Annotated in this window: 35 protein-coding genes and 1 pseudogene; 23 read left to right on the top strand and 13 right to left on the bottom strand. The window is 44.9% G+C overall.

Features of this window, described 5'->3' with window-relative positions; genetic code table 11:
- On the top strand, nt 1-1,973 hold a 1,973-nt coding region (locus RIG66_RS32595; RefSeq protein WP_446384074.1), incomplete at its 5' end, for a beta strand repeat-containing protein.
- A gap of 207 nt (nt 1,974-2,180) precedes the next feature.
- Here RIG66_RS32595 and larA read toward each other — a convergent pair.
- The 4 genes from larA to RIG66_RS32615 form a co-directional block, all read right to left on the bottom strand.
- Nucleotides 2,181-3,467 (bottom strand): nickel-dependent lactate racemase, encoded by a 1,287-nt coding sequence (gene larA / locus RIG66_RS32600; RefSeq protein WP_446384076.1) that lies wholly within the window; start codon nt 3,465-3,467, stop codon nt 2,181-2,183.
- Between the two features lie 43 nt (nt 3,468-3,510).
- Nucleotides 3,511-4,110, bottom strand: coding sequence for a Uma2 family endonuclease (locus RIG66_RS32605; RefSeq protein ID WP_446384078.1), 600 nt, complete (start codon nt 4,108-4,110; stop codon nt 3,511-3,513).
- A gap of 358 nt (nt 4,111-4,468) precedes the next feature.
- On the bottom strand, nt 4,469-5,176 hold the full coding sequence (gene rpe / locus RIG66_RS32610; RefSeq protein WP_446384080.1) for a ribulose-phosphate 3-epimerase: 708 nt from the start codon (nt 5,174-5,176) through the stop codon (nt 4,469-4,471).
- A 58-nt stretch (nt 5,177-5,234) separates the two neighbouring features.
- Nucleotides 5,235-5,417: a hypothetical protein gene (locus RIG66_RS32615; protein WP_446384082.1), complete on the bottom strand. Its 183-nt coding sequence runs from the start codon at nt 5,415-5,417 to the stop codon at nt 5,235-5,237.
- A 65-nt stretch (nt 5,418-5,482) separates the two neighbouring features.
- Between RIG66_RS32615 and RIG66_RS32620 the strand changes: the two genes are divergently transcribed.
- The 9 genes from RIG66_RS32620 to queF all read left to right on the top strand — a co-directional run bounded on the left by RIG66_RS32620 (nt 5,483) and on the right by queF (nt 14,692).
- A complete protein-coding gene (locus tag RIG66_RS32620; protein WP_446384129.1) occupies nt 5,483-7,051 on the top strand; it encodes a S8 family serine peptidase in 1,569 nt (522 codons plus the stop codon).
- 165 nt (nt 7,052-7,216) lie between these two features.
- On the top strand, nt 7,217-7,552 hold the full coding sequence (locus tag RIG66_RS32625) for a DUF433 domain-containing protein (protein ID WP_446384084.1): 336 nt from the start codon (nt 7,217-7,219) through the stop codon (nt 7,550-7,552).
- Nucleotides 7,553-8,016: 464 nt separating this feature from the next.
- Nucleotides 8,017-9,234, top strand: coding sequence for an RNA-guided endonuclease InsQ/TnpB family protein (locus tag RIG66_RS32630; RefSeq protein WP_446384086.1), 1,218 nt, complete (start codon nt 8,017-8,019; stop codon nt 9,232-9,234).
- A 116-nt stretch (nt 9,235-9,350) separates the two neighbouring features.
- The gene (locus tag RIG66_RS32635; protein ID WP_446384088.1) at nt 9,351-10,622 is read left to right on the top strand and encodes a serpin family protein; all 1,272 of its coding nucleotides are present in this window, start codon (nt 9,351-9,353) and stop codon (nt 10,620-10,622) included.
- Nucleotides 10,623-10,804: 182 nt separating this feature from the next.
- Nucleotides 10,805-11,344, top strand: a complete 540-nt coding sequence (locus RIG66_RS32640) for a Uma2 family endonuclease (RefSeq protein WP_446384090.1) — start codon at nt 10,805-10,807, stop codon at nt 11,342-11,344.
- A gap of 117 nt (nt 11,345-11,461) precedes the next feature.
- Entirely contained in the window at nt 11,462-11,839 is a 378-nt protein-coding gene (locus tag RIG66_RS32645; RefSeq protein ID WP_446384092.1) for a hypothetical protein, read from the top strand.
- A gap of 355 nt (nt 11,840-12,194) precedes the next feature.
- Nucleotides 12,195-13,658, top strand: coding sequence for an RNA-guided endonuclease InsQ/TnpB family protein (locus RIG66_RS32650; protein ID WP_446384131.1), 1,464 nt, complete (start codon nt 12,195-12,197; stop codon nt 13,656-13,658).
- 47 nt (nt 13,659-13,705) lie between these two features.
- Complete coding sequence (locus RIG66_RS32655) at nt 13,706-14,122, top strand: hypothetical protein (protein WP_446384094.1); 417 nt, start codon at nt 13,706-13,708, stop codon at nt 14,120-14,122.
- Nucleotides 14,123-14,227: 105 nt separating this feature from the next.
- Entirely contained in the window at nt 14,228-14,692 is a 465-nt protein-coding gene (queF, locus tag RIG66_RS32660; protein ID WP_446384096.1) for a preQ(1) synthase, read from the top strand.
- Nucleotides 14,693-14,722: 30 nt separating this feature from the next.
- Here queF and RIG66_RS32665 read toward each other — a convergent pair whose 3' ends face one another.
- Together RIG66_RS32665 and RIG66_RS32670 are read right to left on the bottom strand one after the other, a co-directional pair.
- Nucleotides 14,723-14,956: a hypothetical protein gene (locus RIG66_RS32665; protein ID WP_446384098.1), complete on the bottom strand. Its 234-nt coding sequence runs from the start codon at nt 14,954-14,956 to the stop codon at nt 14,723-14,725.
- Nucleotides 14,957-15,032: 76 nt separating this feature from the next.
- Entirely contained in the window at nt 15,033-16,361 is a 1,329-nt protein-coding gene (locus tag RIG66_RS32670; protein WP_446384100.1) for a glucosyl-3-phosphoglycerate synthase, read from the bottom strand.
- Nucleotides 16,362-16,640: 279 nt separating this feature from the next.
- Here RIG66_RS32670 and RIG66_RS32675 point away from each other — a divergent pair, with 279 nt between their 5' ends.
- The 4 genes from RIG66_RS32675 (at nt 16,641) to RIG66_RS32690 (ending at nt 21,783) form a co-directional block, all read left to right on the top strand.
- Nucleotides 16,641-18,404, top strand: coding sequence for an alpha-amylase family glycosyl hydrolase (locus tag RIG66_RS32675; RefSeq protein WP_446384102.1), 1,764 nt, complete (start codon nt 16,641-16,643; stop codon nt 18,402-18,404).
- A gap of 236 nt (nt 18,405-18,640) precedes the next feature.
- Complete coding sequence (locus RIG66_RS32680) at nt 18,641-19,417, top strand: DUF1206 domain-containing protein (RefSeq protein ID WP_446384103.1); 777 nt, start codon at nt 18,641-18,643, stop codon at nt 19,415-19,417.
- A gap of 227 nt (nt 19,418-19,644) precedes the next feature.
- Entirely contained in the window at nt 19,645-20,055 is a 411-nt protein-coding gene (locus tag RIG66_RS32685; RefSeq protein WP_446384105.1) for a potassium channel family protein, read from the top strand.
- A gap of 276 nt (nt 20,056-20,331) precedes the next feature.
- Nucleotides 20,332-21,783 (top strand): TrkH family potassium uptake protein, encoded by a 1,452-nt coding sequence (locus tag RIG66_RS32690; RefSeq protein WP_446343142.1) that lies wholly within the window; start codon nt 20,332-20,334, stop codon nt 21,781-21,783.
- 95 nt (nt 21,784-21,878) lie between these two features.
- Here the strand turns inward: RIG66_RS32690 and RIG66_RS32695 are convergent, their stop codons facing one another.
- The gene (locus RIG66_RS32695; RefSeq protein WP_446343140.1) at nt 21,879-22,061 is read right to left on the bottom strand and encodes a CsbD family protein; all 183 of its coding nucleotides are present in this window, start codon (nt 22,059-22,061) and stop codon (nt 21,879-21,881) included.
- Between the two features lie 225 nt (nt 22,062-22,286).
- On the opposite strand from RIG66_RS32695, the gene RIG66_RS32700 reads away from it, so the two are divergent.
- Nucleotides 22,287-23,189 (top strand): YegS/Rv2252/BmrU family lipid kinase, encoded by a 903-nt coding sequence (locus tag RIG66_RS32700; RefSeq protein ID WP_446384108.1) that lies wholly within the window; start codon nt 22,287-22,289, stop codon nt 23,187-23,189.
- A gap of 41 nt (nt 23,190-23,230) precedes the next feature.
- Here RIG66_RS32700 and RIG66_RS32705 read toward each other — a convergent pair whose 3' ends face one another.
- Nucleotides 23,231-23,404, bottom strand: coding sequence for a YqaE/Pmp3 family membrane protein (locus RIG66_RS32705; RefSeq protein ID WP_446343136.1), 174 nt, complete (start codon nt 23,402-23,404; stop codon nt 23,231-23,233).
- 347 nt (nt 23,405-23,751) lie between these two features.
- On the opposite strand from RIG66_RS32705, the gene RIG66_RS32710 reads away from it, so the two are divergent.
- Both RIG66_RS32710 and RIG66_RS32715 read left to right on the top strand, forming a co-directional pair.
- Nucleotides 23,752-24,117, top strand: a complete 366-nt coding sequence (locus RIG66_RS32710; protein ID WP_446384110.1) for a phage holin family protein — start codon at nt 23,752-23,754, stop codon at nt 24,115-24,117.
- A gap of 302 nt (nt 24,118-24,419) precedes the next feature.
- Complete coding sequence (locus tag RIG66_RS32715) at nt 24,420-24,560, top strand: hypothetical protein (RefSeq protein ID WP_446384112.1); 141 nt, start codon at nt 24,420-24,422, stop codon at nt 24,558-24,560.
- Nucleotides 24,561-24,880: 320 nt separating this feature from the next.
- Here RIG66_RS32715 and RIG66_RS32720 read toward each other — a convergent pair whose 3' ends face one another.
- Together RIG66_RS32720 and RIG66_RS32725 are read right to left on the bottom strand one after the other, a co-directional pair.
- A complete protein-coding gene (locus RIG66_RS32720; protein ID WP_446384114.1) occupies nt 24,881-28,426 on the bottom strand; it encodes a GAF domain-containing protein in 3,546 nt (1,181 codons plus the stop codon).
- A gap of 214 nt (nt 28,427-28,640) precedes the next feature.
- Entirely contained in the window at nt 28,641-30,266 is a 1,626-nt protein-coding gene (locus tag RIG66_RS32725; RefSeq protein WP_446384133.1) for a WD40 domain-containing protein, read from the bottom strand.
- Nucleotides 30,267-30,309: 43 nt separating this feature from the next.
- Here RIG66_RS32725 and RIG66_RS32730 point away from each other — a divergent pair, with 43 nt between their 5' ends.
- Nucleotides 30,310-30,435, top strand: a complete 126-nt coding sequence (locus tag RIG66_RS32730) for a hypothetical protein (RefSeq protein WP_446366061.1) — start codon at nt 30,310-30,312, stop codon at nt 30,433-30,435.
- Between the two features lie 91 nt (nt 30,436-30,526).
- On the opposite strand, the gene RIG66_RS32735 is transcribed toward RIG66_RS32730, so the two are convergent.
- Nucleotides 30,527-34,360, bottom strand: a complete 3,834-nt coding sequence (locus tag RIG66_RS32735) for an AAA-like domain-containing protein (RefSeq protein ID WP_446384116.1) — start codon at nt 34,358-34,360, stop codon at nt 30,527-30,529.
- A 49-nt stretch (nt 34,361-34,409) separates the two neighbouring features.
- The gene (locus tag RIG66_RS32740) at nt 34,410-37,787 is read right to left on the bottom strand and encodes a WD40 domain-containing protein (protein ID WP_446384118.1); all 3,378 of its coding nucleotides are present in this window, start codon (nt 37,785-37,787) and stop codon (nt 34,410-34,412) included.
- 983 nt (nt 37,788-38,770) lie between these two features.
- On the opposite strand from RIG66_RS32740, the gene RIG66_RS32745 reads away from it, so the two are divergent.
- The 3 genes from RIG66_RS32745 to RIG66_RS32755 all read left to right on the top strand — a co-directional run bounded on the left by RIG66_RS32745 (nt 38,771) and on the right by RIG66_RS32755 (nt 43,029).
- Nucleotides 38,771-40,921, top strand: a complete 2,151-nt coding sequence (locus RIG66_RS32745) for a DUF6851 domain-containing protein (protein WP_446384120.1) — start codon at nt 38,771-38,773, stop codon at nt 40,919-40,921.
- 159 nt (nt 40,922-41,080) lie between these two features.
- The gene (locus RIG66_RS32750) at nt 41,081-41,380 is read left to right on the top strand and encodes a Mo-dependent nitrogenase C-terminal domain-containing protein (RefSeq protein WP_446384122.1); all 300 of its coding nucleotides are present in this window, start codon (nt 41,081-41,083) and stop codon (nt 41,378-41,380) included.
- 71 nt (nt 41,381-41,451) lie between these two features.
- Nucleotides 41,452-43,029: a 4Fe-4S binding protein gene (locus tag RIG66_RS32755; RefSeq protein ID WP_446384123.1), complete on the top strand. Its 1,578-nt coding sequence runs from the start codon at nt 41,452-41,454 to the stop codon at nt 43,027-43,029.
- A 54-nt stretch (nt 43,030-43,083) separates the two neighbouring features.
- On the opposite strand, the gene RIG66_RS32760 is transcribed toward RIG66_RS32755, so the two are convergent.
- Nucleotides 43,084-44,670, bottom strand: a complete 1,587-nt coding sequence (locus RIG66_RS32760; protein WP_446384125.1) for an AAA-like domain-containing protein — start codon at nt 44,668-44,670, stop codon at nt 43,084-43,086.
- A gap of 780 nt (nt 44,671-45,450) precedes the next feature.
- On the opposite strand from RIG66_RS32760, the gene RIG66_RS32765 reads away from it, so the two are divergent.
- Together RIG66_RS32765 and RIG66_RS32770 are read left to right on the top strand one after the other, a co-directional pair.
- The gene (locus RIG66_RS32765; RefSeq protein WP_446384127.1) at nt 45,451-45,654 is read left to right on the top strand and encodes a hypothetical protein; all 204 of its coding nucleotides are present in this window, start codon (nt 45,451-45,453) and stop codon (nt 45,652-45,654) included.
- A gap of 42 nt (nt 45,655-45,696) precedes the next feature.
- Nucleotides 45,697-46,833, top strand: a pseudogene (locus RIG66_RS32770) (phosphotransferase family protein); the annotation flags it as partial.
- Between the last annotated feature and the right edge of the window lie 158 nt (nt 46,834-46,991).

Below are 46,991 nucleotides of genomic sequence, written 5' to 3' on the forward strand. Positions count from 1 at the left end.
TAACCGTGGAGAGTACAGGCGGTAGGGTTGTGGAAGTGAGTAATATTAATAATGGCGCGATCGCGACTAGCACTCTCACCAGCAGCGATTCGGCTACAGAAGGGATTTCTCTAGATACCGTTAGCGGGAATTTCGACATCAGCGACAGTACAATCACGATTGAAAATCCAGCCAGTAATGGTATCTTCGCCACGAATATCCAAGGAACAGCGACAATTTCAGCCAATCAAGGAAGTCAAATTACAAGTCAAGGAAATCAAGCCGGAATTCTCCTAACTGAAAGTACAGGTACGATTAATTTATCCGGTGTAACCGTGGAGAGTACAGAGGGTGCAGTTGTGGAAGTGAGTAATATTAGGAATGGCGCGATCGCGAACAGCACTCTCACCAGTACCAATTCCGCAACCGAAGGGATTTCTCTGGACACAGTTAGTGGAATTTTCGACATCAGCGACAGCACAATCACGATTGAAAATCCCACGAGTAACGGTATCCTCGCCACGAATATCCAGGGAACCGCTACAATTGAAGCCAATCAAGAAAGTCAAATTACAACAACAACGGCTAAGGCGGGAATCTTACTCGCTGAAAGTCCCGGATCAATCAATTTATCGGGATTGGAGGTAAACAGTAATACTGGTGCCGCATTAGTCGGGACTACTATTAATAATGCCACAATTTCAGATAGCACTTTTACCAGTATCAATTCATCAACAGAAGGAATATCACTTAACGGGATTAGCGGTACAGTTGATATTGGCAATAGTACGATCACGATTACTGATCCAGTTGATGGCATTAACGGCATATCCATTGGCAATGTCACGGGAACAGTGAATATAGCCGCCAATGAGGGAAGCCAGATCACTCAGGCAAATAAAGGAATTGAACTCACTGATTCTATGGGTGCGATCGCTATTTCTGGATTTGAGATTCGGAATACTGAGGATAGTGGCATTTCCGGAACCGATCTCAGTAATGTTACCCTTGCAAATAACCGCATTGAAGGGGCAACTAATGAAGGAATTTATCTAGCAGATACCGATGGACAAGTAACTATAGAGGAGAACACAATTCTTGATACCATTCCTGTTCCAAACCCTGACGCGAGCATTAATTTTGATTTTCCGACAGGTCGGGGAATTATGATTGAAAATGTTATGGGAACCGTTGAGATCATAGCGAACAACATTACTGGAACAGATGGTTTGGCTGCTGATACAGAAGAAGTATTACCTGGAGTAATTATTGAGACATTGCCAAGCGGACAAGGTATTCTGATAAATAATAGTACGGCTTCTGCGGATATAACCCTTTCAGATAATGTAGTTTCTGGCAACTTTGAAGATGCAATTCTGATAGGTTTAGGTATTTCTATAGACAATCCCCCAATTACTGGAAATCCCACAGTTAATTTGACAATTGAGGGGAATACAATAGAAAATAATGGCAGCAGCAATCCAACTCGCGGTGACGGCATTGGCATTGGTATTGAAGGTAATACCATCTTAGAAAATATTACAATTTCGGGAAATACAATTAGAAATAATGGTGATGAAGGAATCGACATTCGCCTTGGCTCATTGAATCTTCCATTATTTGCCAATTCCACGGCAGAAATCCAGGAAGCAATCATTCAAAATAATACCATTGAAAATAATGCTCAACAAGGTATTGAGTTTCAGCTATTTGATGAAACAAAAGTTTTCGCCAATATTTTAGAGAACACATTAACTACTCCTAACGACTCTATTGGCGTCAAAGTGACAACTGATAATAAGTCTGCATTTTGTTTAAACTTAAGTGATAATACTAGCAATACTGGTTTCACTTTAATTCAAGACCCACAAAATTCACAAAATCCACAACCATTAAGTATATTTGAAATTTTGAGTGAAACCCAAAATATCCTTGATGCGAACCAATCCGGGACGATTACCCTAGACACGCCCAATGGATTACCTTGTCCTTGAGTTTGTAGTCAGGGAACCTTAGCCCTAGATTTGTTTGGTTGAGCGAAATCGAAACCAAACCTACTGGACTGACACACCTTAATTGGTGGATTAGAATTGTAGGGGCGCAAGGCTTGCGCCCGGTTTAAACGTCAAAATTATCCCACTATCCCACAATTTTAGTTGTGTCAGTCCACTACAATTTATTTAATAGTCTATTGAGATAAATCACTGATGATTGATTACAGGTAACGTCAGCAACGCATGAGGAACAACTAACACATCCAACTCCTTTCCCAAATCAGCAGCCACCCTCGCTAACGCCTCATCCATTGTCGCGGCTGGAATCATTTTACAGGCTTCCACAACTTCTGGATAATCACTTCCAACAATAATCACCGAATTTTGTTCTAAAACCTTTGCCATAACAAACGCACGTTGTTGACCTGGTGGATACCCATGTTTACGCCCTTCCTGTAAAATCTGTTGTACAGAAGGAATATCTCGCATCGCTGCTAGAAAACGCTGTTCTCCTACTCCTTCACCTACGCCTTCTGGACATTGGGCGGGGATAATCAAATAACCGCCTGGACGCACAACCGGAGTCGGGGCAAAAAACAGATAACTCGCCGCACGACTGGCTTGATAAAGATTAGCATCTTTGGGAAATCCCACCCCGCCAATTACCACATCGTATTGCTGAGAAATCAAGACTTGATTAAAGGTTTTCGCTTGTTCGACCAGTCGCTTATGGGTTTCTATCGGTTCCCCCGCTAATACTGAAACAATCTGTTTTTGATCATCAAGAACCACATTAATAATAAATCCCAATCCCGCCCGCATCGCCGCCTCTGTCACCGCCTGCTGAAACGGATTTCCCTCCAGTTTACCCAGGCGACAGTTGGGATGATCGATAAACTTCGGACCATGACTATAGGCAATTAAGGGTTCTCCAGCCGCACCCACAGCAACGGTTTTACACCCACCCGAATAGCCAGCATATTGATGAGGTTCGACAATGCCAGTCGCGATGAGGATATCGGCATGATAAGCTACTTTATTAACCGATAAAGGGATACCGTTAATTACGCCTAAGTCTACTAACTGATCCGGGTTTTGCGGTTCATGGTCAATCACCCGATACCGATCAACCACCGCTTGTCCTAACTTCGTCACCTTTTCTGCCATGGTGCTAGGGCGATGCATACCAATCCCGCACAATAGGGTAATATCTTGGTCACGTACCCCTGCTTTTTCCAACTGCTGTAATATCGGTGGAATCAATACCTGGTCTGGACTATCGCGAGTAATATCCGTAAACACAATACAAACGCGATCGCCTGGATGTGCTAATTTCTCTAGAGGTGGGGAATTAATCGGGGTTGAGAGAGTTTGCGCGATCGCACCCTCAATATCCCTCAGGGGTTGGACGGCTTCAGACTTCACTAATGTCCCCCGCATCCCTGGCGGTAACTCAAAGTCTAGAACGGTTTTTCCGTAAGGAACTTGGTACATTTGTCATTTGTCATTTGGATTTGGTACAATTACTCAAATCGGTTCACTCAAAATTAAAAATAGAAGTCAAATCAAGAATAAATTCGGGAAGTACCGATTCTCCGGATAAACAGGGAGAAATTTGTTGAGTGGAGAAATTCAACGTTTTCACCTCTCGATCAGGACGATAAATTTCTGCTAAAGGGGTTTGGGGATCAAGTAACCAACCTAACCGTAAACCATTAGCAAGATACTCCTCCATTTTGCGTTGCAGGGGGGGTAGGCTATCGGTTTCAGAACGCAACTCAATCACAAAGTCTGGACACAGGGGTGGAAATCGGCGTCTATCGTCCGGAGATAACGCTTCCCATCGTTCTCGAATCACCCAAGAAACATCAGGCGATCTTTTAGCACCATTGGGTAATTTAAAAATAGTCGAGGAATCAAAGACATAACCGAGTCGAGTCTGACGGTTCCAGATTACCAAATCAGCATTTAAATCCGAATTTCTAATCCCACTTTCTCCACCCGTTGGCGGCATAATAATCAAGTCCCCTTCAGCCGTTAGTTCCATCCGATGTTCTTCATTTGCCATGCACAACTGATAGAATTGCTCATCGGTTAGAGTTACCGTGGTGGGAACATGCAAGGTTATGGCTTCCATGGCTGATCGGGAAAAAGCGTTTAAGAAATGAACCCAACCAGGGCGGGTTAGTGACGTTATCGGTTTTTGCTAAACCTTATCGGTAAAACCCGCCCCGACAAATCGGTTTTTCTGATATCTTGCACCGAGAGTCAGTAAGCCTTGACACCCGCCAAGAACTCAAGTTCTTGGCTAAAAGCACAAGTCGTCTAAAGACGACTACAATTCTTATCCAGTCAGCTCGATTCTGACTTTCGCTTGGGTTCCTTGGGTTTTAACCCAAGGCGGTTGGTGAGACTGGTGCAAGATATGAGTTTTTCTGGCTTTCAGCTTAAGTTGACATCAAAGCGGGGAATGTTACGATTCCACCTTTTCCTTTTTAAACTGTGGCTAATTCCGGTTCGGGACGCTTGCTATTGCGAATTCCGGTAATCGCCTTGGCGTAATCATCCTGCTTAAACACACCAGAACCAGAAACGATCGCGTTTGCACCTGCTTCCAAAACTTGCCAGGTGTTGTCGGCTTTGAGTCCACCATCCACTTCAATCCAGGGATCGAGTCCGCGTTCATCGCAGATCTGACGCAACTTGCGAATTTTGGGCAGTACGCCAGGAATGAAGCTTTGACCGCCAAAACCGGGGTTGACACTCATAATCAACACCAAGTCGCAGACATCTAGTACATAGTCAATCAACTCTAACGGGGTGGAGGGATTGAGAACCACACCCGCTTGCTTACCCAATTCTTGAATCTGAGTTAGGGTGCGGTGCAAATGGGGGGAAGCGTTATGTTCCGCATGAACTGAAATAATATCCGCCCCAGCTTCGGCAAAATCCTCAACATACTTTTCTGGTTCCACGATCATCAAGTGGACATCCAGAGGCTTTTGGGTAACCGGGCGCAGCGCTTTGACAATTAGAGGACCGATTGTAATATTGGGGACAAACCGCCCATCCATCACATCAACGTGAATCCAGTCAGCACCAGCAGCATCCACTGCCTGTACTTGTTCCCCCAGTCGGCTAAAATCGGCGGATAAAATGGAGGGGGCAACGACGATGGGTTTTTGGGATTGCGTTTGGGTCATAACTGGTTATAGTCTCCTAAGTCCTCTATTCTTGTTAAGTTTTATCCTAACAAAGTCTTTAACATTCCCCTAACAAAACCTGAATCGATAAATCTAATCCCCAAGCCACCGTCATCAATGGCATCAATCCCGATAAAAACGACTCCCAGGCTGCTACTCCAAACTTGGCAAGGGAGGGTTTGGCATAAACGTTATCATTAATAGCAATAGCAAGTGGCTCAACCCACCCCGATACCCTCAAAACTATACTTCAAGTTAGGAGAACCTGCCTTGGCTATGCGGTCGCTGATCAAAAAACTGGGATGGATGATTGGAGGTGTAGGACTCTCTACCCTGACCACCCCAATCTTAGCGTCACCGATTTCGATTGGAGAAGCTGGAATTGATGCGTTGCGACTCCATGCTCCCCCCTACAACTTGAGAGGTGATAAAATCGCCATTGGTCAGGTGGAAATCGGTAGACCGGGCTTATTTGGCGTTGATAAAGCTGTATCTTGGAATCCCGCGATCGCACTTGAGCGGGTTTTTTATCGCGATCGACCCGCGAAAGCCGATACGGATGTGGATACCCATGCAGCAATGGTGGCGGGTGTCATGGTGAGTAAAGATAAAACATTACCCGGAGTCGCACCAGGAGCCAGACTCTACGCTTCGGCTGTCGGTTCCCCAATCCGCAGTGGACAGCCGGAAGAATGCCTGTCCTCCCAGCATGTTGCTCTGCAAAATAGTGGTGATGTGCGGGCAATTAACTTTAGTTTTGGTGAATCCCTGCAACGAGATGCCAGAGGATCACAAGCGGCGCTTGATGGCAATGCCCTGTTAACAAAATGTATTGATTGGTCAGCGCGGACTCATAATGTTCTCTACGTCATTGCAGGCAACCAAGGCAAAGGTGGCATTCCCATTCCCACTGATCACTATAACGGGATTACCACTGCCTATACCACCCAAAGGCAAGGACAATTTGCCAAGGTAGACTTTGCCAACTTGAGTGATCTGCCAGAGGGAATTGGTCGGCGTTTAATTCAACGGGAAATTAACCAGGGAACTCGCCGTGCGATTAATTTAGTCGCACCAGGAAGTCGTATTTTAGTCTACGACCTGGATGGAAAAATTGTCGAAGTGAGTGGGACAAGTTTCGCCGCGCCTCATATTACCGCCTCAGTCGCCCTAATTCAAGAATTTGGCGATCGCCAACTCAACGCCAATCAACCCCAATGGACTACCGATTCCAGACGCCATGAAGTGATGAAAGCGGTGTTACTTAACTCCGCTGACAAAATCCAAGACGAGGGGGATGGGTTGCATCTGGGAATGAGTCGCACCCTATTGAGCAAAGATAATTACACTTGGGTAGAATCGGATGCTTATCTTGATGCCAAAATTCCCATAGATATGCAAATGGGAACCGGACACCTGAATGTTTTCCGCGCCTATCAACAATTTAGTCCCGGTCAGTGGGGAGCAACGGAAGCTGTACCGCCTGTGGGTTGGGATTATAGTTCAGTTAAGGCTAAATCGTTTCAGGATTATGTCTTAGAAAAACCTTTAAAGGCAGATAGTTATGTGGCGCTGACACTGGCGTGGGATCGTTTCGTTGAGTTAAACGATGAGAATGGAAATGAGGTGTATGATGTTGGCGAAAGTTTTCGCGATCGCGGTTTGAATAATCTCGACCTTTATTTGATACCTCTTGATGAAAATGATACCCGTAAAAGTGCCTGCGCTTCTGTAAGCGAAGTAGATAGTGTGGAACATATATTCTGTCCCGTTCCGGCTTCAGGTCGCTATAAAATCCGGGTTCAATATCGTCAACAGGAGAATGAAGACTCTCAACCTTACGCCTTAGCCTGGTGGACAGTACCGGAACGATAGAGTTTTGAAGCATAGCGCATCTGTAGGGGCGGGTTTCACAACTATCTTTGATTCCCTCACCTAGATGTGAATAAACCTGCCCCGACCGAGTTTTAAATTCTCCTGCTCGACTCTGTTTTTGCTACGATTTGAAGCTATGCGCCTTATTTGTTGCTGGAAATACAGATGGAATCAGTAATATCAGAACATATAGACATTACTCCCGGTGTATGTGGCGGGAAACCCCGCATTGCTGGACATCGGATTAAAGTGCAGGATGTGGTGATCTGGCATGAACAAATGGGACTTTCACCGGATGAGATCATCTCACACTATCCAACCATCACCTTAGCTGATGTGTACGCTGCCTTGGCATATTATCACGATCATCGAGAAGAAATTAGACAGCAAATTCGAGAGGATAAAGCGTTTGCCCAACAATTACAGGCAAAAACATCTTCTTTAGTTCAGCAGAAATTAAGGAATCGAAATGGCGTAAACAATTCGGTTCCACTTGGATAAAAATATCAGCCATGCAATCGCTTTGTGACATTAGGGTTGAGAATATAGAGCAGTCCAAGCAAATTGAGCGGATTCCCATTGTTAATACTAAATCCGGGTTAGCTACCCCCGTTATCACCAAGTCCGCGCAGGCGGACTTTGTTTGTGTAGCAGCGATTTCAATCGCCGCCTCAAAAAGGGGTAATACAATCGCCGCCTCAAAAACGGATAATACAATCGCCTCTTTAAAAGGGGTAATAAAGACAGATTTGGTATAATTTTGCTAGGCGGGTCGCCCCTACACATACTGATCACCTGCTGATTCGTTACAGCACAAGCGATGGTGAAAGCCCTCGCGATTCATCCGAGGGATGAAACCGAATTTCGACAGGCTCAATTGCCGCGATGCGTCCAGCAAGCGCAACTTTAGTTGCGAGTGCTAACCAGCTTATGCTATGATTTTATCGTGAGCTTAAAACGATAAAATGATTGTCTACGAGGGTAAACTAAAAGGCAAAGACTACCAGTACAGAAGGCTTGATGAAGCCATCCGTACTGGTTTGTTTGTCCGTAACGCTTGCCTTCGCTATTGGGAAGACGGTCATGGAAGGTGTCGCAACGACTTATATAAGTATTGTACAAGTCTTGGTAAAAACAAAGAGTTTCCTTGGGCGGGAAAACTAAACTCTCAAGCTCGACAAGCCATGTCCGAGCGCACCTACGCAGCTATTTCAAGATTCTTTGACAACTGCAAAAACCAGATCAAAGGAAAGAAGGGCTACCCAAAATACAAGAAAAACCGTCCTAATCATGGATCTGTAGAGTATAAGACATCCGGCTGGAAACTATCAGAGAATCGTGATCACATCACGTTCACCGATGGATTTAAAGCCGGAACGTTTAAGCTTTATGGAACTCGTGACTTGAACTACTATCAACTCACCCAAATTAAACGAGTTAGGGTAGTACGTCGTGCCGATGGATACTACGCCCAGTTCTGTATTGACCATGACAGGACTGAAGATAGGACTCCAACAGGTCATAACGTGGGGTTGGACGTTGGCTTAAACCATTTCTATACTGACTCAGATGGTCAAACGGTTGATAATCCGAGATTTCTGAGGAAATCAGACCAAGCACTGAAACGACTTCAAAAGCGAGTATCCAAGAAGTTTAAGAAAGGTCAGCCACAATCTAACAACTACAAAAAGGCTAAACAGAAGTTAGCCAAAAAGCATTTAAAAGTCAGTAGGCAGCGTAAAGACTTTGCAGTAAAGACTGCATTGTGCGTAGTCCGGTCTAACGACTTGGTAGCTTATGAAGACTTGCAAGTGCGGAATATGGTCAAGAATCATCACCTGGCTAAATCAATTAGTGATGCAGCTTGGTCTGAGTTCAGACGCTGGCTTGAGTATTTTGGCAAAGTATTTGGTGTAGCAACGGTTGCTGTTAAACCTCACTACACCACTCAATGTTGTTCTGATTGCGGTTGCATTGTAAGCAAATCTCTCTCAACGAGAACACACCAGTGTAAATGCGGGTTTGTTTTAGACCGCGATTGGAATGCCGCAATAAACATACTCAAAGAAGCACTTCGTACTGTAGGACATACAGGAACATTCCAGGAATACTGGATAAACGCTTCGGGACAACTCGCCCTCTTTTGTATTGATGAGAATCAATACTCTAAGGTGGTTGGATGAACGAAGAATCCCCCGTGTTTTCAACCGGGGGAGTGTCAACAAAACAGCAACCTGTGGAACACCTTGAACCCAAATCGGTCATCCTTAAACAGAACAGGGGTTATCGAGGTATACTAATGAATCAAAAGACACTCCGTCGCACTGGGATTATCGCCGCAGGTATCATTTTTGCCGGATTTATGGCAGGATTAATCAGCCAAAAAATCAATGCCCAAAACTCCCCAAACCCTCAAAAGCCAGAGTTAACCACACAGCAACCTAATCCGTCTGTGAATACCCAAATTGTTGAAGCCAATACCAAATTTGGATTTAAATTATTTTCTGAGATTCTTCAGGAAAATAGCAATAATAACGTTTTTATCTCCCCAACCAGCATCGCGATCGCGCTAGCCATGACGTACAATGGTGCAAGCGGTGAAACCCAAGCGGCTATGGCAAACGCCCTAGAACTTCAAGGGATGAGTCTATCAGAGGTTAACCAGGCAAATGAAGCCTTAAAAACTACCTTAGAAAACGCCGACTCGGATATTCAGCTTTCCATCGCCAACTCGCTTTGGGCAAGACAAGGCGTCTCATTTAAACCCGACTTCCGGCAACGCAATCAGGAATTCTACGAGGCTCAAATAACTGACCTAGACTTTGCTAACCCTGAAGCTAAACGTGTCATCAATAACTGGGTTAAGGAAAATACTAACGGCAAAATACCGCAAATTATTAGCGAAATCCAACCCAATGATATTCTCTTTTTAATCAATGCCATCTATTTTAAAGGCAACTGGATGGAGCAATTTGACAAAGAGCAAACAGTAGAGCGTCCTTTTTATTTAGTCGATGGAACTCAGAAAGAACACCCGATGATGTCTCAATCGGGAGAGTATCAATATTATGAAGATGACACAGTACAAGCCATCAGCTTACCTTACGGTAAAGGACGCCTAAGTTTCTATGTCTTCCTCCCGCGTGAAAATATAAGTCTAGATACCTTTGAGCAGCAACTCACTCCAGAAAAATGGCAACAATGGATGAATCGGTTCGGTAAACGGGATGGCTCAATCGTACTACCGCGCTTTAAATTGGAGTACGAGATTCAACTCAACGAAGCCCTAAAAGCTCTAGGAATGGACGTTGCTTTTGATGATCGGGCTGATTTTTCTAATATGACGGAAGAAGATGTCTTAATTAATCAAGTCAAACATAAAACCTTTGTCGAAGTGAATGAAGAAGGCACAGAAGCCGCAGCAGCGACTTCTATTGGCATGGTTCTCACCTCTGCGGCTATTCCCCAAACCCCCTTCGAGATGGTGGTTGATCGTCCCTTTTTCTGTGCGATTCGCGATAATCAAACGGGAACAATTTTATTCATGGGTTCCATTCGAGAACCCAAGTAGAAACCAGAACTATCAATGTAGCTTGCTAAGTAAACCTTTGAACCCGTTTTAACGGGTTTAAGCTTTAAGCCAGAACTTTAGTTCTCGGCTCAAGGCTCGTACCATCCAGGTTAAAGTTGTTATTTTTGGATAAATTAGAATAGGGAAATACTCGAAAGCGTAATCAGGACGAGGAAATAACAATGGGAACAGCAACTCTTATCCCAGACAAGTTCTCACTGGATGACTTTATGGTCAATCCTCCTGAGAAAATGGAGTGGGTAAATGGTCAACTGGTGGAAAAAAACGGTATGACACTCAGACATGGCAAAATTCAACTGAAGCTAGGTCGCTACTGGGACGATTACAAAAAGTCCAGTGGTCAAGGTGGAGAGGTTTATACTGATGTGCCTTGTTGCACCAATCAGCAGGGACGTTCTCCGGATGTGGCATATTTGACCCCAGAATTGGTGGCGCAGTTTGGCAATGTAGCTACATTGCCTCAAAGTTTTCCCTTATGTGCTGAGATTGTTTCGCCAACGGATATAGCCGAGACGGTGTTGCTCAAAGCCCAGGAGTATTTAGAGTCGGGGGGTGAAGAAGTTTGGCTGGTGTTTCCGGAGAGTCGCTGGGTGATGGTGATGACGGAAAATCAGGGGTTGATGTTTACATCGGGTCAACAGGTGAGTACCCAGAAAGCCTTACAGGGTTTTACCGTATCTGTGGATGAGTTGTTGGCGTAAGCTGCATCCTTTCCCATCCCCTCATGTTTCTCTATACACTATAGAAGTAGGCAGTTTGCCAGCGTCACTCGTATCCTAGAAAAGGGTTCTTGCGTACTTAAAGGAGCATCAGTTATTATGCCGGACTTGAGAAATCTGTTTCAAAGAGCGTTTTATCTGGGCGTTGGTTTAGCCTCGTATGCTAGTGAGAGAGCCGGCGGAACAATCGGGGAACTGCGAACTCAAGCTCAAAAGCTGGCGGATGAACTGGTTGCTCGTGGTGAAATGACCACTGAAGAAGCTCGCAAGATGGTTGATGATATGGTGCAACAAGCTCAACAGCAGCAGCAATCGGCTCAACCTCCGCAACCTGAGAAAACGGGAACTGAACCCCGCCGGATTGAAATTATTTCTGACGACGAGGAGCAAACCGCTAGCGAAGAGCAGAATATTGACGCCATGCGCCAACAGGTTCAGGCGATGCAAGAGGAACTACGTCGGCTCAAGCGGGAATAGTGGCTCAGAGTAGTAGATAGCTTACGATTCAGGAGACGCTATGTAGAGACGTGCCATGGCGCTATGGTGAGCGGGGGAAGAAAGAGAATCACCGAGTAAACGGCGTCTACTACGGGAAAAGGTGTAAATTTAATGTACGACAACTTAATATAACGTGCTTGACTGTTGTAGTCAGCACAAAGGATTCGACTCAATCCCTCATAATTAGCTATGGTTGTACTATCATGGATGAAACTGAGAACCCCTGCGTTTTAACCAGGGTATGAAAGTTTGGCTCAGGTTTTAACCTGACGTTTTAGGGTGTTATTTTTGGCTAAATGATATACAATAGAAAGCAATAAAGGAGGTGATTAAACTGTATCGAACTATCCCGATTAAAGCTAAGTTTACGGATGAAGAAAAAGCGTACTGGATAGATCAATGTCAAAATGCCAATAGTCTAATTAATTGTGCAATTTATCACACTAGGCAGAGTCATTATCAGTGGAGGGAAAAACAGCCCAACGCTCTGGCTTTTTATTGGCTCGGCGATGAGTTTCGGTGTGGCTGGAAGCTTTACAGGTGTCGCACGACTTACCCAGAGCTAGACAGGCAGCTCAAGCTTAACCCACATTATAAGGCGCTAGCCGCTCAATCTGCACAGCAAACGCTGAAGTCTGTAGGGGAATCAATTAAGAGTTATAACAGCTTGGTTGACGCCTATTATCAGGGAAATGTTAATCGTCCATCATTGCCTAAGTACAGAAAAAAAGGTGGCTTGGCGGCGGTAACTTTCCCTAGGCAGGCTTTAACTTACAAAGACGGATGTTTTCGCCCATCCATTAGTAAAGAATCCAAGCCTGAATTAATCACTCAGATTGAGTTACCATTGCCGGAGTTCATTGATTCAGATTGGGTAAAGGAAGTGGCGATTCGCCCTTATCTTGGTGAACTTTGGATTGACTGGGTAATAGATGATGGAAAGAAACTCATTAAGTTTAATCCAAATCTGGATTACTCTCAAGCCTGGGGGTTTGACCACGGTGGCACCAATTGGTTAACCGGAGTATCAACTCAAGGGAAAAGTCTAATTGTTGATGGGCGCAAGCTTAAGTCAATGAATCAGGGGTATTGCCGCTTGGTTACTAAGTATAAGCATGGCAAGTCCGAATTTTACTGGGATACCAATTTAGACCGAGTGCAATGCAAGCGAAATAAGAAGGTGCGAGATGCCATTAACAAAGCGGCACGATTCATCGTTAACCGATGCTTGGCTGACGGGATCGGTAATCTGGTTATTGGCTGGAATGAGGGACAAAAAATCAGTCCCCAGATGGGTAAACGGGGGAACCAAAACTTCATGCCCATTCCCACGGGGAGGTTAATTGAACGCCTCAAGCAGCTTGCAGGAGAATATGGGATTGTATTGACCTTGACCGAGGAAGCTTATACAAGTCAAGCATCATTCTTGGATGGTGATTCATTACCGAAATACGGTGAAAAACCCGAAGGATGGACACCATCAGGTACAAGAGTGAAACGCGGGTTGTATAGAACATCTGACGGTCAGCTAATTAATGCTGACTGCAACGGTGCAGCCAACATAATCAGAAAAGTAGCCACACAGCTAGGGGTAAACCTAGCCAAGGTGGGTAGAGGCAGTTTGGCACTGCCAAAACGATATGACCTGTTTACTAATTTGAAACGATCATATCGTGAGAAATGTGAAGCGACAGTCTTTCAAGCTGTCGCTTCACATCAGCTCAGAATCCTCTCTCTTTTAAGGAGAGGAGATGTCAACCTAAACAAACACCCCCTTAGCCATGACCTTGACCTCTAGCTAAGTGAGGATTTGCCCAACTCGGAGTTTTTTCTATCCGTTTCCCTATGGATGAGTGGTCTAAAAGTTTTTTGGAATCCCTAGAATCATTGGTAGATGTCGTCGATGAGGTTGTCGTGGAAGTCGCGGACATCATCGAAGACTTTGCTGAAGAATGGCAAAATACCATTGGTGCAGAAATAGATAAATGCTTAGAGGATATCTTTGAACCAATTATTGAGATCTATTTAGAGTTAGAGTATGACGAGATAGATATGACGACGGATTCGGACATGGGCTTTACCTATCCCGGAGATCCGACGCCGGAACGACATCCTGCTTGTATTGGTTGTCGTCATTACCATGGTCAAGTCTATGGCGGAAATTTATTAGTCTGTGGAATGCATCCCTATGGTTGGGATGGTGAGAATTGCCCAGACTGGGAATCAAATCCTTCAAGCTATGATGACTTTAACCCGTTTTAGCGATTCCGGTGATAGGTTTCCCACGTCTGACCTCTCTGGAAAACGTAGGTAATTGTACTAGGTTATAGGTAAAAAACAAAAAACAAATCATCCTCTTCGCTGCTTATGACTTATCCCCCAACCCAGAACTCTGTTGTCTCAGATGCACAACCGATGAAATATGGCGAACGTGCCATTGCTGAAGGACAGCTAATCACGTTCCCTAATCCTCGGATTGGGCGTCGCTACAACATTGATATCATGTTGCCAGAGTTTACCTGTAAATGCCCATTTTCTGGCTATCCCGACTTTGCCACTATCCATATCCGCTACATTCCCAATGATCGGGTGGTAGAACTCAAAGCGATTAAACTGTATATCAATAGTTTCCGCGATCGCTATATCTCTCACGAAGAATCCGTTAATCAGATTTTGGATGACTTTGTAGAAGCCTGTGATCCTTTAGAAGTCACTATCAAAGGCGATTTTGCCCCACGAGGGAATGTACACACCGTCATCGAAGTCCAACACCAGAAAGAGGAGAAGCAGAAGAAGAAGAAGAAGAAGAAGGGGAAGAAGGGGAAGAATTAGATCCTTGACTTCTTGAAGAATATAAAAGCATCAATTACGATTTTCCGGATTCGTTGGTTCTCCTGATAACTCTGGTGAGGCTGAAGGAGGTGGAACCAACTCTGGAGTCAGTGGAGAGGGTGAGGCGGGTGAGACAGGAGATACAGAAGGCGTGCGGAATGCCCACCAAATTGCTAGGATAGCCGCGATCGCACTTAAGGCGGCTCCTATCTTAATTAAGGTGTATCGAGTCTGGGGTTGAGTCTGATCATCATTATGAATCATGAGTTTAGGATTTGAGTCTCTTACCTACCCAAACTAAACCAACCGACTCAGCCAATGAAACTGCCTACAGATCCATTTAACGGGAAATGGGAATTTCTGCACCGTTTTTCAATTCCAGGGTTTCTGCGGGCAATACTGGCGATTCACAATGCAAGGAATTTACCCGCTTAGGTGTCAGAGTTGACGCTAAAACTTGGGCGGTAACTTGAGCAACATCCTGTTGAACACAATAGATGAGTCGTTCGCGCAGATCAGGCATAACCGCTAATGCTCTTGTCCAATCTGGAATCTGAGCGCCTACTGGATCATTAAAATACTGTTCACCTGCGTGCGAAATAACCTGTTCAAAACATTCGATCGCAATCTCTTCTTGGTGGCGATCATAGGACAAATCATTGAAGCGAGCATCGATAAAATACTTACGAGTGAAGCTTTGAGCTTCCCGGCGGAATTTGACGCGCAGCGCATGGATATGCTCCCTGGTAATCACCACCTGTTCCGTTTCGGTTAAGGTTCGCAGGATGGAACGGAAAATATCGCGACACATTTTTTGCAACCCCGAATTCACATCTTCACCCAAGGGTTGATGTTTGTGGTCAAAAATACCTAAATCAATTTGAGCAATGCGTTTAGATGGCATACTGCGATAGACTTCGGCAAGTAAGCCAATTTCTAAACCCCAATTTGCCGGAATGCGCGTGTGTAGGGCTAAATCGCTAGTCAAGGCAAATTCACCAGCTAGGGGGTAACGATAAGCACTCAGGTAGCGTAAGTAGTTCTTTTCACCGAACACCTCCTTTAACACATTAAGTAACGGCGCAATAAACAAACGCACCACTCGCCCATGAAAACTCTGGGGATAATTGCTTAAACGGGTATAGTAGGCTTTATTAAAGTCAATGCCGAATTCCTTATCTAGCAGGGGATACAGCAGTTTGAGTGGATAGGAGCAGTCATAGGTAATAATATCAGCATCATGGAGTGCGATCGCATCAGCACTCAGAGAGGCGACGCCTAAGCCTAACCAAACCGCTAACCCCTTACCCTTATACTTCAGTAAATCCAGCCCCCTCTCCTGCACATCGGCTAGAAGCTGAGTAACTCGTGGACCATTTTCCCAAATAATTAGCGTAGTTTGCGGTAGGGTTTGAAAAAATTGTAAGGTTTTGGCATAATCAGTCACCGTTGGCGCATTCACACAAACGATAACCGTCTTGACAAACTCACAAGTAGCCAGATGATCGCGAATTTTAGTTAACGCGGGTCGTTTGAGTTCCTCGTAAAGCGCTGGAATTAAAACCGCCGTGGGAGATTCTTCACTGAAGCGGGTCAATCGGGTTACAAGCGCATCCAGATTACAGCCAAAGTCATGAATCGTTGTGATTAATTCTTGCTTATAGTCCATCAGACTGATGACACCTCTGCACAACCGTTTGATTATTCAATTAATCTGAAAATTATGCTGTGATAATCTATACAAATTGGAAACAGGGAACAGGGTTCGTAGGTTCGTAGTAGGCACTTTAGTTCCATAAACCTGAGGGGGTGACAAGGGACTTGAAGGTACTACTGGGTGTCGGGTGTCGGGTGTCGGGTGTCGGGTGTCGGGTGTCGGGAAAAATTGAACTTTACTCAGTCTGATATCCTCCCGACAAACTATTTCCCAATGATCTGTTTGAATGTTATGTCGCCGTCAAGCCAACTGGTCAACTCTTTTGAGTCACGCATCAAGCCGCTACTAGAAGTCATCTATCCAGAGACTGATATCGAGCAACTAGCGGCTCACTTATTACAATTGTTGCACCCCCACTGTTGCGATTCAGGAGCGGAAAATCCCAATAAGTGGAATGAACAGCAGATACTACTGATTACTTATGGCGACAGTATCTATCGTCAGGGTGATCAAAAACCATTGGTGAGACTGAAACAGTTTCTCGAACACTATCTTCAGGATACAATAACTGGCGTTCATATTTTACCCGTTTGTCCCTACAGTTCCGATGATGGATTTGCCATCATTGATTATCTGCAAGTTAATCCAGAATTGGGTTCCTGGGAAGATATTCAAACCATTGCCCAACCCTTTGATTTGATGCTGGATTTAGTCCTGAACCATGTTTCCAGTAAAAGTGCCTGGTTTGAACAGTTTAAACAGGGACTTAAACCGGGGTGTAATTATTTTATTGACGTTGACCCAACGACTGATTTATCGCAAGTAGTGCGTCCCCGAAGTAGCCCGTTATTAGTCAAAGTGGATGCCGTAAACGGCGAAAAGCATGTATGGACGACGTTTAGCGACGACCAAATTGATGTCAATTTTGCCAATCCTGATCTGTTGGTGGAGTATGTCAAGATTCTGTTATTTTATGTTGTCAATATTGGCGCTAAATATATCCGACTGGATGCCGTGGGATATTTGTGGAAGCGCATCGGGTCATCCTGCATTCATTTACCCGAAACTCACGCCCTGATCCGACTACTGCGAGAACTGTTACAACTCGTTGATCCAGCGGTGGTAATTATTACGGAAACCAATGTGCCGAACCGAGAAAACTTAAGTTATTTTGGTAACGGAAATGAAGCGCATATTATTTACAATTTTAGTTTACCGCCGCTGTTGCTGAATGCTTTACTTCAGGGAAAATCCGATCATCTAAAAACCTGGATGATGAGTATGCCTCCTGCACCAATGGGTTGTGCCTATTTGAATTTTACCGCATCTCATGATGGCATTGGTTTGCGTCCGGCGGAGGGCTTGCTGTCGGATATCGAATATGAGACGTTACTCCAATGTGTTACTCAATTTGGCGGAGAAATTAGCTATCGCCGTCAACCCGATGGGACGGAAACTCCTTATGAAATTAATATTGCTTTATTTGATGCCCTGAAAGGAACCGTAAAGGGAGAAGATCACTGGCAAATTCAGCGTTTTATCTGCTCACAAACGATTATGATGTCCTTAGAAGGAATTCCCGCATTTTACCTTCACAGTCTGCTAGGGACGGGTAGCGATCGCGCTCTGATGCAGCAGACGGGTAGAAAGCGCTCAATTAACCGCCATCGCTGGGATATGGCGGAACTTGAGGGGGAGTTAGAACAGGTAAACTCACCTCACGCGATCGTGTTTCGCGAATTGTCTCGATTGATTCAAATTCGTCGCCGTCAGCAGGCATTTCATCCCAATGCAACGCAATATACACTACATCCCTCAAATCAGGCACTGTTGGTATTTTGGCGACAGAGTATGAAGCGAGATCAGAGTATTTTCTCGATCCATAATTTGAGCGATAAGCCCCAAACATTACCGTTATTGGAATTAAATTTAATTGCCACGGATGAGTGGTGTGACTTGATTAGTGGAAAAATTATTCCCGATATCCATAATACGTTTACGCTACAGCCTTACCAATCAGCGTGGATTACCAATACGTTTGGCAGCGATAGTTAATTGAGAATCGAAGGCATAAGTGAGGTACTCCAGATCCCCGACTTTAGAATTGTCTCCACCTACTTACCACACACCCTCATCATTTTGGTATATAGAGCCGAGGTTTAAATTTCATCCCGACGATAGATATAATTTTGCCTGCCAATCGGTAATCTTTGTACATTCCCAAAGAGAAGAGTTGAGGGCAAAGTATTGTTATGTCTCAAGCAAGTAATAAAAGTACATGGATCGACAAATTGGCTAGATTGGGGTATACCGCCAAAGGGATTGTGTATGCAACTGTCGGCTTATTAGCCGTACAAACCGCATTAGGCAACGGTGGGAAAACCACAGATACCAAAGGTGCTTTAGGCACAATTGCAGCCCAGCCCTTTGGTCAGTTCATGTTAGCGGTAGTCGCCTTGGGTTTGATTGGATACGTGGTTTGGCGTTTCATCCAAGCGATTCAAGACCCTGATCATACAGGCAAAAGTAATGATGCTGACGATATTGTCAGACGTATTGGTTACGGAATTAGTGGTTTGATTTATGCCAGTTTAGCCTTCAGTGCGATTCAAATCATTGTGAGTGCGACTCAGAGTGCTAGCGATGGAAGTAAAAAGCAAACGTGGACAGCCCGCCTGCTTGCCCAACCCTTTGGTCAGTGGTTAGTGGGTATAATTGGGGCAATTATTATTGGTTATGGCTTTTACCAATTTTATAAAGCTTACAAAGCTAAATTCCGCAAAAAGCTGAAGTTGTACGAGATGAGTGATACTGAGGAAACTTGGGCAACTCGTGTGGGACGATTGGGTTTAGCGGCGCGGGGTGTAGTCTTTGTGATGATTGGTTTCTTTGCGATTCAGGCAGGTCGTCAGTATGATTCGAGTGAAGTCAGAGGACTCGATGGGGCGTTAGACACACTGACTCGACAACCTTATGGAGCTTGGTTATTGGGAATTGTTGCCATTGGTTTAATTGCCTACGGAATTCACATGTTTGTCCAGGCAGAATATCGGCGGATTCGGGCGTAAACTCAATAGTATTTTAGAGTTAAGATTGTCGAAGTCATCGATGAAAATATTTTCAGGTAAGATATTTGCTAAGTAGGTTGGTGTAAATAAACTCAACCCTATTTAGTTATGTTAACAAGCCTTAAATCCTGACAAATGACAAATGACGAATGACGATGCCCACCGTTAACTTTAATTGTCCCCACCTACTTATCTGTGATTGCTTGTTTTTTTAGAGAACCATTGTCATGTACTTGATTGTCTTAGGCGCAGGACCGGAGGGGGCTAGCTTAATTGAGTTAGCCCTTAAAGATGGTCATGAGGTTGCCCTGATTGAAGAAGATGTAGAACGAGCTAGAAAGGTTCTCAAAAGCCACGATATTAATGTATTTCAAGGGGATATTGCCAAGGGTAATCTCCTGGAAGAAGCCAGCGCTGATCGGGCTGATGCCCTGATCGCCGCAACGAGTGATGATTCAGCTAATCTGATGGCGATGTTTCTGGGCAAAGAGTACGAAATCAAGACGCTGATTAGCATGGTCAATAATTCAAATCATCAGTCTCTTTTTGAACGTTTGGGAGTACAGGTTCTCACTAATCCAGAAATGATTATTGCCAAGTCTCTCTATGGGATGATGGAAGATTCTGACAATGAATAAAAGTTAAACCATGGGGAAGTTTCAGACTGATCCGTTAGACCGATATGGTAAAAAATTCCAATTAGCCCCACTCCGCAACTCAAACCTTAGTCGGGGCGGGTTGAGTCAAATTTGGGTGAGGTAAGAAACGATAATAGTGAAACCCACATCTACACAAAATCATACCCTTGAGCCTAGGGTTTGGTCAAAACTTAAACCTATTTTCAAATTATAGTGAATCGACATATCAAAACAATCTTACGTGACCTGGGTTTATTTCTTTATGTTCCAGGAGCTATGGCATTAGTGTCTATACCTATCGCCATTTTGTTGGGTGAATATTATGCAATATTGCCCTTCTTCGGGACAGCATTAGCGTCATTAGCGGCAGGACAAGGGCTTTATCGTCTGTTTCGCCATGCAGAAGCCTCACGTCTACCTCATGCGTTGGTGGCTGTTGCCCTCAGTTGGGGGCTAATTCCCTTTTTTGGTGCGATCCCATTGGTCTTAATTGCGTCTCATTTAGCCAATGTTACTCTTCCTTCCATGACTATGCTTAATTTTCAGGAACCTTGGAATGCTTTATTTGAAGCGTTTTCCGGGTTTACGAGTACAGGACTAAGCATGGCGCTGCGCTCAAGTGATTTGCCGCGTAGTATCCAGTGGTGGCGTTCCTTTATGGAATGGATTGGTGGCGTGGGTGTGATTGTGCTGATGGTTTCAGTCTTAGAACCCAGTACTGATGCTTATCAACTTTACTATGCTGAAGGACGCCAGAAGCGAATTGGTTTAACGATTACAGAAACAGTACGTCAAATTTGGTGGATTTATCTTCTCTACACGGTGGTAAGTGTCGTCTGGTTGCGCTTAGTCGGAATGCCATGGTGGGATGCGCTGAATCATGGCATGACTGGAATTTCAACGGGGGGGTTTGCCATAACTGATAATAGTATTGGTTCCTATAGTCCCCAAATCCAGTTAGCCGTCATCCCGATTATGATTGCGGGGGCGATTAGTTTTCCCATTCACTATCAATTGCTTCGCCAGCGAAAGCTATCAGCATTATGGCAGGATACTCAACATCGGGCGCTGTGGATATTGCTAGCTGGGGGTGTCGTGATCCTGGTTCTCGAAGACTATTGGTTTAGAGGTCAAATTCGGTGGATTGATAGTATATTCCAGTGGGCTTCAGCCTTCGGAACTTGTGGTTTTAGTACGACAAACTTGCGATTGTGGAGTCCCACCACTAAACTCTTATTAACCTTTGGCATGATTTGCGGTGGCGCTTCCGGTTCTACAGTGGGTGGGTTGAAACTGACTCGTGTCGTATCCCTGTTCAAAGGGATTCTGTGGCGCTTTCAACGCATTACACTAAAACCCCATCAGATGATGCGCTATAAACTAGATGGCAAAGTCATTAAGGAAAATGAAGCGAATCGTCGGATTGAGTCGGCGGCTGTTCTGGCAATACTTTGGGTCAGTTCAATTGCCCTGGGTGTTGTGGTTTTACTTCATATCGTCACACCCCAATATAATTTAAGTGACATTATCTTTGAAGCCGCCTCTGCCCTGGGAAGTGTCGGTTTGTCTACAGGCATTACCCATCCTAATTTACCGTGGCTAGGTAAGTTGACGTTGATTTTATTCATGTGGATGGGACGCTTGGAGATTATTCCCGTACTGCTTTTGCTATCTTGGCCCCTAGGTGGCGTAGGCAAGATGATTGGCAGGAAAATCCGTCGGATGTAACCAGACTTACGCAAGTATACAATCGTAGGGGCAATTCGTAAATTGCCCCTACAGGTAGCTTTATGTAGCTTTATATGGAAATTTAAACAGACAGATCAGTCAATTTTTTTCTTGACATCCTCTTTTACATTTTCCACCGAATGTCGTACTTGAGCTTCAGTTTGTTTAGCTTTACCTTCTGCCTTGTCTTCTGGATCGCCCGTAATTTCTCCGATGGCTTCCTGGGCTTTCCCTTCAATATTCTTAGCTGTGGCTTTCATTCGATCTTCAGTACTCATAGTGATATATTTAATTAACTTCTACACCATAAATTATATCGAATCCGGTATACTTATACGTCTAGCGGAAGACGTACTCCTTTAGAAATAGGCATTATTATAGATAGCGATAGTTTAGGCTAGCTATTATAATAAAATAAACCACCAGCTTAACCCTAAACAGCGGCATTATTTTTTTACATTGCCCTAGCCTAATCAAAACTCTTAAGACAGTAATTAATAGTCATGACTCGTTCAGCGTGCCTGATTTTTAATCCTGTTGCGGGTCAAAGTGACCCCGACAAAGATTTAAATAAAATCGTTAATATTTTGGAGCCAGAAATTGAACTCGATGTTCAATGCACCACGCCAGAAAAGGATGCGGCTCAACTGACGAAAACTGCCGTTGAGCGAGGTATTCAGACTATCATTGCGTCTGGAGGAGATGGGACGCTGTCGGCGGCGGCTGGCGCACTGGTGAAAACAGGTATTCCTTTGGGTATTATTCCCCGGGGAACGGCTAACGCTATTGCCTCCGCTTTGGGAATTCATGACACGATTAAAGCAGCGTGTCAAACGATTTTAGACGGAAAAACTAAGAAAATTGATGTGGGTCGATGTAATGGCAAGCCGATGGTACTGCTAGCCGGAATTGGCTTTGAAGCTAAAACCGTTGAAGAGGCAGATCGAGAGCTAAAAAATAATTTTGGTATGCTGGCTTATGTCGTATCAGGACTACAAAAGCTCGGTGAATTGGAACCCTTTGAGGCAAAGATTGAGACCGACGAGAATACTGTTACCATTAGCGCAACGGCAGTAACGGTAGCTAATGCCGCACCGCCGACATCAATTTTGGCTCAAGGACCGGCTGGTATTGTTTATGATGATGGACTTCTGGATTTAACCGTCGTCACTCCCAAAGATCAAACTAATGCAATTGTCGCCTCTTATGAACTTTTACAATCGGCGATTTTTGGGGAAAGTGCAGACCATGAGGATGTTAAGTATATCCGAACTCGCTACGTTAAAGTGACCACAAAACCTGCCCAAAAAATTGTCTTGGATGGAGAAATTATTGGCGAAACTCCAATTCATGTGGAATGTATTCCTGGAGGCTTAACCGTCTTCGTGCCGATGCAGCAATACTAAAAAAGAGACGTGCCACGGCACGTCTCTACAAAGGGGCGGTATTAAGCGTATTTTTCTTCATGTTTGACAATAACCCAAACCGCGTGAATGGAACCCGGAAGCAAACCCAGTAAAGTTAACAAAATGTTAATTAAAAAGGCTGAACTAATTCCTGTGGTCAGAAAAACGCCCACAGGTGGGAGCAGGATTCCCAAAACTATTCGGAGTAATTTCATAAGGATTAATAAATTCAGTTTGTCGGTTACTCTATAAAGATTAACGGCTAAACTCGGTTGTTAACCTCCATCTGGAGAATGATGTTGTCGTAATTGTGGCGTGGGCAAGGTGAATCAACTCCTTTGTATCACTTGGGTAGGTTGGGTTGAACGACATGAAACCCAACATGACTAAAGCTAGCTTGTGTGGAGTCCGTCCCTCGACCCAACCTACCTCAATTGATCCAGCTAATCTAACAGATGGCAAAATCTATCTCTGTAGAGATGACAATCAGACCCATAGAGATGGATAGTAAGAGTAATATCGTTTTTTCAGATATTTGAACATTACAAGTGAGGAAAAATTTATGAAGGCATTCTTTTTGACCTTGTTAGCTACAGCCTTGAGTTTATTGGTTGTTGATCTAATTGTTCCAGGTGTTGACCTAGCCACGTTTATAGCGGCTTTATTAGGGGCTGCATCCATTGGCGTGGTGAACTCATTTATTAAGCCAATTCTGTCTGTGCTATCTCTCCCATTGAATATCGTGACACTCGGATTATTTTCTTTGGTGGTCAATGGATTGTGTTTTTGGTTAGCTGCTGTAGCTGTACCTGGATTTGCCGTTCAGGGCTTACCCGCCTTTATTTTAGGTCCGATTGTCCTATCTCTGGTTAATACCTTCTTGAGTAACTACTTTGCTCAACGAGAACCTGAACTTGAGATGGAATAAGGACAGCGCTGTATTGCTGGAAATCGCTAGGATTGTCAGAGTACCTCTTTGAGAGGATGATAGGTTAGCGCTATATTTAAGGGCAATACGGTTGTGATAGAATAACTCATTCCCACTTGATCTCAAGCTGTGAGTATAAATACACAGAGATTGACTCACGTCTACAAGCGTGAAAACTAGGATTCGGTTAAGCGAACTAGACACAACGTCTTCTTTTATCCTAAATTGGGGATGGGTGTTCACCCTTATTTATCAATAATGTATTTTAAATCGGTTTTGACGATAACCTGTGGAGGAAAGCTATGACAGTCGTAGAACGAGTACAGGAGATGTTTGACTATCTGTGGGGAGGCGTCAAGCGAATTTTCGGCGCTAATGATGATGAATATCCAGAGACAGGTGTTCAACCCTTTGAGGGCGATCGCCCCAAGGAACGGCAATAAATTAGGTGTGATTTAGCCATCCTATTTAAGTTGGGAAATGCTAGATGCTCAGATCCCTTGCTCAGATCCCCGACTTCTTCAAGAAGTCGGGGATCTTGTCCTCATTCGGTTATCGGTGAGCTAGGGCGGGTTTTGTTGTTCCGTTAGTGGTGGGGAGGACGGGTTTTGTTGTTCCTTTATCGGTGAGGAGGGCGGGTTTTGTTGTTCCTTTATCGGTGAATATCTGAATTTAGTCCCTAAACCTGCCCCTACAATTGTGTCAAACCTAGCCCCTATCGTGTCTAAAGGGAAACCAGACAATGGATTTACCCTAACTTTAGTTACTGAACTGACGCTCTAGACAGCCTACCCAAAATTTCACTTTTTAATACATCCTGCTGTTGATTGCTTTGAACAATCACAGCGACTTGATTATTGAATATCTCCATATATCGGCGATCGCGTTCATTAAAACTTGTCTTGAAATAATCAGGAACATCAAGAGAATCAGCAGGATTATCCTCCGAAACAGTTCCCGGTTTGCGCTTGTTGAGTAACTGCGTCACCCCCAATAACTCCCCATCGCGACTTAAAACAGGCATACAGAGTAAACTATAGGTACGATATCCGGTTGCTAGATCCATTTGTTTGGCGTGTAATGCGCCATCATGGTCATACAAGTCATAGGGAATCATCATTAGCTTACTAGATGCTGCCACTTGACCCGCAAACCCCATACCAATTTCACAGCGAATTTCGCCAACACCAGGAAGTTCAGTCCATAAATCACCCCGTTGGCGATCAACTAGCCACAGGATACTGCGATCAGCATTGGTCAACGTTTGCGCCGCATCCATGACTTTTTGCAGAATTTCCTGAGATGTCCAATTCCCTTGACTAATCGAACTAATCGCTAACCATAACGCATCGATCGCTTGTCGCCCCTGAATAATCCGCATTTCTCGATAAAAGGATTGTACACCTTCAAGAATCGGCAGAATTGAAGGGACAGATTGAGCCAGTTGCTTTTCATCGTCTTTCCTAAACCCTTGAGGGTCAATGCGTTCAGATAATGGTGCGCCGCGATCGCTAGTAGGTTTGAGTTTGTTAATTAATTCAATCAGTGCTACCACAGTCTGCTGCGAATTGACGATAGGATAGACTAAATGACTGTGAATCAGATAATCCTTAAACTGAGGGGTAGCGGTTTGAATTAACGTCGAGAGGCTAGGATGCGTCTGACTAATTCGATGTCGCATTGGTTTAGAGATAGAGGCTAACTCGCTTCCATCAGCAGCAAGCTGAACTTCTCTTAATTTCCCCGTTTCATTGTCAAGAATTAATGACCAAAACGCTTGGTTTTCGCTATTCAAGACAAAAATCGTCGTCTGTTCAGTATCCAGTGTCTTGGTCACTGATTTGGCAATAAAACTTAGCATGTTATGCATCACCTCATCGCTATGGTTGCCCACGGCTTGATTAAGCATCACCAGGGTATTGTGAACCCCTTCTTTGGGTTGAATTTGGGTAAACTGCTTTAAGGTTTCATGAGTCTTTGCATATTGCAAAATCACACCCACTCGCTCATTAAACACTTGCATGGACTGACAGTCATGCTCATCAAAACTGGCTTGAAATTGTTCAGGCGGTTGGGGCCAATGTTCAGGTTTATAGGACGGGAAATTTCCGGGTTTACGTTTATTAACCAATTGCGTCACGCCAATTAATTCACCATCGGCGTTAAAGACAGGCATACAGAGCAAACTACAGGTGCGATAACCTGTGGTGTGGTCAAATTTTCGAGAATTGGTTGCATCAGGATGATCGTAGAGGTCAAAGGGAATATTCAGGGGTTGAGCTGTTTTAGCCACCTTACCCACAAATCCCACACCGACAGGGACTCGCATTTGGGTTAAGGAACCATCAGCTTGGAGAATTTTCGTCCACAAATCATGGCGCTCGCGATCCAAAAGCCATAAGGTACTGCGGTCAGCATTCATCAGTTTCTTCGCCGCATCCATGACTCGTGGCAGGATTTCTTGAATGTCTAAACTACTTTTATCTAGAGAACGAGTGGCTTCGGCTAAAGCAGCGGTTGCTCGCAGTTTCTTTGTGGCACGATAACAGGATTGGCAGCTTTCCAGAATTCGGCGAATTGCCGGAACAAATTCGGCTAGTTGCTTTTGATCCCGTTGACTAAAGCCGTGGCGATTGATTAACCAATGTCCTTGATTATCGGAGTTTTTGGGTCGCTTTAATTTGTTGAGTAATTGAATGACAGCAATAACTTGCTGATTTTCATGGCTAATTGGTAAAGCCAAGACATTATAGGTATAGTAATTGTATTTTTCGTCATATTCTTGAACCAATTCAGACCGCGCATCTTGGTAAACATTCGAGCGAATATTAATGGGTTTTCGAGTTTTTGCCACTTGACCCGCAATTCCTTCCCCTAATCGTACCTGAATATCCAGAAATTCACTCCCTTCATTTTCAGCCACGACTGACCAAAGTTCAGTTTTGTCTTCATTGAGTAAAAAGATAGTCGCGCGATCGGCGCTGAGTAAATCACCAATGCGTAAGGTTACGTCTCGCAACACCTCATACAGCGCCTGCGCCGAATCTCTACCATCAGCAACACAAGCTAGTTGAGAGACTAACAGTTTTCGCTCCAGTTCAGCGAGGGTTTTCTGAAATTGTGAATGCTGAGGTTCAGGTTCTAATGCTGCTAGATGTTTTTTGACCCAACTGGCGTTAAAAACTGACCGATAAATGCGATTGTGAACCTTTAAAATACTCCCTTGTTTGACCACTAATCCCGACAATCGCAGTTCCATTTGTTCGGGACTATCATCATCAATAATTTCTCCGTATTGATTCGGGGAAGTGCCAAAGTCTGATATCCCATTAATGGCATAGGAATGAGACGAAGATAGGATTTTTTGGTAAAGTTTTAACAGGGAACGACTGCGTTGTTCATTTCGGAGTAAGCGATCGCGAATGGTGCGTAAATGTTCGGGTTCATCGTGGCTTTCCCAGTTTTCCAAAATGCGCGATCGCACCAGTTGCTCAACCCAGTGAGATTCTTGTCCCAAGGGCGGTGCATCCTCGGCTTCGACGATTAGCTTGCAGAGTTTCTGGGTGAGGAATGGCTGTCCCTGTGTCCAACTGAGTACCGCTTTCATCAGTTCCTGGGAATTGGCGGATTTGACGGTTAACCCTTTAGTAATCGGTTCCGCTTCGTTTAAACGGAAACCCGTCAATTCAATTGCTTCTCCACAGTTGAACGGAAGGCTATAGGCTTGGGAACGAATTAAATCCGTTGGCGACGCCACGCCTAAAATCGCAAATGTGAGGCGGTTATATTCTGGTTGATCGGCGCGATTATTATGACAAGCGCGAATTAAACCAAAAAAGTCATTCACGGAAAAAGGCAAGCGCAGAACACTATCGACTTCATCAACAAAGATAATTAATTTTTTTGCCAAAAGCGATTCATGTTTGAGAAGAACCTCTTTAATAAATCGCACTAATCCCTGGGTACTGGACAGGGTTTCATATTTGCACCACCAGCTATCAAAATCGCCAATTTTCTCCAGGAGATGAAAACTATCAGCTAGGGTATAGGTAATACTGCCGTAAAATTCACTCGGCGTAATATCGGGACTAATAATTTCAGTTAAATCAATTGCCGCACAAGCAATTCCTTCCGACTGGAGTCGCGTCATGGTTTGCACGCGCAAGCTTGATTTGCCCATCTGTCGGGAATTCAGGACATAACAAAAGAGTCCCGCTTTTAAGGCTGTATAGAGAGCGCGATCGGCTTTTCGCCAAACATAGGTGGGAGCATCAGCTGGGAGACTCCCACCGACTTTATATTCGTACATGGTCTACTGAATAAGTCTTGTTGTGGGGGTAGGATGCAGGGGAAGCATGTTCCAGACGTAGCCTGCTACGTCTGGAAGCAGGGGAAGCAAACTGCGAGTATTCTTTGGTAAATCCTCGATAAATCCATAATAACTTTGTTGAAGCATGGTTTTCCAAGTGATTTGTTTGTCTCGGCATCCTGCTCCTGTACCCAATAAAGACAGTACAATCGTTTTATATCCCTAGTGATTGGCTGTTAATAGTTTTGAGGGCTTCAGGATGAGTCACTAAATAATCCTTGAGCCAGTCATAACCTCTGGCTAACAATTCCTCTAATCCTTCAACCCGCCACAGGCGAACGATGCCATCATATCCAGCCGTAGCAATACGTTTTCCACTTTCACAAAAACTCACAGTTCTGATTGCTCCTTGATGATCCTGAAATTCGGCTAGTAATTGTCCGGAAATTGTCCAAAGTTTTGCTTTGCCGTCTGCACCTGCTGTGGCAATAATCTGCCCGTCAGGACTACAACTGATACTGGTAGCTTCTCCCTGATGTGCCTTCCATTCCCCTAAATTATCTCCGGATAAATCCCACCAACAAACAGTACCATCTATTCCTGCGGTAGCGATGCGTTGACCATCTGGGTGAAAACTTATACTCTTGAGTTCACCGCGATTCGTGTTCCATTGAGTTAGCACATTTCCACTCACATCCCAGAGACTGATAATACCATCGGTTCCGATTGTAGCAATGCATTTTGTGGGTAAGCTTTGCCAACCCGGGCTACAAGTAACACTGTTGATTCTAGCAGAATCTTGAAACTCATAACAGAAAATGACGTTATAATCAACACCCTCTAGGTTTTTGATCTGCCACTGTGCATTATCAGGATTTGAAGATAAAATAGAATTGAACAACTGGGTATTAATTGGCTGCGATATAACTCGCCACAGTCGCACCTTCCCATCGGCTCCGGCGGCGACAAGATAGTGCATTCCTGGGCTAAAACTGGCATGTCTAATCCAACCTCGAGGGTTATCAAGTTGAGCCAATTGTTGTCCGGCTAAATTCCAGAGGCTGATGTTGCCGTTTTCTCCGGCTGTTAAAAGATGGGCTTGGCTGGGTGCAAAAGTAACAACATAGATTTTACTTTGATGCGTATTCCATCGCGCCAAAAATTTGGCGGAAATATCCCAGAGTTGAACTTCACCATGTACACTTGTGGTGGCTAAACGTTGACTATCTGGACTAAAACATAGACCGACAACTGTACCCACATTCTCATTTAATTGAGCAAATAATTGTCCAGATAAATTCCACACTCTACCCATACCACCTGACACCGTAGCCAAATGTTGACCATCTGGACTAAAACAGATACTTTTCACTGAGTTTTGATGGCGATTTAGGAAAACTATATGCTGCTCATAATTTTGATTATTCTTGAGGAGAGTCACCTGCAGTTTCGACAAATTCCAGATTTGTACTGTGCCATCCTGATGTGCCGTAGCCATAAATTTTCCATCAGGATTAAAGCTTATACTTAAAATCGGACTTCGAGGACTTTTAAAGTGATAAATTTGCTCTCCTGATAACTTCAAAAGGATTACACAGCCACCCCATTTGCAGGTTCCAACTGTGGCAATATGCTGTCCGTTGGGGCTAAAACGTGCTGCCCAAATTGTGCCGTCATGATTTTTAAATTGATCCAGTTGTTCTCCGGATAAATTCCACAGCTTTGCTGTGCCATCTCGTCCGACGGTGATGAGTTGCGACTTTATAGCTGTGGTTTCAACCGCCCAGTTAACGGTAAGAGATTGGTTAAGGTTGGGAAGGCTGGGGAATGGGGCGCAAATTCATACAGGGCTTGGGTTTGCGGCTAGTTCAAGGATGGAGTAAATGCTTGCAAAATCGATTGGCAGCCATTATGATTTAAGGGTTCTGCGCGATCGCCGTGTGATTACCTTTGATGCTGTAACAGCATCGTTATTATGGTTAATTAACCGGACTTTATATGACAGATGAGGGCGAGTCGATAAAATTAATCGGCTTCCTCATTTAAGCTAATCCAGCGACTCGCCCCTACACCCCACATTCTACATTCTACAAGGTATAATTATTTCGAGCATTTTTTCAAGAACTGCTTAATATTCAACATGTCCGCCTCTTCTAGCTCATAAACAGCCACGACAACTTCACTGATACTCTGATTCTTTGTCGATAAATCCTGAATTGTTTGTAGTAAAATAACCTCCCAAGCAACTTGTTTGGAACACCCACCCGTGCCCGTACCCAGTAAAGGGAAGGCAATACTTTTAAATCCATACTGATTCGCTTGATTCAGACAAGTATGCACCACTTGCCGCAGGATAGTGCTAGAGGGCAATATCTCATTGTGCCAATCGATAACAGCAGCATGAAATATTTTCTTTGCCTGAAGCTTCCCGGCTGTCGTGATCGCAATAGTTCCCAACGGACAAGGACTTAATTTTTGGGCTTCATGGTAAATTTCATTGCCACCTACCTGACTAATGCGCCAAGATAAAGCTCCGTTCATTTTCAAGTTAGTATCATCAGAACTAACCATAACATCAGTGACAAGATTCGTCATATCTCCGTGATAGACTCGCACGAATGTATGATTAACAGTAAACTCACCCAAAAATTTGGCTTGTGGACTATCAGAAATTTGAGTAACTAACCGTTGTGGCGTTTTTTCAGTTTGATTCAATTCGACTGCACTTGAATCAACTCGGTTTTGCCAGGCTTCTAGCTGTCTAAGGGCTTCAGGATAAGTAACCCAGTAATCCTCAAGCCAATCACACCCTCTGGCTAACAATTCCTCTAATCCTTCCACCCGCCATAACTGAACTGTACCATCATCGCCAGCCGTAGCAATACCTTTTCCACTTCCGCAAAAACTTACCGTTCTGATTGCGCCTTGATGACCCTTAAATTCGGCTAAACGTTGTCCGTAAATTGTCCACAGTTTAGCAATACCCTCTCTTCCGGCTGTGGCAATAATTTGTCCGTCAGGACTACAACTGATACTGGTAACTTCTCCCTGATGCGCCTTCCATTCTCCTAACTGACGTCCCGATAAATCCCAAAAACACACAGTACCATCGACTCCGGCTGTGACAATTCGTTGACCATCAGGGTGAAAGCTTATACTCTTAAGTTCACCGTGATTCGTATTCCATTGAGTTAGCACATTTCCGCTCAAACCCCAAATACACACCATACCGTCTGCCGCGGCGGTAGCAATGCGTTCTGTCTTAGCGCTTTGCCAATCAGGACTGCAACTTACACCATTAACCCAATTTGAATACTGAAACTCGTACCAGAAGGTAGTTTGATAGTCACAGTGACCAAGTTCTTCATCAGCTAGATTTTTAATTTGCCACCGCAGGGCATTGCCATCGGATAAAGAGAGAATAGATTTCTGGTCAGAGTTTGATAGCTGCCATGTAACTCGCCACAATCGTACCTTACCATCCGCTCCTGCTGTGACAATATAATGCATTCCTGGGCTAAAACTGGCATTTCTTATCCAAGCTTGAGGATCATCTAATTGAGCCAACTGCTTCCCTTTAAGGTTCCAAAGACCAATTTTACAGTTAGATGCCACCGTAAAAATATGCTTTTGGCTAGGGGTAAAACGGACAAGATAGACTGTCCCGTGTCCGGTATTCCATCCAGTTAGATGCTTTGCAGATAAATCCCAGAATCGCAGATTACCATCTACACCAGCCGTCGCTAAACGCTGACTATCTGGACTAAAACTTAAACCTAAGACTGCACCCACATTCTCATTTAATTGAGCCAGTAATTTTCCGGATAAATTCCACACTCTAGCGATTCCACCGGACACCGTAGCCAAACGTTGACCATCCGGGCTAAAACAAATACTTCTGACTGATTTTTGATGGCGATTGAGGAGAGTTATCTGTTGCCCATCATTTTGATTACGAGTGAGAATAGTTATCTGTTGTTTCGACAAATTCCAGAGTTGTACCGTGCCATCATGATGCGCCGTAGCCATAAACTTGCCATCGGGACTAAACTGTAGACTTAAAATTGGACGACTCGGACTCTTAACATAATTAATTGACTCTCCTGACCGATTCCAGAATATGACCAACCCATCCCATTTTGAGGTTCCAGCGGTGGCAATATACTGTCCATTGGCACTAAACTGTGCAGCCCAAATTGTACCGCCTCGACTTTTTAATTGAGCCAGTTGTTCCCCAGATAAGTTCCACAATTTTGCTGTACCATCTCGTCCAACGGTGAGAATTTGCGAGTCATCCGGACTGATACGCACTGTTGAAATAGAGCCTTGATGACCAGAAACTTGGGTAATTTGTTGACCGGAAATGTGCCAAACTTTGGCAAAACCATCTCGCCCTGCTGTAGCGATAAACTGACCATTGGCACTAAAACTAACATCATAAATAATACCCTGATGTCCTTGCCATTCCCTTAGCCGTTGTCCGAATCGATTCCAGAGTTTAACGGTACCATCTCCTCCAGCCGTCACCAGGCATTCACCATCGGGGCTAAAGCATACATCTTGAACCATACCCTGACCCGTGCTAAATCGGTTTCGTTCGTAGATATTTTGTAAAATTTTTTGTAAGGCAAATACAGCACTAAGGTAGGGGAAGTCAGATAATAGCCGAGAATTTGGTATTTTTCCTTTTAAGGTATACCCCGCTTGAAGGGCTAAGCTTAATGCCTCAATTTGTTTATATTTAAACTGCTGTAGAGCATCTTTAGCCATCTGCTCAATTTGCTCAAGTTCTGCCACAGACTTTGGCACTGTTGCTGGTGTTGTCTCTGGTACTATACCCGCTTCCGCGAAGAGTTCATCTAACCACTTTTGGTTAAAAACAGCCTGATAAATCCGGTTAGCAACCTTTAATTTACCCTGCTGTTTCACCACTAACCCAGACAGCCGTAATTCCATCTGTTCTGGGGTGTCCTTGGCTTTGACTTCTCCTTGGTGTAAAATCTGTTGATAGAGGAGCAGTAAGGGTTTCTGACGCTGACTCCACTTGATGCGATCGCGGATTGTTCTTAAATGCTCCGGTTCATCACCGACTTCCCAGTTTTCGATGATATTTTCCCGTACTAACGCCTCAATCCCGTTCGCGGATTTAAAAGTATCAGATTCTGACTCTTGTACAATTAATTTACACAGCTTTTGCGTCAAAAATGGCTGACCCCCTGTCCACTCCAGTACCTCGGCAATTACCTGCATAGGATGGCTGACAATTGGCTCTAATCCTTGCACCAATGGGTTAACTTCATCCAAGTGAAACCCGGTTAATTCGATAGCTGTGCCAATATTAAAGGGGGTACTTAGAGTTCGGTCGGCGATTAAATCAGATGGAGTAGCGACTCCCAACAGGCAAAAGGTGAGGCGTTGATAGTCGGGGTTATCCACCCGCTGGTTATAGCAAGCTCGTATAAAGGCAAAAAAGTCATCCCGGAAGGGGATTTTTATGATACTATCGATTTCATCGATAAAAATGACAATGTTTTGGGATAACTCGATTAACAGTACATCGTCGATAAATTCACTCAACCGTTGTACTGGGGATAAAACTTCGCGATCGCGCCACCAGTTGCTAAAGTTAATCTTCCTCGAAAGACGAAACCCGCGCAACAACTCAGACACCAATCCGCCATACCATTCTTCTGGCGTCACATGGCTACCAATGCGAGTCATATCAATCGCGGCACATTTTACACCTTGGGCTTTTAGCTTCTTCGTCATCTGCACCCGCAAGCTGGATTTACCCATTTGCCGGGAGTTGAGAACGTAGCAAAATTCTCCGTTAATTAATCCCTGATACAATTGAGCATCCGCCTGTCGCACCACATAGGTTGGATGTTGATACTCTAGACTTCCACCGACTTTGTAATAGTTTATATCTGGCATACCCTTGACGAATGACTTAACTTTTATTGTGCCCACCTACTTAACCTCGTCACTCTCTACACTCTCCAACTCTCCTACGTGCTTGAGGATGACTAGCCAGATAATCCTTCAGCCATTGACAACCTCGATAAAGGAGTTGATTTAATCCTTCTACCCGCCACAGTCTTGCCGTACAGTCATTTGAGCTAGTGGCAAGATACTGACCATCTGGACTAAAACTCACACTTGACACTCTGCCTTGATGTCCTTTATATTCGGCAATTGGATTTCCCGATAAGTCCCACAATCTGGCTGTGCCGTCACCTGAGCCAGTGGCAAGATACTGACCATCCGGACTAAAACTCACACTTGATACTCCGCCCTGATGTCCCTTGAATTTGGCTAACAGCGTTCCTGATAAATTCCATAGTCGTGCTGTGCGGTCAGTGGACGCGGTGGCAATAGACTGACCATTCGGGCTAAAACTAATATGTCCAACTCTACCTCGATGTCCTTTAAATTCTGCCAATAGCTTTCCTGACACGTTCCATAGCTGGGCTTTGCGGTTACCTGACGTTGTGGCTAGGCGTTCTCCATCTGGACTAAAACAGACATGCCATACCCGACTCTTATGGGATTTGAGTACCCTCAATTGATTTCCCGATAAATCCCACAACCTCAGTGTGCGATCATCTGAAGTTGTAGCAATTGTCTTCTCATCTGGGCTAAAACTGGCACAAGTGACGATGCCCTGATGTCCCCTAAATTCCACAATCAATTTACCCGCTAAGTTCCATAGTCTTGCCGTACCATCCTCTGAGGCAGTGACAAGATGTTCTCCCCTTGGACTAAAACATACCGTTCTCACCCAACTCTCGTGTCCGTTAAATTCAGCAATTAACTTGCCCGATAAATCCCATAACTTCGCTGTACCGTCAGCAGACGCGGTAGCCAGATACTCACCTTGAGGAGAAAAACTAACCTGTTCAACCCAGTCTGTATGTCCCTTAAATTCCGGTTGCGGGTTGGGCAATAAGTGCCACAGTTTAATCGTTCTGTCACTTGAGGCAGTAATTAACTGATTCCCTTGGGGAGAAAAAGAGATACTTTTAACCCAGTTGGCATGTCCGTTAAATGCGGCAATCTGTTTACCAGATAAATCCCATAATCGTGCCGTTTGGTCGGCAGAGGCGGTAGCGAGAAACTCACCTTGAGGGGAAAACCTGACACAAGTGACTCCCCCTTGATGTCTGTTAAACGTGGCAATCTGTTTACCGGATAAATCCCATAATCGTGCCGTTTGGTCGGTAGAGGCGGTGGCGAAGGAGTCACCTTGAGGAGAAAAACTGACACAAGTGACGACTCCTTGATGCCCGTTACATTCGGCAATCTGTTTCCCCGATAAGTCCCACAAGTTGGCTGTGCTGTCACCTGAAGCCGTGACAAGATACTGACCATTGGGACTAAAATCGACGCTATTGACCCATTCGTTGTGTCCAATAAATTCAGTAATCTTTTTTCCGGATAAGTCCCACAACCTTGCCGTACTATCCGCAGAAGCCGTGGCAAGATATTGACTATCGGGACTAAAACAAACTGACCTGACCTCATTGCTGTGTCCAATAAAATCAGCAATCAGGTTACCCGATAAATCCCATACCTTTGCAGTTCCATCCTCTGAGGCAGTAGCAAGATATTGCCCATTCGGACTAAAAGTGAGACGCTTCACCATGCCCTGATGCCCTTTAAATTTGGCTAGCTGCTTACCCGATAAATTCCATAGTCTGGGGGAGGCATATTCTGTGACTGTGGCAAAGTATTTCCCATTGGGATTAAACATTACATCTACATGTCTAACCTTGCCTTGATTGAAGGAGAATTGATTGTATTCTCGAATATTATCCAAAATCACCTGTAATGCCAGTAGCGGACTGGTTGCTGGATAGGTTTGTACGGGGCGACCATCTTGCACTAGCTGTCGCAACGCTTCCCCTGACTCCATGGCGGCGAGTAAGGCTTCGATTTCACCAAAACCTGACTCAAACTGTCGCAGCGCTTTCACGCCTGCCCTCTCAATTTGTGACCCTTCTTTGGCTTCTGCTAAGAGTTGTTCTGCTTTTTGTTTGGCTGAGGCTAAAATTTGTTTGGCTTGCCGTTCTGCCTCTAATTCCTGTTGTTGGCTTTCGGTTAAGAAGGCATAATCAACAACCCCTAAACTTTTATTCGCTGCCCACGCCAAGGCTTCTTGTAATGCCTCGCCGCGCAACAGTCGGGATTTATCTTGACGATTGGATACCTCCCAGGCTCTAATCGCTTGAGAGTAAGGTCGCAAATTGGCTAATTCTTGCTCTACCCAACGATGGTTAAAAATCCCGGCATAAATGGGGTTATAAACTTTTAAATTTCCCTGCTGTCTAACAACTAAGCCTGTCAGTCGTAATTCGACTTGTTCCGGACTCTCGTCTGTGGGGATTTGTCCCTGCTGTAAGATGTGCTGATAGAGTCCCAGTAATCTACCTGCACGCTGTTCATTTGCCAGGATGCGATCGCGGATTGTTCTCAAATGCTCTGGTTCATCCCAGACTTCCCAGTTTTCGATAATACACTGTTGAACTAACGACTCAATCTCTTTAGTCGCCGATGGATTGTCGGGATGGAATTCCTGACCCATTGTATCCCATTCTTGAACAATGAAATAACACAATTTTTGGGTCAGAAACGGTTGTCCTCCTGTCCAATCCAATACCTCCGTTAAAACCGCTTCAGCATTCTCTACGTGATTCTGCAATCCTTTGATTAACGCTGACTTGGCTTCGGCAAAAGTAAACCCGGTTAACTCAATTGCCTGACCAATATTAAACGGAGTGCGCTGTTTGTCTGCGATCAAATCCGATGGCGTAGCCACTCCCAACAGACAAAAGGTGAGACGTTGATAGTCGGGATTATCAACCCGTTGGTTATAGCAAGCCCGGATAAAGGCAAAAAAGTCATCTTTGAACTTAATTTTCAGGATACTATCGATTTCATCAATAAAAATAACAATCTTGTCGGATAACTCAATTAGGAGGACATCATCAATAAATTCACTCAACCGTTGTACCGGGGATAAAATAGAGCGATCGCGCCACCAGTTGCTAAAGTTAATCTTCCGGGAAAGTCGAAACCCGCGCAATAATTCAGACATCAATCCGCCATACCATTCTTCCGGCGTCACATGACTGCCAATGCGAGTCATATCAATTGATACACATTTGATGCCTTGGGCTTTCAGCTTCTTTGTCATCTGCACTCGCAAGCTGGATTTGCCCATTTGCCGGGAGTTGAGAACGTAACAGAATTCCCCATTAATTAATCCCTGATACAATTGAGCATCAGCGTTTCGCACTACATAAGTCGGGTGCTGATACTCTAAACTTCCTCCTACTTTGTAATAGTTACTATCTAACATAGATAGAATAATTTTAGATGGGGTTTGCTAGTTTGAGAAGTGTTGATAACTTTTCGACTAAAAAACAACTCAGAAGAAATCTTAGCTCATTGTAGGGTGGGTTAGGCGGGGAATTTATATCGGCAGTAACCTTTTAATGGTATATCCGCCGTAACCCACCGATAACGATATTTGGAGTATCTGAAGATTGACTCTTAAGATTTATCTCTATTAATTAGGTAAGCCCATGATGACTCAAGGCGGCGTTTGACCCGCTTTGGGGCTTGGGATCTACAGTTCGGTTTCGCCATCGACCCGTCAAACTCTGTAATAAAGTTCGGGGAATCCCCTAACTTAAGCAACTTCCCTTAACAGTCTATCCCTTATCGTAGAGAACTTCTAGCGCCAAGCTCAAGTCTCTAGCTTGAGAGCAATTCCTCCAACTATTATGAATTCAGTGGAGATGCCCAATACATCTTCGGTTTTTGCATTGTCCTGAATGTTCATCAATTTTCCCTACTTTTCTCAATGGCACTGATTTGGAGAAATCCTCAACTTTACTCAACTTCTTGATCGAATGAGGAAACATACTAGGAATTGACAGGCATCAATCCTACAAAAAATCGGGTTCTACCGAACCGAAGCATCTAACCTGCTTCACAGATTTGTACAACCCGTGAGGCTGTGAGTCTTGCTAGACAGAACCTTGATGTGTATAGGTTTGCTGCTCATAGAGTCATGAATAGAGTCCCAGTTCAAGTCTGTAAAGAAATGTTACAAAACTGTCCTCTCTGCATAAAAGGAAGGACTGAATCCTGAGAGATCAATAGAATCTCAAAATCAGGGATGCTCAAAATGTGCATAGGTAGTCAGCCTCCAGAGATATAGCTGATTAAGCAGCGATAAAGCTGCACTAGAGCGGCGCTCTAGCAGCCAACCCAAAAAACGGGAGCCAAATCTGACCTTGACTCCCAACCGTAGTTTATTTTCAACTTCTGATCCTAATGGCAAACACATTCAATACCAACACCTCGGTTGAATTAAGTCTCAATCCCGACACGCAACTGGTTACAGTTAATGATCCCTCCCCCACCATTTCTGTACAGTGGGATCGGGCAGTTCAGCAAGCTGTGATCAACACGGCTGTCGGACCAACGATTGGCTCGCGGGCTTACGGCATCTTGCATACCGCCATGTTTGATGCTTGGGCGGCTTATGATCCCAAAGCGGTAGCGACTCAACTGGGCGATGAACTGCAACGCCCAACCTCTGAAAACACCGATGCCAACAAAACCGAGGCGATGAGCTACGCCGCTTATCATGTCCTGAGCGATCTCTTTCCTAACCAGCAGGGGATTTTCGATAACTTGATCAGTGAACTCGGCTTCGATCCCAGCAACACCACCGAAGACACCACCACGGCGGCGGGTATCGGAAATGCCTCTGCCCAAGCACTGCTGGAATTCCGTCGCGCTGACGGCTCCAACCAGTTGAACAACTACGCCGATACAACTGGTTACGAACCGATTAACAGTCCTGATCAGATTGTTGAGATTGAACGCTGGACACCCGAACGAGTGCCAATTGACGCCCAACCCGGTGAAGAAAAACGCATTCAAGAATTTCTCACGCCCCAGTGGGGTGAAGTAATTCCCTTTGGTTTGGACTCTGGCGACCAATTCCGTCCCGAAGCGCCCCAACCGTTCCTGCTAGTAGAGGGCGACGATAACCCAGAAGCAGGCACAATTACCCTGGCGGATGGCTCTGTGGTGGAGATTAGCCCAGAGTTGGTTGGCACGGTTATTAATCCTGAGTTTATCCAACAAGCCGAACAAATTGTCCAAGTCAGCGCTAATCTCACTGATGAGCAAAAGCTAGTGGCAGAGTTTTGGGAAGATGGGGGCGGCACCTCCTTCCCGCCAGGAACGTGGATGACCTTTGGACAATTCACCTCGGCACGGGATAATAATTCCCTGGATGAGGATGCCAAGCTGTTTTTTGCCTTGGGGAATTCAGTGTTTGATGCCGGGATTTCCACCTGGGAGGCGAAGACGTTTTACGACTACACCCGTCCCGTGCGAGCCGTGCGCGAACTCGGCGAACTGGGCTTGATTGGGGAGTTTAACTCAGACTTAGGCGGCTTTGCGATTGAAGCTTGGGCAGGTCCAGGTGAAGGAACTCAGACGATTTTGGCGACAGACTTCCTGACTTACCAGACCCCTGGTAGTGACCCTTCACCGCCGTTTGGCGAGTACACCTCCGGACACAGTGCTTTTAGTGCCTCTGGTGCGACGATTCTGGAACTGTTTTCGGGTTCCGATCAATTTGGCGCTTCCGTTACCTTTGAACCGGGTGAGTCTCGCTTTGAACCTAGTGTGACACCCCAACAAGAAGTCACTCTGGCATGGGATACATTCTCTACGGCGGCGGATGAGGCGGGTATTTCCCGCATTTACGGTGGCATTCACTTTCAAGAGGGTGATTTGAATGGTCGAACCTTAGGAGAACAAGTCGCGACGGCGGTGTTTGAGCAAGCGCTGTTCTATATTGAAGGCGCAGTAGACCAGGATGTCCTCTTTGGCACCAGGGATGCCGACGAACTGGTTGGTACCGAGACGAATGAGAAGCTTTATGGTCGTTCTGGCGATGACACCATTGCTGGTGGTTTAGGTGATGACCAAATCTTCGGCGGTGACGGCGATGACGTACTGCGGGGCGATCGCAACCGTCGTTCTCCTGGTGGTTCTGTCGAAGGTGATGACATTATCCACGGGGGTTTGGGCAATGATCGCATCGGTGGTAAAGGCGGTAATGACGTTCTCTATGGTGATCAGGGCGACGACCAAATCTGGGGTGACGATGGGGATGACATTCTGCGTGGTGGTTTAGGCAATGATACCCTAACTGGCGATGACTTCTCCGGTGGTAGTGGTCGCGATACCTTTGTCCTAGCTGCTGGTGAAGGGACGGATACGATTGTTGATTTCCACAACGGAGAGGACTTCATTGGTCTAGCGGGTGGTCTGGAATTCGGTCAATTGTCTATTAATCAACAGGGAAACAACACTCTGATTACTTTTGAGACAGAAACGTTAGCTGTACTTAATGGTGTGACCGATCCCCTCACCAGTGCCGATTTTGTCGCGATTGTCTAGTGCCAATTCAAGACAGATTTTTGGCGATCGCTTTCAGCAGTTTGTCATAACCCAGGGTGTTAACAATTGAAAAATCCGGTTTCTTCAGAAACCGGGTTGCTCAGAACCGATTCGGGGATATTTCCCAAACAATTCCTTAAACAAAAATACAAGTGAGCGATGCACCTCATCAATAGCACTCCGGAAACTCGCCACAACATGACAGGCAAAATGAAACCTCTACAACGCATAACTCAGTGGATTGACAGTCTTGAAATTCGCAACCCAAAAATTGCGCGACTGTTGTGTCAACTCATCCCTGCCTCTTGTCCATTTGCACGAGATATTCAGTTCTTCGGTCATCAACTCTGGCGCATCCCTCCTTTGTGCCAGCTCAATCCTCTCTACGAACAGCTAATGGGATTGCGCTTTCGAGCTTTGACCTTTCTAGCTCAAGAGTTTGGTGAAACGGTTGTTTAGTGAACTAAACCCATTAATTATACCAATTAAGGAGTCGGAAAGAAGTGCTTAATAACGTTTCCGAAAAAAAGATGCACACCGTCAGATTAGTGCTGGTAATCGGTTGGCTCGTCTTGATTTTATCTCTCTTTTACGACCCCATTTCCCATCACTTAACTGACCCCAACAACCTGCTCAGTCCTTTTCGCGATCCCAACACCTGTGTACTGGTGCAAGGAAAATGCTTGGAAGCAGAACCCTATCCCATGGGAACCCGCATTTTCTGGGGTATGATTGTTCCCAGTGCGATTATGATTCTCTTGGTTTTCGGTCATGACACCTGGCGGCGTATTTGTCCGCTCTACTTTCTGTCCCAAATTCCCCGGGCTTTGGGCTTAAATCCCCGACTGAATATTCGCAAAAATCGCTGGCTGGCACAAAACCACCTCTATCTGCAATTTGCGCTTCTGTTTATTGGTTTGAACTGCCGCATTCTGTTTATTAACTCTGCCCGCACAGTTTTAGGGCTGTTTCTGATCCTGACTATTCTCTGTGCAATTACAGTAGTTTTCCTGTACGGAGGACGGAGTTGGTGTCATTATGTCTGTCCCTTTGGCATCGTGCAAACTGTTTTCACGGGTCCACGGGGATTATTAAGCTCACCAGCGCATACAGCAGAACGTCGTAGCATTCCCCAATCCGAATGCCGCACGTTTGATAAGAAAAAAGGCAAAGAAAAAAGTGCCTGTGTCGGCTGCAAGTCTGCTTGTATCGATAAAGATGCCGAAAAATCCTACTGGCACTATCTCAGCCATCCAGGACGAAAACTTGTGCAATACGGGTATTTAGGTTTAGTGATTGGCTACTTCATTTATTACGGATTGTATGCGGGGAATTTCGAGTATTACTTTTCCGGGGATTGGACGCATGAACCGAATCAATTAGCTACGCTTTGGCAGCCTGGTTTTTATCTATTCAATCAGCCAATTCCGATTCCTAAACTGGTGGCTTGTCCGTTAACTCTAGGGATTTGTGTAGTGATGAGTTGTCTGATTTGTACGAAATTAGAAAAGGCATACCGCGCTTCTCTAAGACGGCATAACTCCAGTATCAGCCGGGAACAGGTTCTGCACCGCGTCTTTTCGATTTGCACCTTTTTGGCGTTCAACATTTTCTTTATCTATGGGGGGCGTCCAGAGATTCTCCGCTTACCCCTCTCTGTGCAATTGATGTTTAATGGGTTTGTTGCTGTAGTTAGCAGTCTTTGGCTTTACCGCACTTGGAATCGCAGCGCCGAGCAGTATAATCGGGAAAGTCTGACTCATAGTTTCCGCCGTCAACTGCAAAAGATTCCGGTAGATTTTTCTCAGGTTTTAGAGGGGCGTTCTCTGGAGCAACTGAAAGCCGATGAACTCTATGTTCTGGCGAAAGTCCTGCCGAATTTTAGCCAACAGTACCGCTTCTCCCTTTACAAAGGAGTCTTGCAAGATGGATTAGAAGAGGGGCGTTTTCAGTCATCCCAAAGTCTAGAGCCACTCCAAGCTATTCGCCATCAACTGGGATTAAGCGATGAGGATCATTATACGGTTTTGACTGAGCTAGGTGGTGAGCATTCCCATCTGTTATATCCCCATCAACAAACTGAATTGGTTGCCATCCAGCAAAGTTGAGCAACTACAAACCTTGTAGAGACGCGCCATGGCGCGTCTCTACGATTTTGGTCGCTATAATTCATAATTCATAATTCGCTGAAAATATTGCCGATATAACTGACAACGAGGGATGACGCGATCGCGCTTTCGCTGAATCAGTCCCATACTGTATAATTGATACGCCTGCATGGTTTCGATTCGCACGGGTTCTGTAGCACTAACAACCTGTTTTAAGGCGGCGGCTAATTCTGAATTTTCTTTCAACATTCCCCAATGTCGGCGCAAATGTGCCTCATATATTCCCGCTTCGGTTGGCGCATCTTGCAATAATTTGCTGAGTATCACATCCTGACGGGCTAAGTGATACAGTCCCAATCGCACTAAATAGGGATGTCCCCCTACCATCGCCATTAACTGTAGAACTTGCGTCTCATCCCAATCCAGTTGATAGCGTTGAGCTAAATCGGCGACTTGTTGCGAGGTAAACTCTGGCAATTCTATCGGTAATCCCACATTAAAGGGGGATTGATTAATATCCAAGGGTCCATAATCTTCTGTCGAATGCGCCACAATTAATCGCAATTCTTCCCAAATATCAACCGTCTTTGCTTCCTCATGCCAACTGCGTAACATGGGAAAGAATCCTTGTGCAATATCTGGGGACTGAAACACTCGATCCGCTTCATCTAATGCCAAAACTAAAGGAGAATCCAGTTGTTCTAATAAATGTTCTTGGATGTAGGTTGTACAATTAACAATACTGCCCCGATCCTGATCCCAATACTCATCCAGTTGAGCATCCAGTTTGAGTTTAGAACTGATACAAACACACAACCAGCGCAAAAATCGATTCAGACTGCTAAAAACGTCCGCCTCAGCTTGTAGCAAATTTAACCGCACTGTGGCATAACCCTGGTGTTCTGCATAGTCCAGAATTCGATCCAGCAGCGACGTTTTACCCATTTGCCGAGGTGCTTTAATCCGAATTAGCGCCCCAGGTTGACGAATTGTCTGATAACAATGCTCCTCAATAGGTAGGCGTTCTATATAAAATTGCGAATTGAGTTCCACTGCACTATTCGGTAGTTGCCCAAGAAGGGCGGGTTTAGTGTAGAGACGCGCCATGGCGCGTCTGTACAAGGGGGTTGTCTCCAGAATGTTATCAGTAAAACCCGCCCCTACAACCCCGCGCTTCTGTTCCCGTTGCGGCACGCCTGTGGTTACAGAAGGCGGTGGTGATTCAGTCGGGGCGACTTGTTTGGATTTTTCCGGGCGGCGACGTTCCCACTCTAGATTGAACCGTTGCATAATCGCCTCTTTATCGTACCGCTTGTGCCAGAGTTTCAGGGTAAAGTGCCAATCATGTAACCCTTTCTTTCCGGGACGATTATCTTCCAGAATCTCGACAAAATCTGCCAGCCGTCTCAGTGCTTCCTTAATTTGTTCGCTATTTAATTTACCTTCATAGGGATCTAAGGATGTCAATTCTTGGAGAAATCGCACTTTTGTCCTGACAACCAACTGGTTCTCACTTTGCCAGTTGACCTTTATCTGTAGATGTTCTGTATTCTCCCACTCATCATTGGCGTAAGCCAGCAACGCTTCTAACAGGCGCTTTGCCCGTTTTTTCGCTTGAGGTCCATAGTTCGGTCTAGCCATCGACAAGTCCCACCCAGTAAAACGTTGGGGGATTCCCCTAAGTTGGGTAACATCCCCTAACGATTTATCCCCCATTGTAGGGAACTTCTCGCTACCAGCACAGGTAGCTAAGTTGAGGGTAGTTCCCCCGTTGGTAGTAGGCACGCTTCGTGCCTCAAGCACCTCAATAAGGGATAGTTGGGAGGTTGGGTAGAGCGTAAGCGTTACCCCGATTGGGTTGGGTTACTCGGAAAGAAGGCTCCGCCTACGTTCCCATAACCCCACAACGGTGATATAGCGCTTTCCCAGCGTGTGAGGTACACCTAAATGTAGGGGCAATGTAGGGGCGCAAAGCTTGCGCCCTTAACGATGTATCGCATCAAACCGGAAATTGCTATATGCTCCCGTTTAGTTGTTCTGACCTCTGCTAGCGGCTATTCGGAAAAAATTGTCACAATAATTATCCAGGTTCTGGAAAAAAGCCAGTTCAGCTTGAGCGGCTTTTACTGTCCTCATTAGTAAGGAACCGTCTTGGTATTTAATATGGCTCTGTTATAGGCTGGTTCTGGCTTTGAGTAGTTTTAGACGGTGTGGATTCGGCTTTCTTTAACATTGGGTTCAATCCCATAGGGGTGACGGGTTGACCCAGTTCAATCTAGTTTGTTTTCTGTTGGCATTAAAGGAAATGAGATAAAACTCCTTTATTTTTTTCTAAACAAGTTCTGGCTTAACCTTGAAGTCTAAGTTTTGAGTGAACTATAGTAACGGTGGATTAATCAGAGGGTTAAGCGAAGTCAACCTATGTCTAGGATTACCGTTTCCGATTTGCCTTTAGCGGGTTCTGAGTTGTTTCAAGGTGCTGAAAGCTTTCTGAGTGATCTAATAGAAGATGACCTGTCGATTACGGCTGGACTCCCATTCCCTATAATTAGAGTCAGCATCGTTGATACGGCTCCACTCGGCGGCGAGGATGTTTTCTCTAAGTCTATTTCTTACCTTTGGTAAGGGATTGGCAGTTTCCTTGTTTAATTTATAGATTCATCGGTTATGACATTCCTGTTGAATTCTGATAATATTTTCGATTATTTAGTGGAGCATGGTTTTTGCCATCCCTCAGAGCTAGCTCTCAGTCAGGTTGAGCCAGTTGCTGCCAAAAACTTTAACTTATTGGTAAAATTTACTGACACTCATAAGCTTTTGGTTAAGCAGGAACGGCACAATCAGGACGGAAAAGCGGCGGGGGAGTTTTGGGGTGAGTGGCAGATGCAACTGTTCTTACAACAATTTCCAGAGGTTGAACACCTACGCCAATTTTTGCCAGACGTGCTGCATTTTGATCGGGATCATTCCATTCTTGTCTGCCGTTATCTGGATGATTACCGGGATTTAATGGAGTTCTATACGAAGGAAAATAGTTTTCCTACAGAAATTACGGTGGCAATGGGTAGGTTTCTGGGAACTCTCCATCGCGATACGTTTAACTGTCAAGATTATCAGCATTTCTTTGCTCAACAGTCGGATACTCTTACAACTGAGCAAGTCCCTAAATTAATTCGGGGGTTGGAACGAATTGGACCCGAAGTTTTTGGTCAAGTGCCTGCTGATGGGTTGAAGTTTTTTGCTCTTTATCAGCGGTATGATAGTTTGGGGTGTGCGATCGCGGAATTGGGCAGTGCTTTTTCTCCCTGTTGCCTGACGCACAATGACCTGAAGTTGAATAATATCCTGCTGCACACCGATTGGGAGCAAACCGATGATAGCATTGTGCGTTTCATTGACTGGGAGCGCTCGACGTGGGGAGATCCAGCGTTTGATTTGGGAACATTGATTGCTAGCTATGTGCAAATTTGGCTGGGTAGCTTGGTGATCAGTAGTTCACTAAGTATCGAAGAGTCTCTGCAGTTAGCGGCGACACCTCTGGAACAGCTTCAGCCTTCTATTGCGGCTCTGACTCAAGCTTATTTTGACAGGTTTCCGGAAATATTAAACCATCGCCCTGATTTCTTACGGCGGGTGGTGCAATTTGCGGGTTTGGCGTTGATTCAACAGATTCAGGCGATGATTCAGTATCAAAAGTCTTTTGGCAATATGGGGATTGCGATGCTTCAGGTTGCTAAGACGTTGTTATGTCGTCCGGAACAATCGATGGCGACGATTTTTGGTGCTGCGGCGGTTCAATTGAGTAGGGGCACGGCACTGCCCATTGGTGTCAACTTAAGCCACATTACCCACGATAGGATACTGGGTGTGGGGTATGGGGTGTGGGGTGTGGGGGGAGCGAGCAATTTTGGCTCACTATGTATTAAAGTTTCCTGTTTGGAAAAAACGTTGTGGATGAATAG

It is taken from the genome of Coleofasciculus sp. E2-BRE-01 (assembly GCF_040221695.1).
Taxonomy (GTDB): domain Bacteria; phylum Cyanobacteriota; class Cyanobacteriia; order Cyanobacteriales; family Coleofasciculaceae; genus Coleofasciculus.

Coding starts and splice junctions, on each gene's coding strand:
- larA (WP_446384076.1), bottom strand. CDS start 3,467: ATGTACCAAGTTCCTTACGGAAAAACCGTTCTAGACTTTGAGTTACCG.
- RIG66_RS32605 (WP_446384078.1), bottom strand. CDS start 4,110: ATGGAAGCCATAACCTTGCATGTTCCCACCACGGTAACTCTAACCGAT.
- rpe (WP_446384080.1), bottom strand. CDS start 5,176: ATGACCCAAACGCAATCCCAAAAACCCATCGTCGTTGCCCCCTCCATT.
- RIG66_RS32620 (WP_446384129.1), top strand. CDS start 5,483: ATGATTGGAGGTGTAGGACTCTCTACCCTGACCACCCCAATCTTAGCG.
- RIG66_RS32625 (WP_446384084.1), top strand. CDS start 7,217: ATGGAATCAGTAATATCAGAACATATAGACATTACTCCCGGTGTATGT.
- RIG66_RS32630 (WP_446384086.1), top strand. CDS start 8,017: ATGATTGTCTACGAGGGTAAACTAAAAGGCAAAGACTACCAGTACAGA.
- RIG66_RS32635 (WP_446384088.1), top strand. CDS start 9,351: ATGAATCAAAAGACACTCCGTCGCACTGGGATTATCGCCGCAGGTATC.
- RIG66_RS32640 (WP_446384090.1), top strand. CDS start 10,805: ATGGGAACAGCAACTCTTATCCCAGACAAGTTCTCACTGGATGACTTT.
- RIG66_RS32645 (WP_446384092.1), top strand. CDS start 11,462: ATGCCGGACTTGAGAAATCTGTTTCAAAGAGCGTTTTATCTGGGCGTT.
- RIG66_RS32655 (WP_446384094.1), top strand. CDS start 13,706: ATGGATGAGTGGTCTAAAAGTTTTTTGGAATCCCTAGAATCATTGGTA.
- queF (WP_446384096.1), top strand. CDS start 14,228: ATGACTTATCCCCCAACCCAGAACTCTGTTGTCTCAGATGCACAACCG.
- RIG66_RS32665 (WP_446384098.1), bottom strand. CDS start 14,956: ATGATTCATAATGATGATCAGACTCAACCCCAGACTCGATACACCTTA.
- RIG66_RS32670 (WP_446384100.1), bottom strand. CDS start 16,361: ATGGACTATAAGCAAGAATTAATCACAACGATTCATGACTTTGGCTGT.
- RIG66_RS32675 (WP_446384102.1), top strand. CDS start 16,641: ATGTCGCCGTCAAGCCAACTGGTCAACTCTTTTGAGTCACGCATCAAG.
- RIG66_RS32685 (WP_446384105.1), top strand. CDS start 19,645: ATGTACTTGATTGTCTTAGGCGCAGGACCGGAGGGGGCTAGCTTAATT.
- RIG66_RS32690 (WP_446343142.1), top strand. CDS start 20,332: ATGGCATTAGTGTCTATACCTATCGCCATTTTGTTGGGTGAATATTAT.
- RIG66_RS32695 (WP_446343140.1), bottom strand. CDS start 22,061: ATGAGTACTGAAGATCGAATGAAAGCCACAGCTAAGAATATTGAAGGG.
- RIG66_RS32700 (WP_446384108.1), top strand. CDS start 22,287: ATGACTCGTTCAGCGTGCCTGATTTTTAATCCTGTTGCGGGTCAAAGT.
- RIG66_RS32705 (WP_446343136.1), bottom strand. CDS start 23,404: ATGAAATTACTCCGAATAGTTTTGGGAATCCTGCTCCCACCTGTGGGC.
- RIG66_RS32710 (WP_446384110.1), top strand. CDS start 23,752: ATGAAGGCATTCTTTTTGACCTTGTTAGCTACAGCCTTGAGTTTATTG.
- RIG66_RS32715 (WP_446384112.1), top strand. CDS start 24,420: ATGACAGTCGTAGAACGAGTACAGGAGATGTTTGACTATCTGTGGGGA.
- RIG66_RS32720 (WP_446384114.1), bottom strand. CDS start 28,426: ATGTACGAATATAAAGTCGGTGGGAGTCTCCCAGCTGATGCTCCCACC.
- RIG66_RS32730 (WP_446366061.1), top strand. CDS start 30,310: ATGCTTGCAAAATCGATTGGCAGCCATTATGATTTAAGGGTTCTGCGC.
- RIG66_RS32735 (WP_446384116.1), bottom strand. CDS start 34,360: ATGCCAGATATAAACTATTACAAAGTCGGTGGAAGTCTAGAGTATCAA.
- RIG66_RS32740 (WP_446384118.1), bottom strand. CDS start 37,787: ATGTTAGATAGTAACTATTACAAAGTAGGAGGAAGTTTAGAGTATCAG.
- RIG66_RS32745 (WP_446384120.1), top strand. CDS start 38,771: ATGGCAAACACATTCAATACCAACACCTCGGTTGAATTAAGTCTCAAT.
- RIG66_RS32750 (WP_446384122.1), top strand. CDS start 41,081: ATGCACCTCATCAATAGCACTCCGGAAACTCGCCACAACATGACAGGC.
- RIG66_RS32755 (WP_446384123.1), top strand. CDS start 41,452: ATGCACACCGTCAGATTAGTGCTGGTAATCGGTTGGCTCGTCTTGATT.
- RIG66_RS32760 (WP_446384125.1), bottom strand. CDS start 44,670: ATGGCTAGACCGAACTATGGACCTCAAGCGAAAAAACGGGCAAAGCGC.
- RIG66_RS32765 (WP_446384127.1), top strand. CDS start 45,451: ATGTCTAGGATTACCGTTTCCGATTTGCCTTTAGCGGGTTCTGAGTTG.